The organism is Paracoccus sp. 228 (assembly GCF_000967825.1).
Taxonomy (GTDB): Bacteria; Pseudomonadota; Alphaproteobacteria; order Rhodobacterales; family Rhodobacteraceae; genus Paracoccus; species Paracoccus marcusii.
In genome coordinates this window covers 2,501-57,683 of the sequence record NZ_JYGY01000003.1, presented here as the reverse complement: position 1 = coordinate 57,683, position 55,183 = coordinate 2,501, and the positions used below count along the sequence as shown (strand labels likewise).

54 protein-coding genes (2 of these 54 cut by a window edge) are annotated in these 55,183 nt (G+C 69.4%); 25 read left to right on the top strand and 29 right to left on the bottom strand.

The window, feature by feature from the left end:
• Both SY26_RS09960 and SY26_RS09955 read right to left on the bottom strand, forming a co-directional pair.
• On the bottom strand, positions 1–602 hold the 5' portion of the coding sequence (locus tag SY26_RS09960) for a response regulator transcription factor (protein ID WP_046000410.1). 25 nt of this gene lie to the left of the window's left edge; the window shows 602 of its 627 coding nt (coding positions 1–602); it begins with the start codon at positions 600–602; the stop codon falls past the left edge of the window.
• A 31-nt stretch (positions 603–633) separates the two neighbouring features.
• Positions 634–1,950 carry a histidine kinase gene (locus SY26_RS09955; RefSeq protein WP_046000409.1) on the bottom strand — a complete coding sequence of 439 codons (1,317 nt, stop codon included), beginning with the start codon at positions 1,948–1,950 and terminating at the stop codon, positions 634–636.
• A gap of 117 nt (positions 1,951–2,067) precedes the next feature.
• On the opposite strand from SY26_RS09955, the gene SY26_RS09950 reads away from it, so the two are divergent.
• The 3 genes from SY26_RS09950 to SY26_RS09940 are packed head-to-tail and all read left to right on the top strand — an operon-like array spanning position 2,068 to position 3,816.
• Complete coding sequence (locus tag SY26_RS09950) at positions 2,068–2,520, top strand: GAF domain-containing protein (RefSeq protein WP_045982463.1); 453 nt, start codon at positions 2,068–2,070, stop codon at positions 2,518–2,520.
• Positions 2,521–2,542: 22 nt separating this feature from the next.
• Positions 2,543–3,169, top strand: coding sequence for a LysE family translocator (locus SY26_RS09945; protein ID WP_046000408.1), 627 nt, complete (start codon positions 2,543–2,545; stop codon positions 3,167–3,169).
• Positions 3,166–3,816: a pseudouridine synthase gene (locus SY26_RS09940; protein ID WP_046000407.1), complete on the top strand. Its 651-nt coding sequence runs from the start codon at positions 3,166–3,168 to the stop codon at positions 3,814–3,816. The genes SY26_RS09945 and SY26_RS09940 overlap by 4 nt, the downstream gene beginning before the upstream one ends.
• On the opposite strand, the gene SY26_RS09935 is transcribed toward SY26_RS09940, so the two are convergent.
• The gene (locus SY26_RS09935) at positions 3,813–4,595 is read right to left on the bottom strand and encodes an MBL fold metallo-hydrolase (protein ID WP_046000406.1); all 783 of its coding nucleotides are present in this window, start codon (positions 4,593–4,595) and stop codon (positions 3,813–3,815) included. The genes SY26_RS09940 and SY26_RS09935 overlap by 4 nt on opposite strands.
• Before the next feature lie 127 nt (positions 4,596–4,722).
• Between SY26_RS09935 and SY26_RS09930 the strand changes: the two genes are divergently transcribed.
• Both SY26_RS09930 and SY26_RS09925 read left to right on the top strand, forming a co-directional pair.
• Complete coding sequence (locus SY26_RS09930) at positions 4,723–5,778, top strand: saccharopine dehydrogenase (RefSeq protein ID WP_046000405.1); 1,056 nt, start codon at positions 4,723–4,725, stop codon at positions 5,776–5,778.
• 103 nt (positions 5,779–5,881) lie between these two features.
• Positions 5,882–7,075, top strand: coding sequence for a PQQ-dependent sugar dehydrogenase (locus tag SY26_RS09925; protein WP_046000404.1), 1,194 nt, complete (start codon positions 5,882–5,884; stop codon positions 7,073–7,075).
• Between the two features lie 46 nt (positions 7,076–7,121).
• Here SY26_RS09925 and SY26_RS09920 read toward each other — a convergent pair whose 3' ends face one another.
• The 10 genes from SY26_RS09920 to SY26_RS09880 all read right to left on the bottom strand — a co-directional run bounded on the left by SY26_RS09920 (position 7,122) and on the right by SY26_RS09880 (position 18,013).
• Entirely contained in the window at positions 7,122–7,493 is a 372-nt protein-coding gene (locus SY26_RS09920) for a DUF3775 domain-containing protein (protein ID WP_046000403.1), read from the bottom strand.
• Between the two features lie 48 nt (positions 7,494–7,541).
• Positions 7,542–9,383 carry a DNA mismatch repair endonuclease MutL gene (gene mutL / locus SY26_RS09915; RefSeq protein WP_046000402.1) on the bottom strand — a complete coding sequence of 614 codons (1,842 nt, stop codon included), beginning with the start codon at positions 9,381–9,383 and terminating at the stop codon, positions 7,542–7,544.
• Positions 9,384–9,495: 112 nt separating this feature from the next.
• The gene (locus SY26_RS09910; RefSeq protein WP_046000401.1) at positions 9,496–10,812 is read right to left on the bottom strand and encodes a pitrilysin family protein; all 1,317 of its coding nucleotides are present in this window, start codon (positions 10,810–10,812) and stop codon (positions 9,496–9,498) included.
• A complete protein-coding gene (locus SY26_RS09905; protein ID WP_046000400.1) occupies positions 10,809–12,242 on the bottom strand; it encodes a pitrilysin family protein in 1,434 nt (477 codons plus the stop codon). Before SY26_RS09905 ends, SY26_RS09910 begins: the two co-directional genes overlap by 4 nt.
• Before the next feature lie 174 nt (positions 12,243–12,416).
• Positions 12,417–13,637 (bottom strand): cytochrome P450, encoded by a 1,221-nt coding sequence (locus SY26_RS09900; RefSeq protein WP_046000399.1) that lies wholly within the window; start codon positions 13,635–13,637, stop codon positions 12,417–12,419.
• Positions 13,634–14,152, bottom strand: a complete 519-nt coding sequence (locus tag SY26_RS09895) for a DUF3035 domain-containing protein (protein WP_046000398.1) — start codon at positions 14,150–14,152, stop codon at positions 13,634–13,636. The genes SY26_RS09900 and SY26_RS09895 overlap by 4 nt, the downstream gene beginning before the upstream one ends.
• A 30-nt stretch (positions 14,153–14,182) precedes the next feature.
• On the bottom strand, positions 14,183–14,878 hold the full coding sequence (gene lspA / locus SY26_RS09890) for a signal peptidase II (RefSeq protein ID WP_064503553.1): 696 nt from the start codon (positions 14,876–14,878) through the stop codon (positions 14,183–14,185).
• On the bottom strand, positions 14,878–16,464 hold the full coding sequence (gene purH / locus SY26_RS09885) for a bifunctional phosphoribosylaminoimidazolecarboxamide formyltransferase/IMP cyclohydrolase (RefSeq protein WP_046000397.1): 1,587 nt from the start codon (positions 16,462–16,464) through the stop codon (positions 14,878–14,880). Before purH ends, lspA begins: the two co-directional genes overlap by 1 nt.
• A gap of 61 nt (positions 16,465–16,525) precedes the next feature.
• Positions 16,526–16,702 (bottom strand): hypothetical protein, encoded by a 177-nt coding sequence (locus tag SY26_RS21100; protein ID WP_157001474.1) that lies wholly within the window; start codon positions 16,700–16,702, stop codon positions 16,526–16,528.
• Positions 16,703–16,762: 60 nt separating this feature from the next.
• Complete coding sequence (locus tag SY26_RS09880; protein WP_046000396.1) at positions 16,763–18,013, bottom strand: RsmB/NOP family class I SAM-dependent RNA methyltransferase; 1,251 nt, start codon at positions 18,011–18,013, stop codon at positions 16,763–16,765.
• Positions 18,014–18,106: 93 nt separating this feature from the next.
• Between SY26_RS09880 and SY26_RS09875 the strand changes: the two genes are divergently transcribed.
• The 5 genes from SY26_RS09875 to SY26_RS09855 all read left to right on the top strand — a co-directional run bounded on the left by SY26_RS09875 (position 18,107) and on the right by SY26_RS09855 (position 24,379).
• A complete protein-coding gene (locus SY26_RS09875) occupies positions 18,107–18,283 on the top strand; it encodes a DUF1674 domain-containing protein (protein WP_042251299.1) in 177 nt (58 codons plus the stop codon).
• Positions 18,284–19,612, top strand: coding sequence for an amidase (locus tag SY26_RS09870; RefSeq protein ID WP_046000395.1), 1,329 nt, complete (start codon positions 18,284–18,286; stop codon positions 19,610–19,612).
• A gap of 85 nt (positions 19,613–19,697) precedes the next feature.
• Entirely contained in the window at positions 19,698–20,897 is a 1,200-nt protein-coding gene (locus SY26_RS09865) for an aminotransferase class I/II-fold pyridoxal phosphate-dependent enzyme (RefSeq protein ID WP_046000394.1), read from the top strand.
• Between the two features lie 4 nt (positions 20,898–20,901).
• Positions 20,902–23,481, top strand: coding sequence for a DNA translocase FtsK (locus SY26_RS09860; RefSeq protein ID WP_046000393.1), 2,580 nt, complete (start codon positions 20,902–20,904; stop codon positions 23,479–23,481).
• A 37-nt stretch (positions 23,482–23,518) separates the two neighbouring features.
• Positions 23,519–24,379 carry a DUF2268 domain-containing putative Zn-dependent protease gene (locus tag SY26_RS09855; protein WP_052715223.1) on the top strand — a complete coding sequence of 287 codons (861 nt, stop codon included), beginning with the start codon at positions 23,519–23,521 and terminating at the stop codon, positions 24,377–24,379.
• 25 nt (positions 24,380–24,404) lie between these two features.
• On the opposite strand, the gene SY26_RS09850 is transcribed toward SY26_RS09855, so the two are convergent.
• Genes SY26_RS09850 through trxA form a run of 4 tightly spaced genes read right to left on the bottom strand, consistent with a single transcriptional unit; the run spans position 24,405 to position 26,812 of the window.
• Positions 24,405–25,064 carry a rhomboid family intramembrane serine protease gene (locus SY26_RS09850; protein WP_052715222.1) on the bottom strand — a complete coding sequence of 220 codons (660 nt, stop codon included), beginning with the start codon at positions 25,062–25,064 and terminating at the stop codon, positions 24,405–24,407.
• A 24-nt stretch (positions 25,065–25,088) separates the two neighbouring features.
• Positions 25,089–25,280, bottom strand: a complete 192-nt coding sequence (locus SY26_RS09845) for a Trm112 family protein (RefSeq protein ID WP_045983714.1) — start codon at positions 25,278–25,280, stop codon at positions 25,089–25,091.
• A complete protein-coding gene (locus tag SY26_RS09840; RefSeq protein ID WP_045983713.1) occupies positions 25,277–25,903 on the bottom strand; it encodes an LON peptidase substrate-binding domain-containing protein in 627 nt (208 codons plus the stop codon). Before SY26_RS09840 ends, SY26_RS09845 begins: the two co-directional genes overlap by 4 nt.
• A 3-nt stretch (positions 25,904–25,906) precedes the next feature.
• On the bottom strand, positions 25,907–26,812 hold the full coding sequence (gene trxA, locus SY26_RS09835; RefSeq protein WP_045983712.1) for a thioredoxin: 906 nt from the start codon (positions 26,810–26,812) through the stop codon (positions 25,907–25,909).
• A 136-nt stretch (positions 26,813–26,948) separates the two neighbouring features.
• On the opposite strand from trxA, the gene nhaC reads away from it, so the two are divergent.
• Positions 26,949–28,445 carry a Na+/H+ antiporter NhaC gene (gene nhaC, locus SY26_RS09830; RefSeq protein WP_046000816.1) on the top strand — a complete coding sequence of 499 codons (1,497 nt, stop codon included), beginning with the start codon at positions 26,949–26,951 and terminating at the stop codon, positions 28,443–28,445.
• Here the strand turns inward: nhaC and SY26_RS09825 are convergent.
• Positions 28,442–29,227 carry an exodeoxyribonuclease III gene (locus SY26_RS09825; protein WP_046000392.1) on the bottom strand — a complete coding sequence of 262 codons (786 nt, stop codon included), beginning with the start codon at positions 29,225–29,227 and terminating at the stop codon, positions 28,442–28,444. The two genes, nhaC and SY26_RS09825, sit on opposite strands and share 4 nt — an antisense overlap.
• Positions 29,228–29,345: 118 nt before the next feature.
• Here SY26_RS09825 and SY26_RS09820 point away from each other — a divergent pair, with 118 nt between their 5' ends.
• Together SY26_RS09820 and SY26_RS09815 are read left to right on the top strand one after the other, a co-directional pair.
• Complete coding sequence (locus SY26_RS09820; RefSeq protein ID WP_046000391.1) at positions 29,346–30,662, top strand: MFS transporter; 1,317 nt, start codon at positions 29,346–29,348, stop codon at positions 30,660–30,662.
• Positions 30,663–30,719: 57 nt separating this feature from the next.
• Positions 30,720–31,691, top strand: coding sequence for a glutathione S-transferase family protein (locus tag SY26_RS09815; RefSeq protein WP_046000390.1), 972 nt, complete (start codon positions 30,720–30,722; stop codon positions 31,689–31,691).
• A gap of 164 nt (positions 31,692–31,855) precedes the next feature.
• Here the strand turns inward: SY26_RS09815 and SY26_RS09810 are convergent, their stop codons facing one another.
• A complete protein-coding gene (locus SY26_RS09810) occupies positions 31,856–32,542 on the bottom strand; it encodes a response regulator transcription factor (protein ID WP_042249906.1) in 687 nt (228 codons plus the stop codon).
• A gap of 135 nt (positions 32,543–32,677) precedes the next feature.
• On the opposite strand from SY26_RS09810, the gene ribA reads away from it, so the two are divergent.
• Positions 32,678–33,736: a GTP cyclohydrolase II gene (ribA, locus tag SY26_RS09805; protein ID WP_046000389.1), complete on the top strand. Its 1,059-nt coding sequence runs from the start codon at positions 32,678–32,680 to the stop codon at positions 33,734–33,736.
• 5 nt (positions 33,737–33,741) lie between these two features.
• Positions 33,742–34,218: a L,D-transpeptidase gene (locus tag SY26_RS09800; RefSeq protein WP_046000815.1), complete on the top strand. Its 477-nt coding sequence runs from the start codon at positions 33,742–33,744 to the stop codon at positions 34,216–34,218.
• Here SY26_RS09800 and SY26_RS09795 read toward each other — a convergent pair.
• Entirely contained in the window at positions 34,206–34,865 is a 660-nt protein-coding gene (locus SY26_RS09795) for a YggS family pyridoxal phosphate-dependent enzyme (protein ID WP_046000388.1), read from the bottom strand. The two genes, SY26_RS09800 and SY26_RS09795, sit on opposite strands and share 13 nt — an antisense overlap.
• Before the next feature lie 72 nt (positions 34,866–34,937).
• Complete coding sequence (locus tag SY26_RS09790; protein ID WP_046000387.1) at positions 34,938–35,960, bottom strand: porin; 1,023 nt, start codon at positions 35,958–35,960, stop codon at positions 34,938–34,940.
• A 292-nt stretch (positions 35,961–36,252) separates the two neighbouring features.
• Here SY26_RS09790 and SY26_RS09785 point away from each other — a divergent pair, with 292 nt between their 5' ends.
• The 5 genes from SY26_RS09785 (at position 36,253) to SY26_RS09765 (ending at position 42,110) form a co-directional block, all read left to right on the top strand.
• A complete protein-coding gene (locus tag SY26_RS09785) occupies positions 36,253–36,729 on the top strand; it encodes a DUF3576 domain-containing protein (protein ID WP_045983147.1) in 477 nt (158 codons plus the stop codon).
• Positions 36,730–36,890: 161 nt separating this feature from the next.
• Positions 36,891–39,428: a leucine--tRNA ligase gene (gene leuS, locus SY26_RS09780; RefSeq protein WP_046000386.1), complete on the top strand. Its 2,538-nt coding sequence runs from the start codon at positions 36,891–36,893 to the stop codon at positions 39,426–39,428.
• On the top strand, positions 39,415–39,909 hold the full coding sequence (gene lptE / locus SY26_RS09775) for an LPS assembly lipoprotein LptE (protein WP_046000385.1): 495 nt from the start codon (positions 39,415–39,417) through the stop codon (positions 39,907–39,909). The genes leuS and lptE overlap by 14 nt, the downstream gene beginning before the upstream one ends.
• 3 nt (positions 39,910–39,912) lie before the next feature.
• Positions 39,913–40,941: a DNA polymerase III subunit delta gene (holA, locus tag SY26_RS21890; protein WP_046000384.1), complete on the top strand. Its 1,029-nt coding sequence runs from the start codon at positions 39,913–39,915 to the stop codon at positions 40,939–40,941.
• Entirely contained in the window at positions 40,938–42,110 is a 1,173-nt protein-coding gene (locus SY26_RS09765) for a TIGR03862 family flavoprotein (RefSeq protein WP_255352870.1), read from the top strand. Before holA ends, SY26_RS09765 begins: the two co-directional genes overlap by 4 nt.
• Here SY26_RS09765 and SY26_RS09760 read toward each other — a convergent pair.
• The 3 genes from SY26_RS09760 to SY26_RS09750 all read right to left on the bottom strand — a co-directional run bounded on the left by SY26_RS09760 (position 42,107) and on the right by SY26_RS09750 (position 43,795).
• On the bottom strand, positions 42,107–42,694 hold the full coding sequence (locus SY26_RS09760) for a glutathione S-transferase family protein (protein WP_046000383.1): 588 nt from the start codon (positions 42,692–42,694) through the stop codon (positions 42,107–42,109). The two genes, SY26_RS09765 and SY26_RS09760, sit on opposite strands and share 4 nt — an antisense overlap.
• 52 nt (positions 42,695–42,746) lie before the next feature.
• Entirely contained in the window at positions 42,747–43,331 is a 585-nt protein-coding gene (locus SY26_RS09755; protein ID WP_045983142.1) for a lytic transglycosylase, read from the bottom strand.
• A gap of 95 nt (positions 43,332–43,426) precedes the next feature.
• The gene (locus SY26_RS09750) at positions 43,427–43,795 is read right to left on the bottom strand and encodes a winged helix-turn-helix domain-containing protein (RefSeq protein WP_045983141.1); all 369 of its coding nucleotides are present in this window, start codon (positions 43,793–43,795) and stop codon (positions 43,427–43,429) included.
• A 129-nt stretch (positions 43,796–43,924) separates the two neighbouring features.
• On the opposite strand from SY26_RS09750, the gene SY26_RS09745 reads away from it, so the two are divergent.
• The gene (locus SY26_RS09745) at positions 43,925–45,106 is read left to right on the top strand and encodes an acetyl-CoA C-acyltransferase family protein (RefSeq protein ID WP_046000382.1); all 1,182 of its coding nucleotides are present in this window, start codon (positions 43,925–43,927) and stop codon (positions 45,104–45,106) included.
• A gap of 112 nt (positions 45,107–45,218) precedes the next feature.
• Complete coding sequence (locus tag SY26_RS09740) at positions 45,219–46,985, top strand: L-lactate permease (protein WP_064503552.1); 1,767 nt, start codon at positions 45,219–45,221, stop codon at positions 46,983–46,985.
• A 341-nt stretch (positions 46,986–47,326) separates the two neighbouring features.
• Here SY26_RS09740 and SY26_RS09735 read toward each other — a convergent pair whose 3' ends face one another.
• From SY26_RS09735 to SY26_RS09715, 5 genes are all read right to left on the bottom strand, one after another.
• Positions 47,327–47,929 carry a queuosine precursor transporter gene (locus SY26_RS09735; RefSeq protein WP_046000380.1) on the bottom strand — a complete coding sequence of 201 codons (603 nt, stop codon included), beginning with the start codon at positions 47,927–47,929 and terminating at the stop codon, positions 47,327–47,329.
• Between the two features lie 93 nt (positions 47,930–48,022).
• On the bottom strand, positions 48,023–48,940 hold the full coding sequence (locus SY26_RS09730; RefSeq protein WP_046000379.1) for an esterase-like activity of phytase family protein: 918 nt from the start codon (positions 48,938–48,940) through the stop codon (positions 48,023–48,025).
• The gene (mepA, locus tag SY26_RS09725) at positions 48,913–49,776 is read right to left on the bottom strand and encodes a penicillin-insensitive murein endopeptidase (protein ID WP_046000378.1); all 864 of its coding nucleotides are present in this window, start codon (positions 49,774–49,776) and stop codon (positions 48,913–48,915) included. Before mepA ends, SY26_RS09730 begins: the two co-directional genes overlap by 28 nt.
• Positions 49,773–51,143, bottom strand: a complete 1,371-nt coding sequence (locus SY26_RS09720) for an MFS transporter (RefSeq protein WP_046000377.1) — start codon at positions 51,141–51,143, stop codon at positions 49,773–49,775. Before SY26_RS09720 ends, mepA begins: the two co-directional genes overlap by 4 nt.
• Positions 51,144–51,185: 42 nt before the next feature.
• Positions 51,186–51,746, bottom strand: coding sequence for an acyl-CoA thioesterase (locus tag SY26_RS09715; protein WP_045983134.1), 561 nt, complete (start codon positions 51,744–51,746; stop codon positions 51,186–51,188).
• A gap of 178 nt (positions 51,747–51,924) precedes the next feature.
• Here SY26_RS09715 and SY26_RS21885 point away from each other — a divergent pair, with 178 nt between their 5' ends.
• From SY26_RS21885 to msrP, 3 genes are all read left to right on the top strand, one after another.
• Positions 51,925–52,218, top strand: a complete 294-nt coding sequence (locus SY26_RS21885) for a YggT family protein (protein ID WP_045983133.1) — start codon at positions 51,925–51,927, stop codon at positions 52,216–52,218.
• The gene (gene recQ, locus SY26_RS09705) at positions 52,218–54,254 is read left to right on the top strand and encodes a DNA helicase RecQ (protein WP_046000376.1); all 2,037 of its coding nucleotides are present in this window, start codon (positions 52,218–52,220) and stop codon (positions 54,252–54,254) included. Before SY26_RS21885 ends, recQ begins: the two co-directional genes overlap by 1 nt.
• A 138-nt stretch (positions 54,255–54,392) precedes the next feature.
• A protein-coding gene (gene msrP, locus SY26_RS09700) for a protein-methionine-sulfoxide reductase catalytic subunit MsrP (protein ID WP_045983131.1) crosses the window boundary here: on the top strand, positions 54,393–55,183 show its 5' portion. Its footprint extends 121 nt past the window's final position; only the first 791 of its 912 coding nucleotides appear in the window; the start codon lies at positions 54,393–54,395; its stop codon lies beyond the right edge, outside the window.

Below are 55,183 nucleotides of genomic sequence, written 5' to 3'. Positions count from 1 at the left end.
TTCATCAAGCCGTTGATTCCGTCCACGCCCAGCTTCTTCTTGAGCGCCGACGAGGTGTTGGCCGCGGTCTTGTAGCTGACGCCCAGCTGATCCGCGATGGCCTGCAGCGCATGTCCCTGCCCGATCAGGGCCAGGACCTGGCGTTCGCGGTCCGACAGCGCGCCCAGGGGGTCGCCCGCCGCGCCCGCGCGCAGCGTGGCCAGCGCCATCGCCTGCTTGGGGGCCAGATAGAACTCTCCGGCCTCCAGCGTGCGCACGGCGTCGCGGAAATCGGACGGCGGGGCGTTCTTGGACAGGAACCCCTGCGCGCCCGCCTGCAGGGCACGGGCGGCAAAGCCTGTCTGGTCGTTCATCGAAAAGACCAGGATGCGCGCGTCGGGTGCGGCGGCCAGCAGCGGGGCGACCAGGTCCAGGCCACCCGCGCCGGGCAGGCTGATGTCCAGGACGATCAGGTCGGGGGCGGGGTCGCGGGTCAGCTGGTCCAGCGCCTCCTCTCCCGACATGGCCTGGCCCACCGGGTCATAGCCCAGATCGCGCAGCAGGCGGCTGGCGCCCAGATGGGTGATCGGGTGGTCGTCGATGACCAAGGCGCGTTTCGTCACGGGGTCGTCCTGTCCTCAGTGCTGGCGGTCGTCAGGGCTGTCCGGCCTGCCGGGGCAGGTCCGCGATCAGGCGCGTGCCGGGCGACCCGGCCTCGAGGCGCAGGGTGCCGCCCAGCAGGGTGATGCGTTCGCGCATGCCCGTCAGGCCGGTCCCCTCGCGCCGGTCGGGGGCCATGCCCACGCCGTCATCGGCCAGCACCATGCGCCAATGCGCCGGATCGGTCCAGAGCCGGATGTCCACCCGGTCCGCCCGGGCATGGCGCAGGGCGTTCGTTGTGCCCTCCTGCAGGATGCGGAACAGGGTCAGGGCGGTGGCCTCGTCGGGCTCTGGCAGGCCCGCGGCCATGTCCAGGGCAAAGCGGGTGCCCGGAAAGCGGCGGTTCAGATCGGCCACGTAATCCGCCAGCACCGCGGCCAAAGGCAGCTGTCCCACCGCCATCGGGCGCAGATCGTCCAGCAGGGTGCGGTTCACGCGGGCGATCTGTTCCGCGATCGCCGCGATCTGGTCGGCCGACGCGGCGGTCGCGGGGTCGGGCGCCGCCTCGCGCAGCGCATCGGCCTCGACCCGCAGGCCGAACAGGCACGGGCCCATCTCGTCGTGCAGGTCGCGGGCGATGGCCTTTCGTTCGGCGTCCGCGCGGGCGATCACCTGGTGCTGCAGGCGGGTGCGGTCGGTGCGGGCCTGTTCCAGCGCCTGCGCCAGCCGGTCGGCATGGGTGGCCAGCGCCGCCAGGTCGGGATGGGGCAGCGGGCCGATGCGGCTGTCCAGGTCGCCCCGCGTCATGTCGGACAGGCGCGCGGCGATGGTCGCGACCGGGCGCAACCCCTGCGCCAAAGCCCCGGCGATCAGCGCCGCCTGCAGGACGGCCGCCGCCGCCGCCAGCGCCATCAGGTCGCGGATGTCGCGCCAGGCGCGGGCGATCTCTTCGGCCGGGTCGCCGGTGATCAGCACATAACCGCGCGGGCGGCCGTCGATCACCACCGGCAGGCGGGTTTCCTGCGGGTCGGGGGCGACCAGGGCCGCGAACCAGCCGGGTGCGCGCAGCGCCGGGTCGGGCGGACCCGCGGGCTGGCGCAGCGTCCCGTCCAGCGCGTTCAGGATGCCGATGCGGGCATGGCGGGGTTCGGTCAGCCGTTCGGGCAGCCGCGCCATGATGCGGTCGGGCGGCACGGCCCCCTGCATCGTGCCGATCGTGGCCAGCACCAGGTTGCGCGCCGTCTCGGCGCCCATGCGCGTTTCGGTGGCGATGTCGCGGCGCAGCCGGTCCAGGCTGCCCAGGGCCAGCAGCGCGATCAGGCCCAGTTGGACGATCAGGATCAGCGTCAGGATGCGGGTGCGCAGCGTCATGGCGCGACAGTGCCGCCAAGCGGTTGCCGGGGCAATGGTCCGCGTCCCCGCCGCAATCGTCGCGGCGGTGAACGGGCGGGCTTTCCTGTCCCGACGGCCCCGCGTAAGGATATGCGGATGAGCGATTATGACGATCTGTCGGCCCGCATCCGGGCCCTGTGTGCGGGCGAGACCGACGAGGTCGCGCTGATGGCGACCGTCGCCTGCGAACTGCATCATTCCGACGACCGGTTCGACTGGACCGGCTTCTATCGCGTGGTGGGCCCCGAGCTGCTGAAGATCGGGCCCTATCAGGGCGGGCACGGCTGCCTGGTCATCCCGTTTTCGCGCGGGGTCTGCGGGGCGGCGGCGCGCACGCGCACGGTCCAGATCGTGCCCGATGTCGAGGCCTTCCCGGGCCACATCGCCTGTTCCAGCAGCACCCGGTCCGAGATCGTGCTGCCTGTCCTGGGCGCGGGCGGGCGGCTGATCGGGGTGCTGGACATCGACAGCGACCGCCCGGATGCCTTTGGTCAGGCCGACGCGGATGCGTTGACGGCGATTCTGGCGGACGCCTTCGGGCATCTGTGATCACGATGGGGACGGCAGCAGGATGATCTGGGACACCTTGGCGAACATTCCCGCGGGACAGCTGACCGCTTTCATCGCGGGCGGGCTGGTCCTGAACTTTGCGCCCGGTCAGGACGTGTTCTTCGCCAGCGCCTGCGGCATCCAGGGCGGGCCACGCGCGGGGGCCTGGGCCGGGTTCGGCGTAGGCCTGGGCGTGCTGATGCACGTGGCGCTGGCGACCGTGGGCCTGGGCGCGATCGTCGCCGCCCATCCCGAAGCGTTGCGCGCCATCAAATACGCGGGCGCGGCCTATCTGCTGTGGCTGGCGTGGAAAAGCTGGCGGTCGGGCGACATCGACCCGTCGGCCCGGGGCAGCGTCAGGGTCTGGAACATCATCCGCCGCGGGTTCCTGTCCAACGCGCTGAACCCCAAGCCGGTCCTGTTTCTGCTGGCCTTCCTGCCGCAGTTCACCAACCCCGCCTGGGGCCCGGTCTGGCAGCAGATCCTGGGCCTGGGGCTGATCTTCGCATTCACGGGGACGCTGGTGACCATGGGATATGGCATCGTCGGCGGGATCGCAGGCGGGGTGATCGGCAAGCGGCTGGGGATGGTCAACAAGATCGCCGCCGTCATGTTCGCGGGGCTGGCGCTGCGCCTCGTCTGGAAATGACCGAATTCGTCTATGCCCCGCCGCCGGACATCCCGGTGGTCCTGCATGCCGACGACCACGTGCTGGTGGTGGACAAGCAGGCGGGGTTGCTGTCGGTGCCGGGGCGCGGAGAGGATCGGGCCGACTGCCTGATCGCCCGCCTGCGCGAGGCGTTCCCGACCGTGCTGCTGGTGCATCGGCTGGACCTGGACACGTCGGGTGTGATGGTCTTTGCCTTGACCCCGCAGGCGCAGCGCGACCTGTCCAAGCAGTTCGAGGATCGGCTGACCAAGAAGGTCTATGTCGCGCGGCTTTCGGGCCGCCTGCAGCCGGAAACCGGTCGGGTCGACCTGCCGCTGATCGTGGATTGGCCGAACCGGCCCCGCCAGAAGGTCGACCATGTCGAGGGTCGGCCTGCTCAGACCGACTGGCGCGTCGTCCGCGCGACCGATGCGGAAACACGGGTGCGCCTGATGCCCGTCACAGGGCGCAGCCACCAGCTGCGGGTACACATGGCGTCCCTGGGCCACCCGATTCTGGGCGATCCGCTTTATGCGACGGGGACGGCCGCCGACCATCCCCGCCTGATGCTGCATGCCGAAAGCCTGCGGTTCCGCCACCCCGACACCGGGGTGCAGACCGGGTTTTCGGCCAAGGTGCCGTTCTAGGCGTCCGCTTCGGCGTACCACGGCGCCACGACGACCTGCGTGCCCGACCCGCCCTCGGCCACCAAGGCTGCGAACGCGTCCAGGTCGCTGCCCCTGTGGTGATACGGATAGACCACGTCGGGGGCAAAGGCCGTGACCGCCGCCGCCGCCTGATCGACGGACATCGTATAGGGCAGGTTCATCGGCAGGAACGCCACATGGATGTCGGTCAGGGCACGCAGTTCGGGCGTATCTTCGGTATCGCCGGCGATCAGGAAGCGCTGGCCCCCGATGGTCAGGATATAGCCGTTGTCGCGGCCCTGCGGATGGTTCTGCAGCCGGTCCTCGGTGATGTTGTAGGCGGGGATGGCCTCGATCGGCAGGCCCAGGGCCTCTCCGCTGTCGCCATTGGCCATCGTCGTCGTGCGTTCGGCCATGGCGGCAGGCAGCATCCCGGCCACGGCGGGGTTGGCGATCATCGGCACCTCGGGCAGGGCGTCCAGCGTCGGCTGGTCGTAATGGTCGCCGTGTTCATGGGTGATCAGGATCAGGTCGGGCGCAGGCAGGTCGGCATAGGCCTCGGCCCCGCCGACCGGATCGACATAGATCACCCCCGCGGGCGTCTCCAGGACCATGCTGGCGTGATCGACGGGGTGGATCACGACCTCTCCACCCTCGACCGCATGGCGAAAGCCGGCGTCCTGCGCGCGGGCGGCGCGGGGCAGGACCAATGCGGGCAGGACGGCAGTGCCCATCAGGGCTGCGGCCAGTTTCAGTCCGGTGCGACGGGTCAGGTGCATGCTGTCTCCTGCGGAACGGGGGAAAGAAAGGTCAACCCCGGCAGCGTGCCGGGGGTTCCGGCCCGTGCTTGCGGCACATTGCCGCGTGACCTACAGCTTGGGGCGCAAGCCATGGCAGGGGATCGGGATGACACATCTGTGGGTCAGGGCGGAAAGCCGCCCGAACGAGGATCGCGTGGGCATCACCCCGGACGGGGTCGCCGCGCTGATCGGGCAGGGCATGCGCGTCACGGTCGAGGACAGCCCCCGCCGCATCATCCCGACCGACGCCTATGCCAAGGCTGGCGCGACCATCGCCCCCGAGGGCAGCTGGCCCACCGCGCCCGACGATGCCATCGTCTTCGGCCTCAAGGAGCTGCCCGAGGACGGCACCCCCCTGCGCCATCGCCACGTGATGTTCGGCCACGCCTTCAAGGGCCAGCCCGCGGGTCGGGTGCTGCTGGACCGGTTCCGGGCCGGGGGCGGGGCGTTGTATGACCTGGAATATCTGACCGACGACACGGGGCGCAGGCTGGCGGCCTTCGGGTACTGGGCGGGCTATGCGGGGGCGGCGGTGTCGCTGATGGCCTGGGCCGCGCAGCAGTCGGGCGGCATCTGCGGCCCGGTGGCCGCCTATCCCGACCGGCACCGCCTGCTGGACGACCTGCGGGCGCGGCTGGACGCCACCGGCCGCCCGCGTCCGCGGGCCATCGTCATCGGCGCCAAGGGCCGCGTGGGCAGCGGCGCGGCCGACCTGCTGACCGCGATGGGCGTCACCGTGACCGGGTGGGACATGGCCGAGACCGCCCATGGCGGCCCCTTCCCCGAGGTGCTGATGCACGATGTCTTCGTCAACGCGATCCTAGCCCATCCCGGCGCCCCGGTCTTCGTGTCCGCCGATGCCGTGGCGCCGGGTCGTGCGCTGAGCGTCATCGGCGACGTGGCCTGCGACCCGACCAGCGATTTTTCCCCGATCAAGGTCTATGACCGCACCACCACTTGGGACGCGCCGGTCCTGCGGGTGGAGGATGCGCCGGTGCTGGACGTGATGGCGATCGACAACCTGCCCTCGATGCTGCCGCGCGAAAGCAGCGAGGATTACGCGGCCCAGCTGCTGCCCGTGCTGCAGGGGCTGGATGACCTTGACGCGGGCGCCTGGGACCGGGCGGGTGCGCTGTTTCGCGACCATCGCGACGCGCGCTGACATGGGCGCCGTCACGGCCGCCTGACAGGGACGTGTTGCCGCAGGGAGGAACGCCGGGCCGTGTCACGAATTGGGCAGGGTATTCACCGGATCGGAGGACCCCATGACGCGCCGTACGACGACAAGCCTGACCACCCTTGCCGCCACAGGATTCCTGGCCTCGATGGCCGCGGCGCAGGGTTTCAACGATGCCGCCCCCAACGGGGCCGCCTACGACCAAACGCCCGCCTTCGAAGGCCAGACCCGCGCGCCCATGCTGGACAGCACCGGACTGCAGCAGCAGGTCCTGGTCGAGGGGCTGGAGCATCCCTGGGGCCTGCAGGAGCTGCCCGACGGGAACTGGCTGATCACCGAACGCCCCGGCCGGATGCGCATCTATACCACCGACGGTACCCTGTCCGAACCCATTCAGGGCCTGCCCGAGGTCGATGCCCGCGACCAGGGCGGCCTGCACGACGTGTCCGTCGCGGACGATTTCGCGGACACCCGCCGCGTCTGGTGGACCTATGCCGAACCCCGCGGCGACGGCACAAACGCCACCGCCGTCGCGACCGGCATCCTGTCCGAGGACGGCACCACGATGGACGACGTCCAGCGCATCTGGCAGCAGCAGCCGGCATGGGCCTCAACCAAGCATTTCGGCGCACGGATCGTGCATGACGGCGAGGGCCACATCTTTGTCGGCCTGGGCGAACGCAGCGACCCCGAACCCCGCCAATACGCCCAGGACCCGCAGGCGACATTGGGCAAGATCATCCGCATCAACGCCACCGACGGCACCCCGGCCGGGGCGGGAATCGAGGGCGCGCTGCCCGAGATCTGGTCCATCGGCCATCGCAACATCCAGGGCGCCGCGATGGGCCCCGACGGCCAGCTGTGGATGAACGAGCACGGCCCCAAGGGCGGTGACGAGCTGAACGCCGTCGAGGGCGGCTTGAACTATGGCTGGCCCCTGGCCACCTACGGCACCGACTATAGCGGGGCCCAGATGGGCGCGACCCAGGTCGAGGGTACCGAACAGCCGGTTTATTACTGGGATCCGTCGCCCGCGATCAGCGGCATGGCCTTCTATGACGGCGACATGTTCCCCGACTGGCAGGGCGACGCGCTGATCGGCGGGTTGCGGTCGGGCGACATCATTCGGCTGGAACTGGACGGCACTACCGTGACCGGAGAGGCGCGTCTGGCCCAGGGCATCGGCCGCGTCCGCGAGGTCGAGGTTGCCCAGGATGGCGCCCTGGTCGTCATCACCGATGAGGAGAACGGCCGTCTGGTTCGGCTGAGCCCGGAAGGGTGATCCGGCCACGATCGGTCTTGGGGCGGTCCTGCGGGGCCGCCCTTCGTCATACCGGACGCTGCAGGTCGTCCTCGATGTCGCCGGGAGAGATACCCAGCCCCTCCAGCCCGGCCTCCAGCAGGTCGGCCAGTCGGGGTTCGCCCATCAGGTAATCCTCGGTCGGGATGGTCCGCTCGATCCGGGCGGTGCGGGTCGCCTCCTCCAGTTCGGACGGCTCAAAGCTGTCGCGCCCGATCCACATTACGGCGACCAGGCTGGCCTGCTCATCCTCGTTCAGGCCCGCGATGAAATCATGCAGCTCGGACCGGGTGCCATGCTGGCGTCCACCGCCCTGATGGGCCCAGGGATTCACGCCGCTTTCGTAATCGCGGGCGCGGATGATCACATGGGCGATCTTGTCGACGGCAATCTGCAGCATCGCGGCACCTCCTGTCTGGGCACAGGATCGATCCGCGCGCGCCCTGCGTCAATCCCTGCGACCGAACAGGCGTTCGATGTCCGACAGCTGCAGCTTGACCCAGGTCGGGCGGCCGTGATTGCACTGGCCCGATTTCGGTGTCCGCTCCATCTCGCGCAGCAGGGCGTTCATCTCGTCCGCGCCCATCCGGCGGCCGGACCGGACCGACCCGTGGCAGGCCATCGACGACAGCACCGCATCGATGCGCGCCTGCAGCCGGTCCGACGCGCCCTGATCGGCCAGATCGTCCAGGATGTCGCGGATCAGCGCGCGCCCGTCCAGCCGCGCCAGCATCGCGGGCACCTCGCGCAGCGCGACCGCGCCCGGGCCGAACGGCTCGACGACCAAACCAAGCGCGGCCAGATCGGCTGCGATGGACAGGATGCGGTCGGCATCGGCCGGGGACAGCTCGACGATCTCGGGGATCAGCAGGGCCTGGGCCGGGATGCCCGCGGCCTGCGCCTGCGCCTTCAGCCGCTCATAGACCAGCCGTTCATGGGCGGCATGCTGATCGACGATCACCAGCCCGTCGGGCGTCTGCGCGATGATATAGTTCTCGTGGATCTGCGCGCGCGCGGCCCCCAGGGGCGCGTCCTCCATCGGCGCGTCGGCCACGACCGGGTCGAACCGCGCCGACGGCGTCTCGGCAAAGCCCGGCATCTGCAGGTCCAGCGCCGCCCGCACGGCCGCCGCCGACGGCCTGTCGGCCTGCCATGCGGGCCGCGGGTCTGACCGGTTTTCGGCCAGAGGTTCGGGTCGCGGTTCGACCTGCACCGCCTGCAGCGTCGCGTGGCCCACCGTGCTGGAGGCGCGGTGCCCGGCCCCCGCCATCGCGTGGCGGAGGCTGCCCACGACAAGCCCGCGGGCCGATTGCGGGTCGCGAAACCGCACCTCGGCCTTGGCCGGGTGGACGTTCACGTCGACCATCTGCGGATCGCATTCCAGAAACAGCACCGCCGCCGGATGCCGGCCCGCCGCCAGCACGTCCATGTAGCCCGCCCTGAGCGCCCCGGTCAGCAGCTTGTCGCGCACCGGCCGCCCGTTCACGTACAGATGCTGCGCCACCGCCGCCCCACGCGAATAAGTCGGCAGGGCGGCATAGCCCGTCAGGGTGATCCCGTCGCGTTCGGCATCCATGGGCAGGGCGTTGTCGATGAAATCAGCCCCCATCAGCCGGGTCAGCCGCGTGGTCAGCGCCCCGAACAGCTCTCCCTGCTCCGCATCGGCGCGAAAGATCTCGCGCCCGTCAGCGGTCAGCGAAAAGCCCACATAGGGTTCGGCCATCGCCAGCCGGCGCACCGTGTCGGCCACCGCCTGCGTCTCGGCCCGGTCGGTGCGCAGGAACTTCAGCCGCGCGGGCGTGGCAAAGAACAGGTCGCGCAGCTCGACCACGGTGCCGCAATTGGCGGCCGCCGGGCGCAGCGGGTCCAGCCGCCCCCCGGTGACCGCGATGGACGCCCCCTCGCCCCCCCGGGTGCGCGAGGTGATGGTCAGCCGCCCGACCGCGCCAAGCGAGGGCAGCGCCTCGCCGCGAAAGCCGAAGCTGGTGATGGCCAGCAGGTCGGTCCCGTCGATCTTGCTGGTGGCATGGCGCGACAGGGCCAGCGGCAGGTCGTCCGGCACCATGCCGCAGCCGTCGTCGGTGACGCGGATCAGTCGCTTGCCGCCGTCCTGGATGGCGATCTCGATCCGGGTGGCGCCGGCGTCCAGCGCGTTCTCGACCAGTTCCTTGACCGCCGAGGCCGGGCGCTCGACCACCTCGCCCGCCGCGATGCGGTTGGCGGTGGCCTCGTCCAGCTGGCGGATCACGGGGCGGCCATCGAGGCGTATCTTGGGGGCATGGCTGTTCATCGCCCCAAATCTAGCAGGACTGCCCCGCGGCTGCCAGAGATTCGCGGGAGGTCAGTCCCCCGGAACGACCGCGCCGCGCCCCTTGGGGCGCGGCGCCACCGCTGTTGTCGGTTCAGTTGGTGACAGGGTCCGATTCGATCCCCTCGGGGCGGCCGACCAGTACGAAGCGCAGCCGTTCGGGGTCCAGCAGGCGCTGCGCCACGCGGGACACGTCCTCGGACGTCACCGCTTCGACCTTGGCATTGCGGGTATCGATATAGTCGATCGGGAATCCGATCAGCTGCATGCCTGCCAGGATCGATGCGATGCGTCCGTTCCCGTCGAACCGCAGGGGATATTCTCCGGTCAGGTAGGTCTTGGCATCGGTCAGTTCCTGGTCCGTCACGCCCTCGGCCATGCGGGCCCATTCGGCGCGGATCAGCTCCACCGCCTCGGCCGTGGTGGCGTTCGATCCCGACATGCCGCCCTGCCAGGTCTGGCCGTACAGCCCCGTGGCCAGCGCCGTTCCCACGCCATAGGTCAGCCCGCGCTTCTCGCGGATCTCCTCCATCAGGCGCGAGCTGAAGCCCCCGCCGCCCAGGATGTGGTTGGCGACGAAAGCCGCGAAATAATCGGGGTCGTCGATCGGAATGCCCGGCCCGGCAAAGGCCACCACGGTCTGCGGGCTGTCCCAGTCGATGACCGTCGTGCCGCCGGTCACCTGCAGCTCGGCCTGCTCGGGCAGGGGGGCGGTCGCCTGTTCCGGCAACCCGCCCAGGATGCGGTCCAGCAGCAGCCCCAGCTCCTCGGCCGAGATGTCGCCCGCCGCGCCCACGACCACCCGGTCGCGCGCCAGCACGCGGTTCTTGGCCGCCACCAGGTCCTGCCTGGTCAGGGCCGCGACGCTTTCCGCCGTCCCGTTGATCGAGGTCGCATAGGGATGCGCGCCCCAGGCCTGCGCCGCCATCTCCTTGGCGGCGATGCTGTTCGGATCGGTCGCCTCGGACCGGATCACCGCCTGCACCTGTCCGCGCACGCGGGTCAGCGCATCGTCGTCGAACCGCGGCTGCGCCAGCGCCTGGGCCAGCAGGTCGGCGGCGGCGTCGCGGTTCTCGGTCAGGGACTGGAAGCCCACGGACACCGTGTCGTCGCTGGCCGAAAAGGACAGCCGCGCGCCCAGGTCCTCGATCGCCTGGGCGAACTGCGTGGCGCTGTTCGACCCGGCGCCCTCCTCCAGCAGCGCGGTCATCATGTTGACCGCGCCGCGCTTGCCCTCGGCGTCCATGCTGGCGCCGCCCCGGAACTGGATGTCCAGCGCCACAAAGGGGATGCTGTCGTCCTGGACCAACCAGGCCTTGATCCCGCCCGGAGAGGTGACGTCCTGGATCTCGATCGCCTGCGCCGGCACGGCCAGCAGGGCAAGAACGGTGGCGATTGCGGCACGGATCATCCTTGCACCTCGGTCTGTTCGTCGGGGGTGGCCGGGGCCGGTTCCTGGGTCGCGGCGGCCTCCGCCTTTGCGGGAGCGGGCAGCAGCCAGCCGGTCACGGCGGGCGCCTGCAGCACGTCGCGGGCGGCGGCCATCACGTCCTCGGCGGTGACCGCGTCCAGGATGTCGGGCCAGTCGTTCACGTCCTGCACGGTCAGGCTGGTCGACAGCCCCTGGCCATAGTCATAGGCCCGGCCATGCGCCGAATCGCGCGAATAGATCTCCTCGGCCCGGATGCGGGTCTTGACGCGCTCCAGGTCGGCCTCGTCCGGACCTTCGGCCAGAAACTGCGCCAGCGCCTCGTCCAATGCCGCTTCGGCCTCCTCGGGCGGGGTGCCCTCGGCCGGAACCAGCGACAGCATGAATTCGGTCCGGTCCAGCGACAGCCCATCATAGCTGGCCCCCGCCCACAGCGCCGTCCCCGGCAGCGTCAGCTGCTGCGCCAGATACGAGGTCTGCGACGACCCACCCAGCAGCGCCGCCAGCACGGTCAGCGCCGCCGCATCCTCCTGCGCGCCCGGATCGCGTTCCGCGGCCAGCACGGTGCGGATCATCCGGGGCTGCGCGACGCGCGGGTCCGACATCTCCAGCCGCCGCGCGGTCCGCTTGGGCGGCTCCTGCGGGCGGATGCGCGGTTCGGCCTCGCCCTTGGCGGGGATGGCACCGTAATGCTCCTCGGCCAGGGCACGCGCCTCCTCGGGGGTGACGTCGCCGGCGATGACCAGAACGGCCTCGTTCGGCGAATAATGCGTGTCGTACCAGGCGACCGCGTCGTCGCGGGTCAGCGCCTCGATCTCGTCGCGCCAGCCGATGATCGGCCGGCCATAGGGGTGGTTGTCATAGACGACCGCGTTCAGCTCTTCGGCGAACTGGGCGGCGGGGTCGCTGTCGACGCGCTGCGCACGCTCCTCCAGCACGACCTGGCGTTCGGCCTGCCAGTCCTCGTCGCGGATGTTCAGGTTGGCCATGCGGTCGGCCTCCATCCCCATTACCAAGGGCAGGCGGTCGCTGGCGATGCGCTGGAAATAGGCCGTGAAATCCCACGATGTGAAGGCGTTGTCGCTGCCGCCGTTCGCGGTCACGGTCTTGGACAGCTCTCCGGGCTCTAGCGTGTCGGTGCCCTTGAACATCAGGTGTTCCAGATAGTGCGCGATGCCGGACTTGCCCGGCACCTCGTCCGCCGCGCCGATCTTGTACCAGACCATCTGCACCACGACGGGCGCGCGCTCGTCCTGGATGACCACCGTCTCCAGGCCGTTGGGAAGGGTGAAATGGGTGACGCCGTCGGGCATCGGGGCGGCGGCGTCCTGCGCCAGGGCGGGCAGGCCGGTCAGCGACGTGCCAAGCGCCAGGGCCACGGCCAGGGCGGAACGGGATGCGGAAAGACGCATGGGTGGAGCAACCTCCTCTTGCTGAGGGGCAACTTGGACTTCAGGGGCAAGCCGCGCAAGCCACGCTCGCGGGAATGTGCAGCGCCGGCGGCAGGGGTCGCGGCGCCAGCCGCACGCCCGGACGGCCCCCTCGATGGGGGCGGGCCGGGCGACCCGTTCCGACCCGCGCGCCGGTCAGGCGGTCAGACGCACCGGTAGGGACAGCGGCCCATGCGCCTGCAGCCCCTGCTTCCACCGCACTGGCCCATCCACCGCCATCCCCGGCGCGCGGGCCAGCAGGGCCGTGAACAGCGTCTCCATGTTCAGTCGCGCCAGATTGTTGCCCAGACAGACATGCACGCCTGCGCCAAAGGCCAGATGCACGTTCGGACGGCGGGTGACGTCAAAGCGGTCGGCATCGGCAAAGGCCTCGGGGTCGCGGTTGGCCGACGCGTAAAGCAGCCCGAACAGCGTGCCCTTGGGCCAGTCCCGCCCGCAGATCGTCAGGTCCTCCGACGCATAGCGGTGAAAGAACGGCAGCGGCGCGGCAAAGCGGAACATCTCCTGCACGGCCTGCGGCATCAGGTCCGGCTGCGCGCGCAGCAGCGCCGCCTGGTCCGGGTGATCCAGCAGCGCCACCATCCCCGACCCCAGCACGTCGATGGTCGATCCATGCCCCGCATGCAGGATCTGCATGATCGTGGCGATCAGCTCGTCATGGGTCATCAGGCCCGCCCGCTCGGCCTCGATCATCGCGGACATCAGGTCGTCGCGCGGGTGGGCGGCGCGTTCGGCGTGCAGGTCCTCCAGCAGCGCCGCGAACAGACGCGTGGCCTCCTCGGCGCGGGCCTTCTTGGCGGGCGTCCGGTCGATGTCGAAATAGCTGACCACATGATCGGACCATTCGGTCATCTGCGGGGCCAGCGCCGGGTCCGTGCCGATCAGGTGGCCGATCACCTGTCCAGGCAGGTGCGCCGCCAGATCGGCGATGAAGTCGATCCGCCCCTGCGGGACCAGGCAGTCCAGCGCAGCATCGACCCAGGCCGTGACGAAACCGCGCATCCCCTCCAGCCGGGTCCGGGTAAAGAACGGAAACACCGCGCGGCGCAGCCGGTCGTGATCCGGCCCGTCCGTGTCCAGCATCGAGGTCTGCACGAAGCGTTCGTGGAACGGCATGTCGTGGAAGTTGCCCGCGACCTGCATCGCGCGCACCTGTTCGGGCGGGGCAAAGGCCGCGGGCGCGCGCACCATGCGCCGGTCCAGCGCGATGGCGCGCACATCCGCCATGCGCGATGCCAGATGGCCACCGAAGCCCGGCCAGAGGGGCAGGCCCGGCTGCGCCCTGAGCGCGGCATAGGCGGGCCAGGGATCGGCCCCGAAACCGGGGTCCGTCGGGTCGAAGACGGCGGTGCTCACTCTGCCGCGGGCGCCGGCGCGGTCGAGGTGATGGCCCCGGCGCGCTGCCAGCGCCGCTGTTCGCTGACGGGGTCCAGCGCCATCGGCGCATAGGCGCGCTGATAGACCGGCGTGCCCATGATGCGCTCCAGCGGGCGGCGGCCGTTGCGGGCCCGCCATTCGGCGTCCGATTGCGCCAGGCGTTCGCGGATCTGCGGGTCGGTGCCCGCGCGGGCGGCCTGCGCGATCAGCGCCTGGTCCGCGGCCCCGATGCCCTGGTTCGCCAGACGTTCCGGGTTGCCGCCCAAGGCGGCGACCGCGTCACCGCGGGGGTTCGGGTCGGTGATGTTCGCGCCGCCCGGCGTGGGTGCGGGCAGCACCGCCAGATCGGGCGGCATCGACAGCGACCGCGTGGGCAGGATCGCGAATTCATCCGGCCCCACCTGGCCCGCGCCGATATTGTTCAGCGTCCCGCCGCCACAGGCGGAAAGCCCCATCGCGGCCGCAAATCCGATCACCAGCGCGCTTGTCCGCATGTCCTGCCCCCTTTGGTCCGTTGCGCCGTTCTAGCCCGGTTTTCCGTCGCCGTCACGACCCTGTTGGTCGGCGGGCGCGAACAGGTCGGGCTGGCGCGGACCGGCGGGTGGCGGCGAAGGCACCTTGGGTGCCGGACGCGCAGGCGGCTTGGGCGCCGTGCGCTGTGTGCGGGGCTTTGCCGGGGCGGGGGTTTCGGTCGTCTTGGGCTGCGGCATCAGCACCAGCCCCAACGCGCCCGCAAAGATCGAGATGTCGGCCACGTTGAAGCTGTAGGGGTTCTGCCAGCCCGGCAGCGACATGTTCAGGAAATCGGCCACCGCACCATAAAGAACGCGGTCCACCACGTTGCCCAGCGCGCCGCCGATCAGCAGCCCGGCCGAGATGCGGGCGAACCGCCCCAGGCCCGCGCGCCAGACCCAGATCCACACCCAGGTGCAGATGACCAGCGCCACCCCGATCAGCACCCAGCGCATGATGTCCGTATCCGACGCCATCAGGCCAAAGTTCACGCCCTGGTTCCAGGCCATGCGCAGGTTCAGCCAGGGGGGGAACACGTCGATCGACCGCACGCGGTCCAGGTCCAGCATGTGGACGACGACGTATTTCAGCGCCTGGTCGGCCAGAAAGATCGCCAGCGCGACCCAGATCACCGGCCGCATGTCGCTGCGCGCGGGCTGGGGTGCCGGGCGCGCCTTGCGGGCGGCGGGTTTCGCAGGCGCGGCCATCAGTGGCGGAAGTGACGCTGGCCGGTCAGGACCATCGCCAGCCCAAGGCGGTTGGCCGCCGCGATCACCTCGTCGTCGCGCATCGAGCCGCCGGGCTGGATGACCGCGCGGGCGCCGGCCTCGGCCAGGGCCTCGATGCCGTCGGCAAAGGGGAAGAACGCATCGGATGCCACCGCCGCACCGTTGGTCAGCGGTTCCGACAGGCCCAGGACCTGGGCCATGTCCTCGGACTTGCGCCGCCCGATGCGGGTGCTGTCCACGCGGCTCATCTGGCCCGCGCCGATGCCGACGGTGGCCAGGTCCTTGGCATAGACGATGGCGTTGGATTTCACGTGCTTGGCGACGGTCCAGGCGAACATCAGATCGGCCAGCTCCTGTTCCGACGGCTGGCGGTCGGACACGATGCGCAGGTCGGCGCGGGCCACATGGCCGTTGTCCCGACCCTGGATCAGCATGCCGCCCGACACCTGCCGGAAGGTCAGCCCGCCCGCGCGCGGATCGGGCAGACCGCCCGTGGTCAGCAGGCGCAGGTTCTTCTTGGCGGCAAAGATGCGGCGCGCGTCGGCGTCGGCATCGGGGGCGATGACGACCTCGGTGAAGATCTTGACGATCTCTTCAGCCGTGGCCCCGTCCAGCGGCTGGTTCAGCGCGATGATGCCGCCGAAGGCGGAGGTGCGGTCGCAATCAAACGCCCGCTTGTAGGCCTCCAGCGCGGTCGCGCCCTGGGCCACGCCGCAGGGATTGGCGTGCTTGATGATCGCGCAGGCGGGGCCGTCCGCCGGGTCGAACTCGGACACCAGCTCGAAGGCGGCATCGGTGTCGTTGATGTTGTTGTAGGACAGCTCCTTGCCCTGATGCTGTTTGGCGGTGGCAACGCCGGGGCGCGCATCGCCCGTGACATAGAAGGCCGCCTGCTGATGCGGGTTCTCGCCATAGCGCAGGCCCTGCGCCAGCGTGCCGGCGAAGGCGCGGCGGCGGGGCGTCGCCTCTCCGATCGCATCCGCCATCCAGGTGCTGACGGCTGCGTCATAGGCGGCGGTGCGGGCATAAGCCGCCTGCGCCATCCGCTGCCGGAAGGGCAGGGTGGTCCCGCCGTTGGCGTCCAGTTCGGTCAGAACGGCGTCGTAATCCTGAACGTCCACGACAACGGTGACAAAGCCGTGGTTCTTGGCGGCGGCGCGGATCATCGCCGGGCCGCCGATGTCGATGTTCTCGATGCAGTCGTCATAGGCCGCGCCCTTGGCCACGGTCTCCTCGAACGGATAGAGGTTCACGACCAGCAGATCGATCGCGCCGATGCCATGCTCCTCCATCGCCGCCACGTGGTCCGCGTTGTCGCGCAGCGCCAACAGGCCACCATGCACCGCCGGGTGCAGCGTCTTGACGCGGCCGTCCATCATCTCCGGGAAACCCGTCACGTCTGCCACGTCGGTCACGGACAGGCCCGCGTCGCGCAGGGTCTTGGCGCTGCCGCCGGTGGACAGGATCTGGACGCCGCGCGCATCCAGGGCGCGGGCGAAATCGATCAGGCCGGTCTTGTCGGAAACGGAGAGAAGCGCGCGTCGGATGGCGACGGGGTCGGACATGGGGGCCTCGTGTCTCTGGGTGACGCCCAGTTACCGAAACCCCCGCCGAAGGTCCAGCGCCTCAGCGCTTGCGGGACGAGAACAGCTGCTGCGCCAGCTGCACCGCCGCCACGACCATCACGGCCGTGCCGATCCCCGAGGCAAGGCCGCCCGCACCCTTGGCCGCCGTGCTGGCGCCGCGCGTGCGCAGGACGGCCTGCGCCAGTTTCAGTCCCATCGCGACAGTGGTCAGCCTCATCTGCTCATCCTTTCATCCGCATTCGCGGAAGGAAGGCGCAAGGCGGCCCGACGGTTCCGTTCAGCCGGGCTTGCGCAGGCAGACCATGTAGAACCCGTCCATCCCGCCCCGGTCGGCCCAGTAATCCGGGCGCAGGCGCAGGCCGCCCTCCTCGGTGATCCAGGCTGGGTCGATGCCGGGCAGGTCGATCCGCGACAGGTCCGGGCGTTCCACGATCAGGCCGGGATGGCGGACCAGCACCTCGTCGATCTGGACCTCGCCCTCGTCGGGGATCAGCGAGCAGGTGGCATAGACCAGCCGCCCACCGGGCCGTAGCACCGACAGCGCGTGATCCAGAAGGGTCGTCTGCAGCTCGATCAGCTCGGCGATGCCGTGGCCGTCGCGGATGAAGGGCAGGTCGGGATGGCGGCGGATGGTGCCCGTGGCGCTGCAGGGCGCGTCCAGCAGGATCGCGTCGGGTGCCACGTCCGGGCGCCAGTCCAGCACGTCGGCCGCGACCAGATCGGCGGTCAGCCCGCAGCGGGCCAGGTTCTCGGTCACGCGGCGCAGGCGCTGTTCGCTGATGTCCACGGCGGTGACATGGGCACCGGCCGCCGCCAGCTGCAGCGTCTTGCCGCCGGGCGCCGCGCACAGGTCTGCGATGCGTTCGCCGGGCTGCGGGGCCAGCAGGCGCGCGGGCAGGGCCGCGGCGGCATCCTGGACCCACCACTGGCCCTCATCGAACCCCGGCAGGGCGGTCACCTGCGCCGGACCCTGCAGGCGCCACGACCCGGTGGGCAGCGCATCGGCGCCCGGCACCGGGTCCGCGCCGGGCTTCATCGTCAGGTCCAGGGGCGCGCCGCGCTGATGGGCGGCCTCGATGGCGGTCATCACCGCGTCGCCGTAAGCCTCGACCAGCGGGCCGCGCAGCCATTCGGGCAAAGGTTGCGGTGCCAGGTCGGCCCAGCCCTGATACGCCCCCGCCTTGCGCAGGACCGCGTTGACCATGCCCGCCGCCGCCTGGCCGCGCGCGCCCAGCGTGCGGGTCAGGTCGACCGCCGCACCCACGACGCCGTGGGCAGGGGCGCCCAGCTCCAGCATCTCGACCACGGCCAGGCGCAGCACGTCGGCGATCTGGGGGGCGGGCCTGCGGTTCACGAAGGCGTCGATCACCACGTCCGCGCGACCCTGATGGCGCAGCGTCTCGGCCGCCAGCCGGGCCGCCCGGGCCTGTTCGGCCACCGGCAGCGCGCGCAGGCTGCCGGACTGGTCCGACAGGGACCGCCCGTCGCGAACGCCCTGGATCAATCGCAATGCGCCCTTGCGCGCCATATCGCCGCCCGGCTTTGCCAAAACGCTTTCCTTTGCCTAAGTGATGTTCAACACTGTTCCGCGACCCCTTACGCCCATTCGGAGGATCTTTCCATGAGCGATGACACCCCCGCCCTGCCCGCCGCAGCACAGCGCGCCCTGGCCGAGGCCGAGGCCCGCAGGAAACAGCAGGCCGGGCAGATCCTGCCGGTCGAATACGGCGGGCGCGACGGGCCGGAGCCGGTCCGCTATGGCGACTGGGAAAAGGGCGGAATCGCGGTGGATTTCTGAATGGACTGGTTGCGGGCATCGGCCACCCAGCAGGGCCGCGCCATCATGGCGGGGGTCCTGGACCCCATCGACCAGACCGAGGCCTATCTGGCCGCCGCGAAGGATCACCCCGACTGCGCGCGCATCTATGCCCGCCTGACCGCCGCCCGTGCCCGGTCCGAGGCCGTGGCCGCCCATGACCGTGCCAAACAGGAACGCCGCCACAGCCTGCTGGACGGCGTGGCCATCAGCTGGAAGGACAACATCGACAGCGGCGGCACCGTGACCGAGGCCGGATCGCGCCTGCTGGAGGGGCGCGTGCCGCGCAAGGACGCCAACATCCTGGCGCGCGCGGCCCGTCGCGGCATGGTCTGCCTGGGCAAGACCCACATGACCGAACTGGCGTTTTCCGGGCTGGGGCTGAACCCGCGCACGGCGACGCCGCCCAATGCGCTGGACCCGGACCTGGCGCCGGGGGGCTCTTCCTCCGGGGCGGCGGTGTCGGTGGCGCTGGGGCTGGCGGCGGCGGCGGTTGGCACCGACACGGGCGGGTCTGTCCGCGTGCCCGCGGCCTGGAACGGGCTGGTGGGGTTCAAGCCCACGCATGGCGCGCTGCCCGAAAAGGGCGTCGTGCCCTTGGCGCGCAGGTTCGACATCGCGGGCCCCATCGCCCGCAGCGTCGAGGATTGCGCCCAGATCTTCGCCATCATGGCCGATCAGCGCGCCCCCGATCTGGAGGGGGCGGGCGTGCAGGGCCTGCGCCTGATGGTGCTGGAGGGGCTGCCCTTCGACGACGCCGAATCCGGACCGGTGACGGCGTTCCAGGACGCGATGGACCGGCTGGGCCGGGCGGGGGCGCAGATCGCCCATGTCTCGACCGACTGGTTGGACAAGGCCATGGCCCTGTCGCCGCAGCTGTTCGCCCCCGAGGCCTATGGCATCTGGCGCGCCCAGATCGAGGATGCGCCGGAACTGATGTGGCAGCCCATCCTGGAGCGGTTCCGCGGCGGGGCAGGGGTCAGCGCGCCCGACTATGTCGCGGCATGGGAAAGCCTGGCCCGCGTGCGCCGCAAGTGGATCAAGGAGGTCGTCGGCGGATACGACGCCGTGCTGCTGCCGACGGTGCCGATCCTGCCGCCCGCGACCCAACGGCTGATGACCGACGGGTCGGAATTCGTGCGCGCCAACCTGCTGACCCTGCGCAACACCCGGATCGCGAACCTGCTGGGCCTGCCCGCGATCACCCTGCCCACCGGGCACCCGGCCTGCGGGATCAGCCTGCTGGGCCATGCCGGTCAGGACCGGCATCTGCTGCGTGTGGCGGCGGGGGCCGAGGCCGCGCTCGCGTGACCGGGTCTTTGCTGGACGCAAGGCCCGGATCACGCTAATGTTTCCGCCAAGGAACGGGGCGCAGACCCCGAAAAGCGAGGCAGAGATGGCATTCCCCGAGCGGTTCTCGAACCTGCCGGACTACGCGTTCCCGCGTTTGCGGGCGCTGTTGTCGGATATCGAGCCGGGGTTGGCCCCCGGCGAATCCCCCATGATCCTGACCATCGGAGAGCCCCGCCACCCGATGCCCGGTTTCGTGGCGCAGGTGATGGCCGACAGCCTGCCCGAACTGGCGAAATACCCCCCGAACGAGGGCGCGCCCGAACTGCTGTCGGCGATCGGCGGCTGGCTGGACCGCCGCTATGGCCTGGAGGTCGCGCCCGACCGGCTGATGGTCCTGAACGGCACGCGCGAGGGACTGTTCAACGCGGCCCTGGCCCTGTGCCCCGAGACCAAGGCCGGCCAGCAGCCGATCGTGCTGGTGCCGAACCCGTTCTATCAGGTCTATGCGGTCGCCGCCGCCGCGGTGCAGGCGCAGGCGCTGTTCGTGCCGGCCACGCCCGCCACGGGCAACCTGCCCGATTACGCGGGGCTGGACCGGGCGCTGCTGGACCGGGTGGCGCTGGCCTATCTGTGTTCGCCCGCCAACCCGCAGGGGGCGGTTGCCGACCGCGAATACCTGGAAACGCTGGTGACCTTGGCCGAGAGGCACGATTTCCTGATCCTGGCCGACGAATGCTATTCCGAGATCTGGCGCGATGCGCCCCCGCCGGGTGCCCTGCAGGTCGCGACTGCGATGGGCCTGCCCGACCGGGTGGTGATGTTCAACTCGCTGTCCAAGCGGTCGAACCTGCCCGGCCTGCGGTCGGGCTTCGCCGCGGGCGGCCGCGCCCAGATCGCCCAGATGCGGCGGTTGCGCAACTATGCGGGCGCGCCCCTGCCGCTGCCGGTGCAGCGCGTCAGCGCCGCCGCCTGGTCGGACGAGGATCACGTGGCCGCCAGCCTGGCCCTGTACCAGCGGAAATACCGCATCGCGGATGAGATCCTGGGCGACATTCCTAGTTATCTGCCGCCGGAGGGCGGGTTCTTTCTGTGGCTGCCGGTGGCCGACGGTGAACAGGCCGCGCGGACGCTGTGGGCGCAGGCGGGCATCCAGGTGCTGCCCGGCGCCTATCTGTCGCGCGACGTGGACGGGATCAATCCCGGCGCGGGCTTCATCCGGGTGGCGCTGGTGGCCGATGCCGACCAGACGCGCGCCGCGCTGACCCGCCTGCGGGCGGTCCTATATGACGAAACGGGGGGCTGAGATCATGGCAAGCTGGCAGGCGAAACACCGCGACCCGCTGTTCGACCAGTCGACCCAAGCCGCCCTGGAACGACGCGGCAAGGAGGCCATCGGCGCGGGGCTGATCGTGCTGGGCATCCTGATCACGATGATGCTGGGCAGCTGGTCGCCCGACGATCCCAGCTTCGGGTCGGCCACCGACGCGCCGGCGCAGAACATGCTAGGCGGGATCGGGGCGATGATCGCCTCGGCGCTGATCATGATCGCGGGCATGGGGGCCTGGATGCTGGTCGTCGCGGCCTGGGTCTGGGGCCTGCGCATGATGCTGCACAAGGGCGAGGAGCGCCTGATGCGCGGCATCTTCACCCCGATCGCCGTGGCCCTGGTGTCGATCTATGCCAGCACGCTGATCCCCGGCCCCGAATGGCAGCAGAATTACGGCCTGGGCGGCCATTTCGGCGACATGGTGATGGGCGCGATGCTGAACCTGCTGCCGATGAAGGCGCAGCTGGGCATCCGCCTGGCGGCGTTGCTGGTCGCGGTGGCCGTGGTCGCGGCGGCGGCTTTCGTCCTGGGCTTCGACCGGACCGAGGTCGCGGCCCTGTGGCTGCGGTTCCGGCAGGGGCTGGCGACGGCGCTGCAGGGGACGGTTCTGGCGGGATCGGCCGCCGCCGGCGCGGCGCAGCGCCTGCGCCAACCGCGCGCCGAGGGCGCCGCCCCCCGCAAGGCCGCACCCGCTGCCCGCCGCCGTTCCGCCCCGCCGGCATTCGAGCTGGAATCCGAGATGCCCGAGCCCGAGCTGATCGAGCGCGATTCGGATTACGAGGGCGCCGCCCCGTCCGAGGCCGAGGTCCGCGGCCGCATCAGCGACGCCATCCGCACCAGCACCGCCAAGTCGTCGGTGCTGAAGGCGGTCGCGTCCCGGCTGGCCCGCGAGGGTGCGCCAGCGACCCCCGCCCCCGAGGAGCCGGTCGACCCGCGCCCCTTCGGCGCCGAGACGCCGCGCCAGATCATCGCCCCCGCCAAGCGCGCCGAACCCTCGCGCAGCGCGCGGGCCGAGGCCGAGCCCGCCCTGCGGTTCGACGACAGCGGCAGCCCCGCCTATGAGCGGCCCCCGCTGGCGCTGCTGTCGGCGCCATCGGACAGCGACGTGGTGCCCGTGTCCCACGAGGCGCTGATGGAGAACGCCCGCATGCTGGAGGCGGTGCTGGACGATTACGGCGTCAAGGGCCAGATCACCGAGGTCCGCCCCGGCCCGGTCGTGACGCTGTACGAGCTGGAACCCGCGCCGGGCCTGAAGGCTAGCCGCGTGATCGGCCTGTCCGACGACATCGCCCGGTCGATGTCGGCCCTGTCCGCGCGCGTCAGCACCGTTCCCGGCCGCACCGTGATCGGGATCGAACTGCCCAACGCCAAGCGCGAAAAGGTGCTGCTGCGCGAGATCTTCGCCTCGCGCGCCTTCGGCGACGGCACGCAGCCGCTGCCACTGGCGCTTGGCAAGGACATCGGCGGCGATCCCGTCGTGGCGAACCTGGCCAAGATGCCCCACCTGCTGATCGCGGGCACCACCGGGTCGGGCAAGTCGGTCGCGATCAACACCATGATCCTGTCGCTGCTCTACAAGCTGACTCCTGACGAATGCCGGCTGATCATGATCGACCCCAAGATGCTGGAACTGTCCGTCTATGACGGCATCCCGCACCTGCTGTCCCCGGTCGTCACCGACCCCAAGAAGGCCGTCGTGGCGCTGAAATGGGTCGTGGGCGAGATGGAGGACCGCTATCGCAAGATGTCCAAGATGGGCGTGCGCAACATCGAGGGCTATAACGGCCGCGTCACCGAGGCCCTGAAGAAGGGCGAGATGTTCAAGCGGACCGTCCAGACGGGCTTTGACGATGATACCGGCGACGCGATCTGGGAGACCGAGGAGTTCCAGCCCGAGACCTTTCCCTATATCGTCGTGGTCGTCGACGAGATGGCCGACCTGATGATGGTCGCCGGCAAGGAGATCGAGGCCTGCATCCAGCGCCTGGCGCAGATGGCCCGCGCCTCGGGGATCCACCTGATCATGGCGACGCAGCGTCCCTCGGTCGATGTCATCACCGGCACGATCAAGGCGAACTTCCCCACGCGGGTCAGCTTTCAGGTCACCTCGAAGATCGACAGCCGCACCATCCTGGGCGAGCAGGGGGCAGAGCAGCTGCTGGGCCAGGGCGACATGCTGTACATGGGCAACGGCGCGCGCGTCACCCGTATCCACGGTCCCTTCGTCAGCGACGAGGAGGTCGAGGAGATCGTGACCCACCTGAAATCCTTTGGGCCGCCCAGCTACAAGTCGGGCGTGGTCGAGGGCCCCGAGGACGACAAGGCCGACGACATCGACGCGGTGCTGGGCCTGGGCGGCGACGGATCGGACGATGCACTGTATGATCAGGCTGTGATGATCGTCGCCAAGGACCGCAAATGTTCCACCAGCTATATCCAGCGCAAGCTGGCCATCGGCTACAACAAGGCCGCGCGCCTGGTCGAGCAGATGGAGGAGCAGGGCGTTGTCAGCAGCGCCAACCATGTCGGCAAGCGCGAGGTGCTGGTCCCCGAGGTCTGATGACCGCGGTAGGGACCGGCCAGAACGGGATGTGGCCATGACGATCTGGCAGTTGCACATGCTGAACGCCCGCAGCGCCCTGACACCCGTCATGGCCGAGATCCGCGCCCATGCGCGCGAAATGGTGGCGATGGCCGAGGCGCATCTGGACCTGCCCCGGTTCGACCTTGTGGTGCGGGCGGGCGACGGGGTGATCCCCGAATGGGGTATCGCGGGCCACGCCCCGGCCCCCGGCATCATCGAGATCACGCTGGACCCCGACCGGGTCGAGCCTGAGCATTTCCGCCGCACCCTGATCCACGCACTGCATCGCCTGACGCGGTGGGATGGGCCGGGATACGGTCGGTCCCTAGGCGAGGCGCTGGTCAGCGAGGGGCTGGCGGGACATTTCGTCCAGCAGGTTCTGGGCGGGCCGCCCGACCCTTGGGATCAGACGCGGCCGGGGCTGGGCACGCTGAAGCAGGCCGCGGGACTGTGGGCACGCCGTGACTATGATCAAGGCGAGTGGTTCCTGGGGCGTGGGCGGATGCGCAAATGGACCGGCTATGGCATCGGGCACCGCCTGGTGGCCGAGCACCTGGCGCAGGTCGAGGGGCAGGATGCGGCATCGCTGGTCTGGCAGCCCGCGGACGAGTTCCGCGCGGCGCTGCGGCGCCTGATGGCCGCCGAGGGGATCGAGGACGCCTTCGATCCCGAAGATGTCATCCGCGACGATGCCGCCGCCGAGCCGGAAGCGGCCATCGAAGATGCGCCGGTCAGCGACGATCCGGGTGACGCTGACCCGGTGGAACAGCCTGCGACGGACAGCACCACCGCAGCGGTGGCGGATGACGAAAGCGCGCAGATTGCGTCCCGCGACGCCGGGGGGCAGGCCCCCCGGACCCCCCAGGACGGCTGAGGGCCGCACCGGCGTCGGCAGGGGGTCAGCGCCGCGGGATCAGGGCAAAGATCAGCCCCAGCACCAAGCCCGCCACGCCCCCGCCCAGATGCGCCTGCCAGGCGATCGACGGCATCAGCAGCGTCAGCGCCACGTTGAGCCCCAGGATCAGCGCCACGGCGCGCACCAGCGGGCTCATCGGGCGGTGACGGCGGCGCAGGGTGATCGCCGCATAGCCGACCAGCGCCCCCGCCAACCCGAAGACCGCGCCCGAGGCGCCGACCATCGGCCCGGCATCGGGCTCCATCCAGGCGAAGACCATGCCGGCGGCGATCTGGCTGAGCAGATAGGTCAGGGCCATGCGGGCCGATCCGATCATGCGCACCAGCTCTCGGCCGACGGCGGCCAGGGAGATCATGTTCATCGCCAGATGCAGCGGTCCGGAATGCAGCAGGCCGTAGGTCAGGAACATCGCGACCCCCTGACCGGGATAGAGCCCGACCCCGTCGCCCACCAGCGGCGCCCAGAAGCCGCCCAGCATCACCGAGGCCGTCCGCGCGCTGCCCAAGCCCAGCATGGGCGCGGCAAAGCAGAACGCCTCGATAACGCAGCAGGCGATGATGACGGTCCGCAGCCACAGGGGCAGGGCGGCAGGTTCGGGCCGGCGCGCGGCCGCCACCCGCGGGATCGCCACGGGGCGGTCCATGTCGGTCACGCCCCTGCGCGCGGGTCAGTCATCTGCGCGGATCTGGCGGGCCTCGTCGATCAGCATGATCGGGATGCCCGAACGGATCGGAAAGGCCAGCCCCGCCGTGCGGGACACCAGCTCCTGCGCCTGGGCGTCATAGCTGAGCGTGGCATGGGTCACCGGGCAGACCAGCGCCTCTAGCATGTGGCGGTCGAAAAGGGGGGCATCGGTCATTGCAGGCGTTCCTCGTTCTCTCCGCCGTGCAGGGCGAATTCGATAAGGCCGACCAGCAGCTCGCGGCGGTCGGCCAGGGTGGGCGATTCCAGCAGCGCCTGCTTGTCGCCGGGCGTGAAGGGCAGCATCATCGACAGCGAATTGATCAACAGCTCGTCCTCCGCCTCGGCGGCGGCGTCCCAGTCCGTCGACAGCTCCTGCGTCTGCATGTAGCGGTCCAGCAGCGAAAACAGCGCCTTGCGGTCCAGCGTCGGATCCTGCTCCGGGCCGGACAGGTCGCGCCCGAACGAGGACCAGTCGACGCGGCCCTGCAGGTAGGGGGCAAAGCCCTCCTCGACCTCCTGCAGGCGGAACCGCGAGATCGCGCCAAGCGAGATCATCATCCGCCCGTCGCCGGTTTCCGAGAACGCCACGACCCGGCCCGCGCAGCCGATGGCGGACAGGCCGTCGCCCTCGGGCTGGATCATCCCGATCAGGCGGTGATCGGTCTTCAGCGTGTCTTCCAGCAGCTGCAGATAACGCGGTTCGAACAGGTGCAGCGGCATGCGGGCCCGCGGCATCAGCACGGCCCCGGGCAGCGGGAACAGCGGGATGCGGTCGGGCAGGTCGAAACGCAGCGCCATCGGTCAGGCGAAGATCAGCGAGGACAGGCGGCGGCGGCCCTTCTGCCCGATGGGGTCGGTGGGCTTGAGGCTGTCGAAGATCGTGATCAGCTGCGCCTTGGCAGCGCCGTCGTTCCACTCGCGGTCGCGGCGGAAGCTGTCCAGAAGGATGTCGATGGCGGCCTCCAGCTGGCCGTCGGCATGCAGTGCCTGCGCGTATTCCAGCCGTGCCTGCTGATCGGCCGGATCGGCCTCGACGCGGGCGGCCAGATCGTCCAGCGGACCCGCGCTGGCGGCCTGCTGAGCCAAGGCCAGCTTGGCGCGCGCGGCCTCGACCGGGCCGGCATGGGCCAGGGGGCTTGGCACCTGCGTCAGGGTCGAGGCGGCGGCGGCATGGTCGCCCGCGGCCAGATGGGCGCGGATCAGCCCGCCCCAGGCCTCGGGGCTGTCGGGCAGCTCTCCGATGATGGCGGTGAAGGTCTCGATGGCATCGGCGGCCTCGTTGTCCTCGATCATCTGCTCGGCCGCGGCAAGGGCGTCGGCCAAGCCGCCGTCATCGCCCGACATCGCGGCCAGCTTGTCGACGAATTGCTTGACCTGACTGGCTGGCACCGCGCCCTGGAAGGCATCGACCGGCTGGCCCTGGAAGAAGGCATAGACGGTCGGGATCGACTGCACGCGCAGCTGGCCCGCGATGGTCTGGTTTTCGTCCACGTTGATCTTGGCCATGCGCACGCGGCCCTTGTGGCGGGCGACCTCGGCCTCCAGCGCGGGGCCAAGCGTCTTGCAGGGGCCGCACCAGGGCGCCCAGAAATCGACGATGACGGGCACTTGCATCGACGCCTCGACCACCTCGGCCATGAAGGTGGCCTCGGTCACGTCCTTGATGAAGTCGTCGGTCTTGGGCGCTTGGGCCCCCTCGAAAAGCATGGTCATCCTGGCCCCGCATGGTTCGGTTGGCGTGTTCCCCGCAATATGGGGCGCTTGGCGGCTGAACAAAAGGGCCGGTTTGCGCGTTGCGATCACGCAGGCCTCACGGCCGTGTGAAGACATGAGGGACATGACCATGACAGAGACCCCCCCGACCCGGCCGGGCCTGCCGCCTTTGTGGCTGGCCCTGCTGCCAATCGTGCTGACGCTGGGCCTGCTGGCGCTGCAGCTGTTCTATTACGGCGATTTCACCCCGCACATCCCGCTGATCCTGGGGCTGGCCATCACCGGCCTTCTGGGCGTCCTGCGCGGGCAGGGGTGGATGGACATCCGCGAGGGGGTGTTTCACGTCATCCACGTGTCCATGCCGTCGCTGTCGGTGCTGATCGTGGTGGGCATGATCATCGGGGTCTGGATCGCGTCGGGGACGGTGCCGACCCTGATCTATTACGGGCTGACGCTGCTGAACCCGCAGATCTTCCTGGTCGCGGCGATGGTGCTGTGCGCGGTCGTGTCGCTGTCCCTGGGCACCAGCTGGGGAACCGTGGGCACGGTGGGCGTGGCCCTGATGGGCATCGGCGCAGGCTTTGGCATTCCGGCCTACTGGACGGCGGGGGCGGTCGTGTCGGGGGCGTTCTTCGGCGACAAGATCTCTCCGCTGTCGGACACGACGAACCTGGCGCCGGCGGTGACGGGGGTGAACATCTTCGATCACATCCGCAACATGCTGCCCACGACCGTGCCCGCGATGCTGATCGCGCTGGTCATCTATTTCATCGCGGGGACCTGGCTGATCTCTCCGGCCGAGACCAGCATGCCGCGCATCGACGCGATCACCGACACGCTGGCCGCGCAGTTCACGCTGGGCTGGGTGCCGATGATCCCGGCGCTGGTTGTGATCGTTCTGGCCGTCACGCGCCGCCCGCCGCTGCCGTCGCTGTTCGCGGGGGTGCTGCTGGGCGGGATCATCGCGATCTTTCTGCAGGGCGCGGGGTTGCACGACGTCTTCACCTATGCACAGTCCGGTTACGCGATCGAGACGGGCGTGGCCGACATCGACAGCCTGCTGAACGCGGGCGGCATCCAGTCGATGATGTGGACCATCTCGCTGATGCTGATCGCGCTGGGATTCGGCGGCGCACTGGAGCGGACCGGCTGCCTGGAGGCGATCATCAACGCCATCATCAGCCGCGTCAAAAGCTTTACCGCCGTGCAAAGCAGCGCCATCGCGACCGCCTTCGCCACCAACGTTGTGGCGGGCGATCCCTATATCTCGATCGCGCTGCCGGGGCGGATGTATGCGCCGCTGTACCGCGGCATGGGCTACTCTACGCTGAACCTGTCCCGCGCGGTCGAGGAGGGGGGCACCCTGATGTCCCCGCTGATCCCGTGGAACGCGGGCGGGGCCTTCGTCATCACCGCCCTGTCGCTGGGCGTGATGGACGGCAATCTGACGAACCTGCTCTACATCCCGCTGGCCTTCGCCTGCTGGACGGCGCCGCTGATCGGCATCCTCTACGTGGTCACCGGCTGGTTCTCGCCCCAGGCGACCGATGCCGAACGCCGCGAGTGGGACCGCCAGAACGAGGACGTCCTAGACCTGGGCGATCACGCTCTGGCCGAGAACGCCTAGAGGTCGAAGCTGGCCATGACGGGGACGTGGTCGCTGGGCCCCTCCCAGCCGCGCAGGGGGCGCAGGATGCGGCTGCCATGGGCTGCGCCTGCAATGTCGGCGGTGGCCCAGATATGGTCCAGCCGCCGTCCCTTGTCGGCCGCGTCCCAATCCTTGGCCCGATAGCTCCACCAGCTGTAGAGCAGCCCCTGTGGGATGTCCTGCCGGGTGACGTCCACCCAGCCGCCCGCGTCCTGGGCGGCCAGCAGATGCTCGACCTCCACCGGGGTGTGGCTGACGATCTTCAGAAGCTGCTTGTGCGACCAGACGTCATCCTCGCGCGGCGCGATGTTCAGGTCGCCCACCAGGATCGACCGGGTGGGGCGGTCGGCGTGGAACACGTCGCGCATCTCCGACAGGAAATCCAGCTTCTGCCCGAACTTCAGGTTCTGGTCACGGTCGGGGATGTCGCCGCCCGCGGGGACGTACATGTTGTGGATCACCACCCCGTTCTCCAGCCGGGCGGCGACGTGGCGGGCATGGCCCAGCTGCGCATAGTCGCGGTCGCCCGCATCCACCAGCGGCAGGCGCGACAGGATCGCCACGCCGTTGTAACCCTTCTGCCCGCGCGCCACGATATGCGTGTATCCCAGGTCTGCGAACCGGGTCAGCGGGATCTTGTCCACCGGCGACTTGCATTCCTGCAGGCACAGCACGTCAGGCGCCTCCTCCTGCAGCAGGCGGGCGACCAGACCCTCGCGCAGGCGGACCGAGTTGATGTTCCAGGTGGCGATGGTGAACATGGGGCAGGCTCCTTTGGGCGCGGACCCTAGCGGCGCGACCCCGGCCTGTCGAGGCGCAGGCTTGCCATATGATCCCCGCGCGCTATGCAAGGGGCTGTTGGGACAAGGGGGGACGGCCATGAAACTGACCATCGACGAGGCGCTGACGCGCGGCGGCACGGGCCGGTTCCAGTGGCGCCTGCTGGGCATCTTCGGCCTGGTCTGGGCGGCGGACGCGATGCAGGTGATCGCGGTGGGTTTCGCCGCACCCTCGGTCGCCGCGACCTTTGGCCTGGAGCGGGTGACCGCGCTGCAGATCGGGACGGTGTTCTTCCTGGGCATGTTCGTCGGCGCCTTTGCCTTCGGCCGACTGGCCGACCGGATCGGGCGCAAATGGGTGCTGATCGGCACCGTCGCGATGGACGCGGTGTTCGGGCTGGCATCGGTGATGGCCGGCGATTTCACCTGGCTGCTGATCCTGCGGTTTCTGACCGGGGTCGCGGTGGGCGGCACGCTGCCCGTCGACTATGCGATGATGGCCGAATTCCTGCCGCCCAGGAACCGCGGCCGCTGGCTGGTCTGGCTGGAGGGGTTCTGGGCGGTGGGCACCATCGTCGTGGCCCTGACGGCCTGGGCCGCCGCCAGCATGGGGGCCGTCGCGCCGTGGCGCTGGATCTTCCTGGTCGCGGCGATGCCGGCGCTGATCGGGTTCTTCCTGCGGTTCTGGATTCCGGAATCGCCGATGTACCTGGTCCGCAAGGGCCGACAGGCCGAGGCGCGCGCCGTCATCGACCGCGTGCTGGCCGTGAACGGTGCCATGCCGCTGCCCGCCAACGCGCATCTGCGTCCCGCACCGGTGCCGTCGGGAGGTGCCGCGTCGATCATGGCGGCCCCGCTGCGGCGCGCGACCATCGGCGTGCTGGCGGTGTGGTTCCTGGTGTCGCTGTCCTATTACGGGGTCTTTGTCTGGGTGCCGGGACAGCTGGCGACCGAAGGCTTCGGCTTCGTGCGCGGATACGGCTTCCTGGTGATCCTGGCACTGGCGCAGGTGCCCGGATACGCGCTGGCGGCCTGGGGGGTCGAGGCGGTGGGCCGTCGCCCCACGCTGGCGGCCTTCCTGGTCCTGTCGGCCCTGGGCTGCGGCCTGTTCGCCCTGGCCAGCAGCCCCGCCCTGGTCGCAACGGCCCTGATCGTGATGAGCTTTGCGCTGCTGGGCACCTGGGGCGCGCTCTATGCGTTCACGCCGGAGCTTTATCCCACGCATCTGCGCGGCACGGGCATGGGCACGGCCAGCGCGGTCGCCCGCCTGGGCGGCATCCTGGCGCCCAGCCTTCTGGCCGTCGTCTTTGCGCGCGGCTTTGGCCTGGCCATCGGCAGTTTCGCCGTGCTGCTGCTGATGGCGGCGGCGGCCCTGCTGCTGATCCGCATCGAGACCCGCGACCGCGCCATCGGGTGACGGGGAACAAGGCGGCCCCCCGCCCGTTGCCCCGTCACATCACCGAAAGGAGTTCACATGGGCCAGCTGGTCGACGGCGTCTGGAAGGACGAATGGTATGACACCGACAGCACCGGGGGAGAGTTCAAGCGCGACACGGCCAAGTTCCGCAACTGGGTGACCTCGGACGGTCAGGCGGGGCCGACGGGCGACGGCGGGTTCGCGGCCGAATCGGGACGCTATCACCTCTATGTCAGCCATGCCTGTCCCTGGGCGCATCGCACGATGATCTTCCGCGCGCTGAAGGGGCTGGAGGATCACATCGACATCTCGGTCGTCCACCCCGAGATGCTGAGCGAGGGCTGGGAATTCCGCACCGATTTCGACGGTGCCACGGGCGACCGTCAGTTCGGCCTGGACTATCTGCGCCAGGTCTATCTGAAGGACACGCCCGACATGTCGGGACGCGTCACCGTCCCCGTCCTGTGGGACCGCCAGAACGGCCGGATCGTGTCGAACGAAAGCGCCGACATCATCCGCATGTTCAACAGCGCCTTTGACGGCGTGACCGGCAACACGGACGATTACTGGCCCCAACCCCTGCGCGCGCGCATCAAGGCGATCAACGACCGCGTTTATGACACCGTCAACAACGGCGTCTACAAGGCGGGCTTCGCCACCACCCAGGAGGCCTATGACAAGGCGGTCCATCCGCTGTTCGACAGCCTGGACGGGATCGAGGGGCTGCTGGCCGAACACCGCTATCTGACCGGCGACCGCATCACCGAGGCCGACTGGCGGCTGTTCACCACCATCGTCCGGTTCGATGCCGTCTATCACACGCATTTCAAGTGCAACCGCCGCCGCATCGTCGACTATCCGAACCTGTGGGGCTGGGCACGCGAGCTGTACCAGTGGCCGGGCGTCGCCCGGACGATCCATCCGGATCATTTCATGCGGCACTATTACTACAGCCACGACATGATCAATCCACACCGCATCGTGCCCATCGGTCCGGACGCGGACTGGACCGCGCCGCACGGACGCTGACCGGACGGCCGCCCAAAAAAGAAGCCCCGGCGCAGGGAACGCCGGGGCAGAACAGAGAGGGAGGGGTGTGGCCGCATCCGCCGACCACTGGGCTTCGGGGACAGAACGTCACATCAGGGCTTGGGTTCCCGGCAAAGTTGTCTGCGCAGAAACCCGCCGATGCCTCAGGCGACCAGGCGATAGCCGCCCGATTCCGTGACCAGAAGGCGCGCGTTCGACGGATCCGGCTCGATCTTCTGGCGCAGGCGATAGATGTGCGTCTCCAGCGTGTGCGTGGTCACGCCCGCGTTGTATCCCCAGACCTCGTGCAGCAGCACGTCGCGGGCCACCACCCCGTCCTGTGCGCGGTACAGGAACTTGAGGATATTGGTCTCCTTCTCGGTCAGGCGGATCTTGCGGTCCTTGGTGTCGATCAGCATCTTCATCGACGGCTTGAACGTGTACGGCCCAAGCTGGAAGATCGCGTCTTCGGACTGTTCGTGCGTGCGCAGCTGGGCGCGCAGGCGGGCCAGCAGGACCGGGAACTTGAACGGCTTGGTGACATAGTCGTTGGCGCCCGCATCCAAGCCCAGGATCGTGTCGGCATCGGTGTCATGCCCGGTCAGCATCACGATGGGGCATTTGACGTTCAGCTTGCGCAGCTTCTTGCACAGCTCGCGCCCGTCGGTGTCGGGCAGGCCGACATCCAGGACCACCAGGTCAAAGATCGCGTTCTTGGTGGCTTCGACCGCCTCGGCGCCGCTGCCGGCCTCGGTCACGTCGAAATCGTCGGTCGCGACCAGCTGTTCGGCCAGGGCCTCGCGCAGGTCTTCCTCGTCATCGACAAGCAGGATCTTCTTCAGTCCGGCCATGGTTGCCTCCTTTGCGTCATTGCGCAATGAGTTGGGCGTCGCGGCCCGGACCGTCCAGCACCATGTGCGAATCCTCACATGGAGTTGTCGGATCGGTGCGTTATGTTTCAGACTGTTTCAAGAATGCGTGGCCCCATGAGCCTGATCCCGACCCTGCCCGAGACCATCGCCCGCGCCCGTGCCGACCTGCGCATGGGCCTGCCGGTGGCCTTGGGCGACCATCTGGCGGCCGCGGTCGAGACACTGTCGCCCGCGCGTCTGGCCGATCTGCGCGCGCTTGGCCCCGCCGTCCTGGCCCTGACCGGACGGCGGGCCGAAACGCTCAAGGCGCGCGCCTATGACGGCGATCTGGCGCGGGTTGCGCTGCCCATGGGGGCCGATCTGGCGGGGCTGCGGGCGTTGGCCGATCCCGCAGGTGACCTGATGACCCCGATGAAGGGGCCGCTGACCACCCTGCGCGACGGCGATGCGGGACCCCATCGCGCGGCGCTGGCGCTGGCGAAATCGGCGCAGCTGCTGCCCGCGATGTTGCTTGTCGCGGCCCCCGCGCCGCCGGGCCTGACGCGCCTGCCCGCGGGTCCGGTTCTGGCGCAGCTTGCGGCCGAGGCCGCGATGGCCCCGGTCGCGGCGGCGCGCCTGCCGCTGTTGTCGGCGGAGCGGTCGCGGCTGCACATCTTCCGTCCCGATGACGGTGGAGAGGAGCATTACGCGATCGAGATCGGCGACCCGCCCCGCGACGCGCCCGTCCTGGCGCGGCTTCATTCGGCCTGCTTCACGGGCGACGTGCTGGGCAGCCTGAAATGCGATTGCGGGCCGCAGCTGAACGCCGCGCTGGCCGCGATGGGGCAGGCGGGGGCGGGGGTGCTGCTGTACCTGAACCAGGAGGGGCGGGGCATCGGGCTGGCCAACAAGATGCGCGCCTATGACCTTCAGAACCAGGGCTTTGACACCGTCGAGGCGAACCACCGCCTGGGATTCGAGGATGACGAGCGCGACTTCCGCATCGGCGCGGCGCTGCTGCGACGGCTGGGTTTCGGCGCCGTGCGCCTGATGACCAACAACCCGCGCAAGGTGGCGATGATGCAGGCCCATGGCATCGCGGTCCCCGAACGGGTGGCGCTGATCGTGCCGCGCAACCGTCACAACACCGGCTATCTGGATGTGAAGGCCGAAAAATCGGGGCATCTGCTGTGACCGGCATGGTGCTGACCCCGCAGGGGCTGCGTTTTCTGGGCCGCGTCATTCCCTGCAGCATCGGCCGCGCCGGGATCACCCCCGCCAAGCGCGAGGGCGATCACGCCACCCCGTCGGGCCGCCATCGCATCACCGGGTTGTGGTACCGCCCGGACCGCCTGGCCCGCCCGGCGCCTTGGGCGCGGGTGATCGGGCCGGGCGATCTGTGGTGCGACGATCCGGGCCATGCGGCCTATAACCGGCACGCCCGCGCGCCGCTTGCGGCCAGCCACGAACGGCTGCGCCGCGCCGACCCGCTGTACGATGTGATCCTGACGACGGACTGGAACGCGGATGTGGTTCCGGGGCGGGGATCGGCGATCTTCTTGCACCAGTGGCGCCGCCCCGGTTTCGGGACCGAAGGCTGCATCGCCTTTGCCCGCCGCGACCTGATGTGGATCGCGCGTCACGCGCCCCCGGGCACGTCGCTTTACGTGCCCTGAGCGTTCCGCGCCCCGAAGATCGCCGAACCCACGCGGACATGGGTCGCGCCATGGGCGATGGCGGTCTCGAAATCGGCGCTCATGCCCATCGACAGGCCGGGCAGGCCGTGGTCGCGCGCCAAGTCGCGCAGCAGGGTGAAATGCGGTGCCGGATCCTCGCCGTCGGGCGGGATGCACATCAGGCCCTCAGGCGACAGCGACAGCTCGGCGCACAACGCCAGGAAGCCGGGCAGCTCATCCGCCAGGATGCCGGCCTTCTGCGGCTCGTCCCCGGTATTGACCTGTACGAACAGCTGCGGATGGCGGCCCTGTTCGGCCATCTGCGCGGCCAGCTTGCGGGCCAGCGTCACGCGGTCCAGCGTGTGGATCGCGTCGAACAGCTGCACGGCGGCCCGCGCCTTGTTCGATTGCAGCGGCCCGATCATGTGGACCGACACGCCCGGATGCGCCGCGGTCCAGGCCGGCCACTTGGCCTGCGCCTCCTGAACGTAGTTCTCTCCGAAGACGGTGTGGCCCGCGGCCAGAACGCCCGCGACCCGTTCGGAAGGTTGCAGTTTGCTGACCGCGATCAGCGTGACGCTGCCCGGGGCGCGCCCTGCGGCGGATTCGGCCGCGCGGATGCGGCGGGTGATGTCGTCCAGTCCCATGATCCCACCTGACAAAAAGAAAAGAGCGGGCGCAAGGCCCGCTCTTTCCATGTGACGTCTGACCGCGAAGGATCAGAAGTTGAACTGCACGCCCATGTCGGCGGTGATGTTCTCGTCGTAGCCGCGCTGAACCGAACCGGCCAGCATCGCGCCGCCCAGGTCGTACGCACCGCCGATACCGAACGCGTTGTCGCTTTCGTTGGAATCTGCGCTGTTGTTGGCGACGTAGCCGTTGATGGTGGTCAGCGGAGCAACCTCGTAGCTGCCGTACAGCGTGATGGTCTTGCCCAGGTCCGAGTCGTCGCCCAGCACTTCACCGTTGTCGATGTACAGCAGGCCGATGTCGGTCTTGTCGTTGAACGCGTATTCTGCGCCCACGAAGTACTGGTCGTTGTCGTCGATGCCTGCGCCGTTCTTCACGTAGGCTGCCGACAGCGTCACCGAGTCATTCCAGACGTAGTCGGCCGAGACGCTGTATTCCTTCTCGGACGTGTCGGTCGGCAGGTCGTACACCTGGTCGGGGTCGATGACCGACGCGCGCAGGTTCACACCGGCAACGGCGTACTTGACCATGACGCCCATGTAGTCGCTGCGGCGATCGATCGCACCGTCGACCACGTTGGCGAGCGTGGGGTAGCCGTCGGTGTTGTAGGCGAAGAAGTCGCCGCGCGAGTTGCCGAACGAGCGCGAGTAGACGCCGATTTCCGAGTTGTACAGCAGGGCGGCCGAGTCGTAGGCGGTGTTCGAGTTACCGATTTCGACGGTCAGGCCGCTGGCGGTCACGTAGACATAGCCGGGTGCGACGGTGGTTTCGTCATCGCCCTGATCCCACTGGATGCGGATCCGGCCACCGAAGTCGACGCCCTGGTCGGTCGAGGTCGTCGCGTCGATGTTCATGCGCAGGCGCGACTGGACGATCGCGTCGCTGGCATCGACCAGGCCACCCGGAGCATCGCCATTGGTGTCGATCGGACCGCGCACGCCGCCTTCTTGGTACAGCACGCCGGTACGGCCATAACCCGAGATCGTGACGTCTGCAGCGGCGATACCCGCGGTCAGGACCAGCGCGGTCGAGGCGATAAGTGCCTTCTTCATGGTGTGTTCCCTCTTGTCTCTCTGTTGCCCAAGCCAGCTGTCCCGCCCTGGGTATGCAATTTGTTTCACTCTTTCGCGATTGTGATGCAACGGAATCACGCGTCTGCTGTTTTCTTTGCCCATTTCCGTGATGCACTTGGGCCACACCTGCCCCGACCGCCCTGTCCGGACAGGCCCCGCGTCGGCCGTGCAGACGGGGTCCGCGCCTCAAGTCGCTTGTTTCGCGGCGCCGATCCGGGCTAATGCTGACCCCAAGAGATTGTACCATTGAACTGACCTCCGGGGGACTGGGATGACCTATGCACGCGCCACGCGCCTGATGATCGTCACGACGCTGTGCGCGGGCCTGGCGGCCTGCGGCAACGGCACGACGGAAAACGCGGGCCCCACTCCCGACCGCGACATGCGCCCGTCCGAGCGGGGCACCCTGATCCAGGACCTGTTCATCCGGTCGGGCAACCCGGACCAGATGGTCGGGGTGAACAAGTACCTGTGGAACGCCAGCCTGGACGTGCTGAACTTTCTGCCGGTGCAGACGGTCGATCCGTTCACCGGCGTGATCCAGACCGGCTACGGCACGCCTCCGGGCGGGGGGCGGTCCTATCGTGCGACGATCCAGATCAGCGACCCGGCCCTGGATGCGCGCAGCCTGCGTCTGGCGCTGCAGGGGCCGGGCGGCGCCGCGGTCGAGGCGGGCACCGTCCGCGCGGTCGAGGATGCCATCCTGACCCGCGCCCGCCAGCTGCGCATCCAGGACGGCCGCCTGTAAGGGCGCGTCCGCGCATCGGGGACCCCGATCGCGGGGCATCCGGCGGTGTTTCGCGATGTCCGCGGACGGTCGCATTCGACGGGGTCCGGTCGGCCGCATCTGGACCCGCACAGGCGGGGCGTATAGACCCTGCGGGCAACGAATGATGCCCGAGGTTCCCCATGCCCTATGATCCCGCGACAAGCGAAGCCCGTTGGCAGACGGCCTGGGCCGATGCCGACGCCTTTGCCGCCATCCGCGACGAGCGCCCGAAATACTATGTGCTGGAGATGTTCCCCTATCCGTCGGGGCGCATCCACATGGGCCATGTGCGCAACTATGCGATGGGCGACGTGGTCGCGCGGTTCAAGCGGGCGCAGGGGTTCAGCGTGCTGCACCCGATGGGCTGGGACGCCTTCGGCATGCCTGCGGAGAACGCCGCGATGGAGCAGGGCGGTCATCCCCGCGACTGGACCTATGCCAACATCGCGACCATGCGCGAGCAGCTGAAGCCCCTGGGCCTGTCCATCGATTGGAGCCGGGAATTCGCGACCTGCGACGACGCCTATGTGGCGCAGCAGCAGGCGCTGTTCCTGGACATGCTGGACGCCGGCCTGATCACGCGCAAGTCGGCGCAGGTGAACTGGGACCCGGTCGACATGACCGTGCTGGCCAATGAACAGGTGATCGACGGCAAGGGCTGGCGGTCGGGCGCCACGGTGGAACGGCGCGAGCTGACGCAGTGGTTCTTCAGGATCAGCGATTACAGCGACGAGTTGCTGGAGGCGCTGGACGGGCTGACGGGCTGGCCCGAGAAGGTGCGCCTGATGCAGGCCAACTGGATCGGCCGGTCGCGCGGGCTGCAGTTCACGTTCCGCACGGTCGATGCGCCGGCGGGCCATGAGGCGATCGAGGTCTATACGACCCGTCCCGACACGCTGATGGGCGCCAGCTTCGTCGCGCTGTCGCCGGATCATCCGCTGGTCAAGGAGCTGGCGGCCAGCCGCCCCGAGATCGAGGCCTTCCGCGAGGAATGCAAGCGCATCGGCACGACCGAGGAAGCCATCGAGACCGCGCCCAAGCTGGGCTTCGACACCGGTCTGACCGTCGCGCATCCGCTTGACCCCGACTGGCGCCTGCCGATCTGGATCGCGAATTTCGTGTTGATGGATTACGGCACCGGCGCGATCTTCGGCAGCCCGGCGCATGACGAGCGTGACCATGAATTCGCGCGCAAGTACGGCCTGCCCATCCGCGCGACCTTTGGTCAGCCCGGCATGACGCAGGACCAGGCAGACGCACTGGTGGCGGATGCGCCCTTCGTGCCTGCCAAGACCGAACCCGTGACCTATGTCCGCGGCTTCAGCGGCGCGGCCGATCAGACCGGAGAGGCCGCCGTCGACGCCGCCATCGCCCATGCGGAAAGCGCGGGATACGGCGAGGGCGTGACCAAGTTCCGCCTGCGCGACTGGGGCATCTCGCGCCAGCGCTATTGGGGCTGCCCGATCCCGGTCCTGCATTGCGACAGCTGCGGGACCGTGCCCGAGGCGAAAACGAACCTGCCCGTGCTGCTGCCGCAGGACGTAAGTTTCGACGTGCCGGGCAACCCGCTGGACCGCCACCCGACCTGGCGTCAGGCGACCTGCCCCAAATGCGGAGGCGCGGCGCGGCGCGAGACCGACACGATGGACACGTTCGTCGATTCGTCGTGGTATTACGCGCGCTTCACCTCGCCGGGGGCGGCGACGCCGACCGACCGGGCGGATGCGGAATACTGGATGAACGTCGACCAGTATATCGGCGGCGTCGAACACGCGATCCTGCACCTGCTCTATTCGCGCTTCTTCGCCCGCGCGATGGTCAGGACGGGCCACCTGCCCGAGACGGCACGAGAGCCGTTCGACGCGCTGTTCACGCAAGGCATGGTCACGCACGAGATCTATCGCACCACCGACGACCGGGGGCGCCCGGTCTATCACCTGCCCGAGGACGTGACCGACGGGCGCCTGGCCGACGGCACCGCGGTCGAGGTGATCCCGTCCGCGAAGATGTCGAAATCCAAGAAGAACGTCGTCGATCCGGTCAGCATCGTCGAAAGTTTCGGCGCCGATACCGCACGCTGGTTCATGCTGTCGGACAGCCCGCCCGAGCGCGACGTCGAATGGACCGCCGCCGGAGCGGAGGCCGCGTTCAAGTTCCTGTCCCGCGTCTGGCGCCTGGCCGACGAGGTTCCCGAAGGGGGCGACGACGCCGACCTGACGCGCACGGCGCACCGCGCCATCGCCGATGTCACCAAGGCGATCGAGGGCTTTGCCTTCAACAAGGCAGTCGCGAAACTCTATGAACTGGCCAACGCGGTCGCGAAATCGCAGGCCGGGGGCGAGGCGCGCCGTGCGGCCCTGCGGATCATGGCCCAGCTGATGGCGCCGATGGTGCCGCACCTGGCCGAAGAGGTCTGGTCGAAATCGGGCGGGCAGGGCATGGTCGTCGATGCGGGCTGGCCAAAGGCGGACCCGGCCCTGCTGGAGGACGACAGCGTGACCCTTCCGATCCAGATCAACGGCAAGCGCCGGGCCGAGATCACCGTTCCCAAGACCATGCCCAAGTCCGAAATCGAGGCGCTGGTGCTGGCCGACGACACCGTGCTGCGGTTCCTGGACGGTGCGGCGGTCAAGAAGCTGATCGTGGTGCCGGGGCGGATCGTCAATGTGGTCGCCTGATCGCCGCGCGGTCCTGCTGGGGCTGCTGGCCGTCTCGGGGCTGGCGGCCTGCGGGCTGTCGCCGGTCTATGGGCCGGGCGGCGGGGGCGGCAAGCTGTTTGGCAAGGTCCGCCCGCGCGACCCGGATACGCCCCTGGACTTCGTCTTCAACCGGCGCCTGGCCGAACGGTTGGGCCCCGAGGACGTGGCCATCTATGACCTGGATTACCGCATCAGCGCGGGCGTCGTCGCGCAGGCCATCACGCCCGATGAGGTCACGACCCGCTATTCGCTGAACGGCACCGCCGATTTCGCGCTGACCGGGCCGGGGGGCGCGATGATCACCCAGGGACGCGTCAGCAGCTTCACGTCCTATTCTACCACCGGGACCACGATCTCGACCCTGGCGGCCGAGGGCGACGCGCGCGAGCGGCTGGCGCTGATGCTGGCCGATCAGGTGGTCACGCGCCTGCTGGCGGCCGCATCCGGCCTGCCGGACTGATCCATGCTGCTGAAGGGGGCCGAGATCGCGCGCTATCTGGCCCGCCCCGACCCCTCGCGGCCGGGGGTGCTGATCTATGGGCAGGATGCGATGCGCGTGGCGCTGAAACGCGCCGAGGTCGTGCGCGCCCTGACCGGCGAAAAGGCCGACGAGGAGATGCGCCTGACCCGAATGCCCGGCGGGGGTCTGAAGAAGGACCCGGCCCAGCTGATCGACGCGGTGCGCGAGGTGGGGTTCTTTCCCGGCCCCCGCGTGGTCGTGGTCGAGGACACGCCCGATCTGGCCACCGACGCGATCCGCGATGCGCTGACCGGCTGGCGGCAGGGGGATGCGGTGATCGTGGTCACGGCGGCAAGCCTGTCCAAGTCGTCATCCCTGCGGCGCCTGTTCGAGACGCATGGCCAGGCTGTGACCGCCCCCATCTATGACGATCCGCCCTCCGAGGACGAGATCGGCCGCTGGCTGGCGGATGCCGGCCTGCGCGAGGTGCCGCGGGACGCGATGCGCGAACTGGGTCTTCTGGCGCGCGCGCTGGACCCCGGTGATCTGCGCCAGACGGTCGAGAAGATCGGCCTGTACAAGTACCAGGACCCCGCCCCCCTGACGGTCGAGGAGATCGCCATGCTGGCGCCCGCCACGATCGAGGCCGACCTGGACGAGCTGATCCACACCGTCGCCGAACGCCGCGAGGCCGATTTCGGCCCGCTGATGCGGCGGATTGAACAGCAGGGGATCGCGCCCGTCACCCTATGCATCGGCGCACTGCGCCATTTCCGCACGCTGCACCTGGCCGCTGCCGACCCGGCGGGGCCGGGGGTGGCGCTGGCCCGCGCGCGCCCACCCGTTTTCGGCCCCCGCCGCGACCGCATGACCCGCCAGGCGCAAAGCTGGGGCATGGGCCCGCTGGAGGAGGCGGTGTCGCTGCTGCTGTCGACCGACATGACGCTGCGGTCCGCCAGCCGCGCACCGCAGATGCCGCTGGTGGAACGCGCGCTGCTGCGCCTTGCGATGAAGCCGCGGGGGCGGCGGTGACCCTTGCCCTGGTGATCGGGGCCGGACCTGCCGGGCTGATGGCGGCCGAGGCGCTGATGGCGCCCGGCCGTCAGGTGGTGGTGGTCGACGCGATGCCCACGCCCGCGCGCAAGTTCCTGATGGCCGGGAAATCCGGCCTGAACCTGACCCGCGACGAACCGCTGGCGGCCTTTGGCGCCCAGATCGCCGCGTCGGACGGGCGCGATTATCTGGCGACCGATGCGGGGGCGTTCGGCCCGCAGGCGGTGCGGGACTGGGCCCAGGGCCTGGGCATCGCCCTGTTTGCGGGATCGACGGGCCGGGTGTTTCCGGTGGGCATGAAGGCTTCCCCCCTGCTGCGGGCCTGGCTGGCGCGGCTGCGCGCGGGCGGGGTCGAGCTGCGGTCGCGCTGGCGATGGGTCGGGCTGGGCGGTGGCTTTGCCTTCAACACGCCCGACGGTCGCCGGGTGCTGCAGCCCGATGTGACGGTGCTGGCCCTGGGCGGGGCCAGCTGGCCGCGGCTGGGGTCGGATGCGACCTGGGTGCCGATCCTGGCAGAGGCCGGTGTCGCCATCGCGCCGTTTCGTCCGGCCAATATGGGGTTCCGGGTCGACTGGTCGCCCGCGATGGCGCGGCTGACCGGCGCGCCGGTCAAGGGCGTCGCGATCCGCGCAGGCGACAGCGTCAGCCGCGGCGAATGGGTCATCACTCCCGACGGGATCGAGGGCGGGGGCGTCTATGCCGTCGCGGCCCCGATCCGCGACGGGCAGGCGGCCCATGTCGATCTGGCCCCCGATCTGGACCACGCGTCCCTGGCGCGGCGCTTTGCACAGCCGCGTGGCAAGCTGAGTCTGGGCAACTGGTTGCGCCGCATCCTGGGCGATCCGGCGCGGGTCGGCCTGCTGCTGGAATGGGGGCGCCCCCTGCCGGACAGCGCCGAGGGCTGGGCCGCGCGGGCCAAGGCGCTGCCGCTTTGCCATGCGGGGCCGATGGGGCTGGACCGGGCGATCTCGTCGGCCGGGGGGATCCGGTCGGAGGCGCTGACGTCTGAGCTTGAACTGCGCGCCCTGCCCGGCGTCTTTGCCGCCGGAGAGATGCTGGACTGGGAGGCGCCGACAGGCGGCTATCTGCTGACCACCTGCCTTGCCACGGGGCTGCGCGCGGGGCAGGCCGCAGCCCGCAGGCTCTAGCGTGCCATGGCCCGCTGATAGGCGGGGCGCTGGCGGATGCGGTCCAGGTATTCGGTCAGGCGGTGTTCGACGATCGGGAACCGCGCCGACAGCGCCCAGTCCAGGCAATGCGCCAGGATCAGGTCGGGCACGGTCATCCGCTCTCCCATCAGATAGGGGCCGTCGGACATGCGGTGGACCAGGGTCTTCTGGCTGGCCTCGAATTCCCACCGCAGGGTGTTCTTGATCGCGCCAAGGCGCATCTCCTCGGGCAGGATAAAGCTGTGGCGCGCGGCCAGCCAAAGCGCCGCGTCGAATTCGTCCAGCAGGAACTGTGTCAGGCTGTCCTGGCGTGCCCGGTCCAGGGTGCCCGCCGGGTGGGTCAGATCGCCGTGGCGATCGGCCAGATAGGTCAGGATCGCGGTCGAATCGGTGATCGGCGTACCGTCGTCGATCAGGACCGGAACCTTGCCGGCCGGGTTGAACTGGGCCACGCCGTCGCTGCGCGGATTGGCGGGAATGTGGTCGTAAGGCTGTCCCAGCTCCTCCAGCATCCACAGGACGCGCAGGGCGCGGGACTTGGCGGTGCCGATGACGCGGTACATGGGGATCCTCCTGGCCGTTGGACGGACAGAAGGCCCCAGCCCCCGCGCCGCGTCAAGCGCGGCGGCAGCCGACCAGCTGCTGGCGGTACATCTCGGACCGCTGGCCCACGGATCCGGCCACGCGCATCAGCCAGCTTTTCTGGCGATAGCTGCCGCGGGCAAAGCCGCTGCGGCCTTCGTGATAGGCCAGGTACTGCGACGCGGCGTCGTTCTTGGACAGGCCAAGCCGCTGCTGGCTGCCATGCATGTACCAGCCCATGAAGTCGGTCGCGTCGCGGATGCTGTCGCGCCGGGCGCGACGGTTGCCGGTCTCGCGCTGGTACTCCTCCCAGGTGCCGTCCAGTGCCTGGGAATAGCCGAAGGCGCTGCTTTGGCGGCCGATGGGAATGACGCCAAGCGCGTATTGATGCGGGGTGCGCGCATCGCCGATGAATTTCGATTCCTGGTACAGGGTCGCCATCTGCACATGGACCGGCACGCCCCATTTGCGTTCGGTCTGGCGCATGGCGCGCAGATAGGCGGGTCGTTCCGACGTGATCGCGCACGCGTTGTCCAGCTGCCGCGGCGCGCTGAAGTTCCCGCCGCCCCCGCATGAGGCGACCAGCCCGACAATGGCCAGCTTCAGTAGCCTGTTCATCCTGCCCTCGTTCTCTTGTTTTGCGGACAGTCTACGCAAATTCACCCGCCTGTGAAATCACAAAGCCGGAAGCGGGGCAGGGACCGGCCGATGGATCAGCCCGATCCCTCGGGCCGCAGCAGGGCGTTCAGCGCCATCAGATCCGCGGCCCCCGCATCCAGCAACAGCGATTCCAGCGCCCGGTAATGGGCCAGGACCTGCTGTCCGGTGGGGGTGACGGTCGCGCCGCCGCCCCCCGCCCCGCCGCGCGCGCTGTCGATGACGGGGTCGGCAAAGGCGGTGTTCATCTCCTCGACCAGGGTCCAGGCGCGCTTGTAGCTCATCCCCATCTCGCGCGCGGCGGCCGAGATCGAGCCGAGCCGCCCGATCCGCGCCAGCAGCTCGGCCTTGCCCGGCCCCAGGATCAGGGGCGAGTCGTATTCCAGGCGCAGCTTGATGCGCAGCCGGGGGCCGGTCTGGGTCATGGGATCTCTCTCGTTATTCCTGCGCAACATAGCGCCTTGCGCGGAGGCATGCAATTTGCCGCGACGGCACGGTTGCGGGACGCGGGCAGCGCGCCCAGACTGTCGCCAAAGGCAAGAGGAGGCCCACCCATGTCCGCATCCGATATCGTCATCCTGTCCGGCGCGCGCACCGCCATCGGCACCTTCGGGGGCAGCCTGGCCGCGGTTCCGCCGATTCAGCTGGCCGCCACCGTCACCCGCGCCGCGCTGGATCGCGCGGGCGTCGCCCCCGACCGGATCGGGCAGGTGGTCTTCGGCCATGTCATCAACACCGAACCCCGCGACATGTACCTGTCGCGCGTCGCCATGCTGGAGGCGGGCATCCCGCACACCACGCCCGCGATGAACGTGAACCGTCTGTGCGGGTCGGGCGCGCAGGCCATCGTGTCGGCCGCGCAGGCGCTGATGCTGGGCGACGCCGATTTCGCGGTCGCGGGCGGCGCCGAGAGCATGAGCCGGTCGCCCTATGTCGTGCCCTCGGCGCGGTTCGGGGCCAAGATGGGCGACCAGGTCATGCTGGACATGATGACCGGCGCGCTGACCTGCCCGATGGGCACGGGCCACATGGGCGTCACGGCAGAGAACGTGGCCGCCGAACATGACATCACCCGCGAACAGCAGGACGCATTCGCGATGGAATCGCAGCGTCGCGCGGCGGCGGCGATCGCGGCAGGCCATTTCAAGGACCAGATCGTCCCGGTCGAGGTCAAGTCGCGCAAGTGCATGGTGGCCTTTGACACGGACGAGCACCCCAAGGACACCAGCCTGGAGAAGCTGGCGGGCCTGAAGGCTGTGTTCCAGAAGGGCGGCAGCGTGACCGCGGGCAATGCCAGCGGCATCAACGACGGCGCCGCGGCCTTGGTCCTGGCACGGGCGGATGCCGCCGAACGCGCTGGCCTGACCCCGCGGGCGCGCATCCTGGGCTATGCCGTGGCCGGCGTGCGCCCCGAGGTGATGGGCATCGGACCGGTCCCCGCGGTCGAGGCGCTGATGGCCCGCACCGGGCTGAAGGCCGGCGATTTCGACGTGATCGAATCGAACGAGGCCTTTGCCGCCCAGGCCCTGGCGGTGAACAAGGGCCTGGGGCTGGACCCTGCCCGCGTGAACCCCAACGGAGGCGCCATCGCCTTGGGCCATCCGGTCGGCGCCACCGGCGCGATCCTGATGGTCAAGGCCATCCACGAGCTGGAGCGCACGGGCGGGCGCACCGCGCTGATCACCATGTGCATCGGCGGCGGCCAGGGCATCGCCATCGCGATCCGCCGCGACTGACGCACCGTTCCGACACCGTTTGCGCAACCGGTCTGGTTTCCAGACCGGTTTTTTCTTGCTTTCCGCCGTGAACCTGTCCCGAATGATGCGGACAATTCGAGGAGGAGTTGGGGTGTCACAGGGAATAATGTTCATTGCCGCGGCCTTGCCCGTCGCGGTGGTGTTTGTGTTGCTGGTCGTCATGCGACGGTCGGCCAAGCTGTCGATGATGACCGCCTATGTGGTCACGGTGCTTCTGGCACTGTTCCTGTGGGGGGCGCCGCTGGCGCGGGTCGCGGGGGCCACGGTCAACGGGCTGGTGACGGCGGTGACGCTGCTCTACATCGTGTTCGGGGCGATCCTGCTATTGTACACGGTGCAGGAATCGGGGGCGATCCGCACGATTCGGCGCGGGTTCATGGACATCTCGCCCGACCGGCGCATCCAGGCGATCATCATCGCATGGATGTTCGGGTCGATGATCGAGGGCGCGTCCGGGTTCGGCACGCCGGCCGCCGTGGCGGCGCCGCTGCTGCTGGCGATCGGCTTTCCGGCCATGGCTGCGGTCATGGTCACGCTGATCATCCAGTCGACGCCGGTGTCCTTCGGCGCGGTCGGCACGCCGATGCTGGTCGGCATCAACACCGGCCTGTCCAACAGCCCCGAGGTCGCCAGCGCCATCGCGCCCCTGACCCTGGCCGAATACGTGCCGGTGGTGGCCGCGCAGGTCGCGCTGGTCCATGCGCTGGTGGGCGTGCTGATCCCGCTGCTGATGGTCGGCATGCTGACGCGATTCTTCGGCACCGAGCGCAGCTTTGCCAAGGGCTTTCGCGCGTGGAAGTTCGCGATCTTTGCCGGGCTGGCCTTCACGATGCCCTATCTGCTGGTCGCGCGCATCCTGGGACCGGAATTCCCGTCCCTGCTGGGCGGGCTGATCGGCCTGATGATCGTCGTGCCCGCCGCGCGGGCCGGTTGGTTCATGCCGTCCGACAGATTCGACTTTCCGGCACGCGCCCAGTGGGACGAAGGCTGGCAGGGCAACATCGAACCGGACCAGGCCGAACTGGGCCCCGATGACCGCCGCATCGGCCTGCTGACGGCATGGATGCCCTATGTCATCGTCGCGGCGCTGCTGGTGCTGACGCGGACCATCGCGCCGCTGAAGGCGTGGCTGACCGGGCCGGACACCACGCTGGCGCTGCGCGACCTGTTCGGGTCGGGCATCAACGCGACCGCGCAGTTCGCCTATTCGCCGGGGACGGTGATGATCATCGCATCCCTGATCTCGGTCGCGCTGTTCCGCATGCGGGGCAGCGATTACGGCCGGGCCTGGGCGATCTCGGGCCGCACGATGCTGGCCGCGGCGCCCGCGCTGCTGCTGGCGGTGCCGATGGTGCAGGTGTTCATCAACTCGGGCTCGGAGGGCGTGGCGTCCATGCCGATCACCCTGGCCGAGGGGATGGCCGCGGCGACCGGTGCCAGCTGGCCCCTGTTCGCGCCGATCGTGGGCGCATTGGGCGCGTTCATCGCGGGATCGAACACCGTGTCGAACATGATGTTCGCGCTGTTCCAGTTCTCGGCCGCGCAGGGCATCGGACTGGATCTTGCGGGGATCACCATCGTGGTGGTGCTGCAGGCCGTGGGCGGCGCTGCGGGCAACATGGTCTGCGTGCACAACGTGGTGGCCGCGTCCGCCGTCGTGGGCCTGACCGACCGCGAGGGCGACATCATCCGCAAGACGCTGATCACCATGGCGTATTACGTGGTGCAGGCGGGCCTGATCGGGATGGCGCTGATCGGCGGCGGGCTGTGGTGGCTGGCGGCGCTGATCTGGGCCGCGGTGGTGGTCGGCGCGATGCGCGCCAATCGCGACCGGGCCGCGGTGCCTGTCCGCGCCTGACGCAAGGCTGACGACATCGGTGCGGGCGGTCCCTCGGGGCCGCCCGTTCTCGTTGCGCCATGCCGCACGGCCGGACACGATGGCGCAAACCGGACACGGGGGCGCAAAAAGGAACGGGCCGCCCAGCAAGAGGCGGCCCGCGAGATCCAAGGAGATGGTCCGGTTAGGGGCGGACGCAGGTCCGGTCCCAACCAGGGGTGGTGGCCTTTGGGGCTGCCCTCAGGCCGGGGTCCCCCCGACTGTTCCGAAACGTCTCTCCACTATCACTCTAGACACTGGACCACCTCCTTTCAAAAGATTGCTGTATAGGGACAGGCTGACACAGATCGAAATTCTGTCAATCAGCTTTCTGCCCTGTGCCCCAACAAATTGCGGACGATGATGCGGAACGGCACAAGGGCCAGTATCGCCAGACCAAGTTTGACCATCCAGTCGGCAAGTGCCAGCGAAACCCACAGCGGGCTGAACGGTCCCGCGCCAAGCAGCGGAACCGCCTCGTTGGCCCAGCCCGTGTTGGTGTCCGCGGGCAGCACGGCCGCAAAGGCGATTCCGAAGAACAGCACCGTGTCCAGCGCAGACCCCAGCAGGGTCGAGACCAGCGGCGCCCGCCACCAGCGCCCGCCACGCAGTGTGTCGAAGACCTGCACGTCGACCATCTGCGCCACCAGGAAGGCCGCCCCCGACGCGATGGCGATTCGCAGCGTGGTGGCATCCATCCCCGCGGCGATCAGCGACCAGACGACCCCGGTCACGAATCCCGCCAGCACCACGCGGCGCGCGGCGGCGGCGCCGTGGACGCGGTTCATGACGTCCGTGACCAGGAAGGCCAGCGGATAGGTGAAGGCCCCCCAGGTCAGCCAGGTGGCGACCGTGAACTGGACCAGGACGTTCGAGGCCACGACAATGGCGGCCATGGCAAGGATGCCGGGCAGAAAGCGGATCATCGGTGGGTTTCCGTTTTTGCGAAGGTTGCGGAAGAACTCGGCCCCCCGGACGGGTGGGGCAGCGCGCGCCTTACGCCCGCGCGGGCGGTCTTGTCAATTCCGCAGCGCCTGCAGGCCGGTATCGCGCAGGCGGTATTCGACGATCTCGGTCCGCTGGACGAACAGGAAGTTGTCGTCCGAGATCATGGTGATCCGCATGCCCACGCCGTCGTCCCAGACCGAGATGCCTTCCAGGTTGTCGTATTGCAGGGGCCGCGTCTCCAGCAGGATCTGATCGTCCTGGATCACCCCCGGCTCCAGCCGCATCCGCCGCACGCGCGAGACAAAGCCCAGGATGCCGCGGAAATCGCGCTCTAGCAGGTAGAACCAGCCGTCGGGCCCGAAATCCGCCCCCACCGCACGCCAGCGCGGATCGCGGCGGATCTGGCCGTATTCCGTCCAGGCGCCGTCGAACGACAGGATGGTAAAGGGCTGGGTTTCCGAACCCGACCGCTCGGGGACGGCGAACAGGGTGCCGTCGTCGTCGATGGCCAGCGCCTCCAGCCCCACGTTCACGCCCATGCCGGGCAGGCGGTCCGGGCGGGGATGGGTGGTGGCGGGTGCGTCGGGGTGATCATAGGTCGCGACCCGGTCCAGCCCTTCGAAGCTGACATGGATGCGGCCGTCGGCCCCCACCGCGATGCCTTCGCTGTCGCCGGTATAGCCGGGGGGCAGGGGCTGGCCCTTGCTGTCCTTCAGGTTCGTGCGCCCGGCGACGGACATGCCGCGCACCAGGCCCTGGGCATCGCGTTCGATCCGGCCCCAGTACAGATGCGCCCGGTCGGTCAGGGCGTGGAACCCGGTGCCGTCCGGGCTGATGTCGATCGCCGAGAAGCCGCCGAAGGTCGATTGGTCCATCGTCCAGATATAGGTGCCGACATAATCAAGAACCGCGCCTGCACGGGCAGGCGCGGTGGCAAGGATCGACCCGGCTAGGGCCAGCGTCAGGGCGCCGATGCGACGGTCGAACATTGGGCTGGCAGGTCGCTCATCCGATAGGTGCGGGGGTGGCGATAGTTGGGGTCCGGGGTCGAGGGCTTGGCGCGGCTGGGGTCGATGCGGATGTTGATCCATTCCTGCGCCTCGGCGCAGCCGTCGCCGGCCGGGATCGGGTTCGGCGTCTGGCAGATCGACCCGGCAGGGCAGTTCATGCGGACGTGGAAATGGAAGTCGTGGTTGTTGATGGGGCGGATCTTGCGCAGCCAGTCGCGGTTGCCCGTTTCCATCTGGCACATGGCGACCTTGGCAATGGGATCGACGAAGATGCGTTCGACGCGGGGATCGCGCGCGGCGGCGCGCATGATCGACATGTGCCCGCCCGTCCAGTTGCCCGACAGCGCCGTGCCGCCATTCGCGACGACCGACACGGATGACAGGTTCTCGCGCTGCTGCGGGGACAGGCCCAGGGTCGGGGGCGGCAGCATCCAGATGTCGGCATCCAGCCCCAGCTGGTGGCTGGCATGGCCCGAGGTCATCGGCCCGCCGCGCGGCTGGCTGATGTCCCCGATATAGAGGCCCCGCCACCCGGCCTGCTGCGCCGCCCGCGACAGGCCCTGCAGAAAGCCGATCATCTCGGGGTGGCCCCAGTTGCGGTTGCGCGACAGGCGCATGGATTGCCAACTGGGTCCGCTTTCGGGCATCTGCACCAGACCCTGCGCGCAACCTTGGGAATAGTTGCCGATCGACACGGCCGGCCCGCCCGATGCCGTGCGGAACGCGCCGAAGACGTCCTTGGCCAGGGATTGGGCCGATGCGGGCAAAGCCAGGCCCATCAGGACGGCGGCGGCGGTCAGGGTCTTGCGGATCACGGGGACGTCTCTCCTTCGGGGTCCACCCACACTAGCAGAACCAGCGCGACAAGAAAGATCACGATCAGGGGAAGAAACCCGATGCGCTGATTCCCGGTCAGGTCGGTCGTCAGCGCGATCAGGAAGGGTGCCAGGAACGCCGTGGCCTTGCCCGACAGCGCGTAAAGCCCGAAACCCTCGGTTGCGCGGTCGGGGGTGGTGTGGCGCACCATCATCGTGCGGCTGGCCGCCTGCAGCGCGCCGCCCGCGCCCCCGATCACCGCCCCGCAGGCAAAGAAGATCAGATCGGGCAGGCGCAGGGTGCCCAGGACCGCATCCGGCGTGGCAATGCCCAGGACGGATGTCCGGTCCATGCCCACAAGCAGCATGCAGACCGCCATCAGCGCCAGGATGCTGGCGACGATCACCGCGCGGGGGCCGAAGGCGCGGTCCGCACGCCCGCCCAGCCAGCTGATCACCGCCGCCGAGATCGCGCTGACCACCCCGAAGACGCCGGCCAGGAACACCGGCCAGCCCAGCACCGTCCCCGCATAGACGCCCCCGAACCCGTACAGCGCGTTCAGCGCGTCGCGCGAGAACATCGATGATGCCAGCCAGGCCGCCAGGCTGCGCCGATGCCGCAGGCTGCGGATCAGCGTCCACAGATCGCGCAAGGCGCGGCCCACCTGCACCGGGCGGCCCGGCCCCGGTTCGCGGACCCACAGGAAGAAGGGGATCATGAAGACCGCGTACCAGATCGCCGTCAGGGGGCCGACGAACCGCGTACCTTCGCGCATCGCGGGGTCCAGGCTGAACAGGGGCGGGATGCCCAGCAGCGTGCGCCCCGAGGGCGTTTCGGCGAACAGCAGCAGCATCACGGCCAGCGCCGTCACCCCGCCCAGATAGCCGAAGGCATAGCCCGACCCGGACAGGCGGCCGATCTCGTCGCGCGGGGCCAGGGCAGGCAGCATGGCATTGGTGAAGATGGTGGCGAATTCGACCCCGATCAGGCCGATGCCGAACAAGACGATCGCCTGGATCAGCGGCGGCTGGCCGGGGGTCAGGGTCCACAGCCCCGCCGCGCCCACCACGTAGAATGCCGAGAACACCCAGACCCAGGGCATCCGCCGCCCCGAACTGTCCGCGATGGCGCCCAGGACCGGGGCGGCCAGCGCGATGACCGCGCCCGCGATGGCCAGCCCGTATCCCCAAAGCGCCTGCGCCTGCGCCCCGGCCTGCGCGGCATCAAAGCCCTGGGCGATGAAATGCGTGCGCGCGACCTCGGCGAAGTAGATCGAGAAGACGAAGGTCAGCAGCAGCGTGTGATAGGGCTGGCTGGCCCAGTCAAAGAACCACCAGCCCCAGACCCGCCTGCGATCGATCGTCATGTCCGTCCCTCATGGCTTTTCCGCCATAAGGAACAGAGCCCGTCAGAGTGGCAAGTGAAGTTTCGCGTCATCCGGGATGACGGGGGGCCAGGGCCGCGTCGCATCCGCCGCGATCCAGGCCGCGATCCAGTCGGGCAGGGGCGGGCTGTCGGGGGCGTGGCCCAGGGCCTCCATGACGCGGGCGGGGGCGACGATGCCCTGGGCCGAGGTCACGGCCGAGCGGATCATCACCTGGTTGCAGCATTCCGTGCCCTTCCACATGGACTGCTCCATATAGACGAAGCGTGCGTCCCAGCCCACCATGCGCGAGATCATGGTGAAGCGTTCGAACGCCCGGACACGGCGGCGATAGCGGGTCGAGTTCCCCGCCACCGTGATTCCCCAGCCATTCGCCCGCAGCACCGGCACCAGCCCGGTCCGCCGCGCCAGCGGGATGCGGCCCAGATCGAACAGGGTCAGGGTGCGGCCGTTGTTCAGCTCCCACCAGGGGTCCAGGTCCCAGGGCCAGCACATGTGCGTTGACACATGCGTGCCCAGGGGGTCCAGGGCGGGGGCGTTGCGGAACTTGACCAGTTCCTTGGCAAAGCGGATCAGCGGATACATGGAGGGGCCTTTCGTCAGCAGGCCTTTCGGGGGCGGGCCTTTCGTTCTGCCCCGTGGGTGGCCCGCGATCACGCGGGCGTCAAGCCGGACGCGGCGGCATCCGGTCGCGCCCCGCTTGCGTCCCGCCTTACGCGCGGCCATACAGGGCCCGAACGCGCGCGCAGCCAAGGAGACGACCATGGGAACCCTGTACGAAGCCCTGCAACTGATCCTGCAGGTCCTGTGGTTCATCATGATCGTGCACATCATCATGTCCTGGCTGATCAACTTTCAGGTGCTGAACCTGCGCCAGCCGCTGGTCGCGCAGATCTGGGACGGCCTGAACCGGCTGCTGGAGCCGATCTATCGCCCGATCCGGAACATCCTGCCCAATACCGGCGGGCTGGATCTGGCGCCGCTGGTCGTTTTCATCATCATCATCATCGCGCAGCGCGCCCTGGCGAACAACGCGGGCTTCTTCTACGGCATGTGATGTCAACGGACCTGCTGCGCCAGGTCTGGGGATTCGACGGTTTCCGCCCCGGACAGCAAGAGATCGTCGAGGCGGTGGCCGCAGGCCGCGACGTGCTGGCGATCATGCCGACGGGCGGCGGCAAGTCGCTGTGCTTCCAGCTGCCCGCGCTGATGCGCGAGGGCGTGACGGTGGTCATCTCTCCGCTGATCGCGCTGATGCGCGATCAGGTGCGCGCGCTGCGCGAAGCGGGGGTCGAGGCGGGCGCACTGACCAGCGGCAATACCGAGGCCGAAACCGACGCGGTGTTTTCTGCCATCGCCGACGGGCGGCTGAAGGTGCTGTACATGGCGCCCGAACGGCTGGCATCCGGGGGCACGGTGAACCTGTTGCGCCGGGCGGGCGTCACCGCCATCGCGGTCGATGAGGCGCATTGCGTCAGCCAATGGGGCCATGACTTCCGCCCCGACTATCTGCGCATCGGCGATCTGAAGCGCGCGCTGGACGTGCCGCTGGCGGCCTTCACCGCCACTGCCGATGTCGAGACGCGGGCCGAGATCGTCACCCGCCTGTTCGACGGACAGGCCCCGGTGACCTTCCTGCGCGGGTTCGACCGGCCGAACATCCGGCTGGCCTTTCAGCCCAAGAACAGCCCCCGCACCCAGGTCCTGGCCTATGCCGCCGCGCGTCGGGGGCAGTCGGGTATCATCTATTGCGGCGCCCGCGCGCGGACCGAGAGCCTGGCGCAGGCGCTGCGCGAGGCGGGGCATCCGGCCATCGCCTATCACGCGGGGCTGGAGGCAGAGGCCCGGCGCGAGGCCGAGGCGCGGTTTCAGACCGAGGACGGGCTGATCGTCGTGGCGACCGTGGCCTTCGGCATGGGCATCGACAAGCCCGACATCCGGTGGGTGCTGCATGCCGACCTGCCGAAATCCATCGAGGGGTATTACCAGGAGATCGGGCGTGCGGGCCGCGACGGCGATCCGGCCGATACGCTGACCCTCTACGGTCCCGACGACATCCGCCTGCGCCGCACCCAGATCGACGAGGGCCTGGGCGACAGTGCCCGCAAGGCCGGGGATCATGCACGTCTGAACGCGCTTTTGGGTCTGGCCGAGGCGACGGGATGTCGCCGCCGCCGCCTGCTGGCCTATTTCGGCGAGGAGATGGACCGCGACTGCGGCAATTGCGACCTGTGCCAGACCCCGCCCAAGCTGTTCGACGGCACGCTGGCGGTCCGAAAGGCGCTGTCGGCGATGGTGCGCACCGGCGAGTGGTTCGGCAGCGGCCACCTGATCGACATCCTGACCGGGACTACCACCGACAAGGTCCGCGAGCGCGGCCATGACCAGTTGCCGACCTTCGGCGTGGGGCGCGAACACGGGCGCGGGCAGTGGCAGGCGATCTTTCGGCAGATGATGGGGCTGGACTTGTGCCGCCCCGACCCGGAGCGCCACGGCGCACTGCACCTGACCGAGACCGCCCATCCGATCCTGCGCGGCGAGGAGAGCGTGACGCTGCGCGAGGACACGACCAAGGGCGCCAAGCCGGCCAACGTCCTGCGCACCCAGGTATCGGAGGAGGACGAGCCGCTTCTGTCCGCGCTGAAGGCCAAGCGGCGCGCCCTGGCCGAGGCGGCGCGCGTGCCGGCCTATGTCATTTTCCCCGACCGCACCCTGATCGAGATGGCCGAGAAGCGGCCTCAGGACCTGGACCAGATGGCGCGGGTCGGCGGCGTGGGGGCAAAGAAGCTGGACAGTTTTGGCCGCGCCTTCCTGGAGGTCATCGCGGGCGCGCAGCCCGAGATGCACCCGGCACGGCGCGCTCTGGCCGGGCGTCCCGAAGGCGCGCTGTTCGACCGGCTGATGGCCGTGCAGCTGGACCTGCAGCGCGGCCCCGACGGCACCGACAAGCCGCTGTCCTGTTCGACCGCCCAGATCAAGCGCATCGCGGAAAGCCGCCCCGCCGGCGTCGATGGACTGGCGCGCCACCTGGACGCGCCGCGCATGGAGCGGTTCGCCGACGCCTTCCTGGCCGAGATCGAGCGCGTCGAATAAATCGCGCCGCGCCTGTAACGAACAGGTGCCCTGCAGCGAACAGTCAACCGAACGTGATGCATCATTTGCGCAACCCCCTGCGTGGATCATGCGATAACGCAAGGGTACCGCCCCGTTGGGGCAGCCCGATCGGAGGACATGATGAAGCTGAACTGGTCTGACGTCACGCCGCACAGGATCTTTCTGGACCGTCGAAAATTCATGGCCGCAGGCGCTGCCGCCGTGGCCCTGCCCGGACTGGTCCGCGCGCAGACGATCAATGCACGCCCGTCCCCGCTGTCGACCGACCAGACGCCGAACACCTTCGAGGAGATCACCAACTACAACAACTTCTACGAATTCGGGACGGGCAAGGAGGATCCGGCGCGCAATGCGGGCGCGTTGACCACCGATCCCTGGTCCGTGGAGGTGGCGGGCCTGGTCGACCGCCCCGGCAGCTATGGCGTCGAGGATCTGGCCCCCGACAACGCGCTGGAGGAACGCATCTATCGCCTGCGCTGCGTCGAGGCGTGGTCGATGGTCGTTCCGTGGATCGGCGTGCCGCTGGCATCCGTGCTGGCCAAGGTCGGCGTCCAGCCCAGTGCCAAGTTCGTCGAGTTCGAGACGCTGGTGCGCCCCGAGGAGATGATCGGTCAGCAGCGCGCCATTCTGGACTGGCCCTATCGCGAGGGTCTGCGTCTGGACGAGGCGATGCACCCGCTGACGATCCTGGCCACGGGTCTGTACGATCAGCCCATGCCCAACCAGAACGGCGCGCCGATCCGCCTGGTGGTGCCGTGGAAATACGGGTTCAAGTCGATCAAGTCGATCGTGCGCATCAACCTGCTGGAGCAGGAGCCCGTGAACACCTGGAAGCAGCTGCAGGCCAGCGAATACGGATTTTATGCCAACGTGAACCCGCAGGTCGATCACCCGCGCTGGAGCCAGGC

Excerpts from the sequence above, each read along its gene's own strand:
- SY26_RS09945 (WP_046000408.1), top strand. The coding sequence starts at position 2,543 with ATGATCTGGGACACCTTGGCGAACATTCCCGCGGGACAGCTGACCGCT.
- SY26_RS09910 (WP_046000401.1), bottom strand. The coding sequence starts at position 10,812 with ATGATCCGTGCCGCAATCGCCACCGTTCTTGCCCTGCTGGCCGTGCCG.
- SY26_RS09795 (WP_046000388.1), bottom strand. The coding sequence starts at position 34,865 with ATGGGACTGGACGACATCACCCGCCGCATCCGCGCGGCCGAATCCGCC.
- SY26_RS09865 (WP_046000394.1), top strand. The coding sequence starts at position 19,698 with ATGGCATTCCCCGAGCGGTTCTCGAACCTGCCGGACTACGCGTTCCCG.
- SY26_RS09720 (WP_046000377.1), bottom strand. The coding sequence starts at position 51,143 with ATGACGATCGATCGCAGGCGGGTCTGGGGCTGGTGGTTCTTTGACTGG.
- SY26_RS09820 (WP_046000391.1), top strand. The coding sequence starts at position 29,346 with ATGAAACTGACCATCGACGAGGCGCTGACGCGCGGCGGCACGGGCCGG.
- SY26_RS09810 (WP_042249906.1), bottom strand. The coding sequence starts at position 32,542 with ATGGCCGGACTGAAGAAGATCCTGCTTGTCGATGACGAGGAAGACCTG.
- SY26_RS09940 (WP_046000407.1), top strand. The coding sequence starts at position 3,166 with ATGACCGAATTCGTCTATGCCCCGCCGCCGGACATCCCGGTGGTCCTG.
- SY26_RS09850 (WP_052715222.1), bottom strand. The coding sequence starts at position 25,064 with ATGGACCGCCCCGTGGCGATCCCGCGGGTGGCGGCCGCGCGCCGGCCC.
- SY26_RS09875 (WP_042251299.1), top strand. The coding sequence starts at position 18,107 with ATGAGCGATGACACCCCCGCCCTGCCCGCCGCAGCACAGCGCGCCCTG.
- SY26_RS09950 (WP_045982463.1), top strand. The coding sequence starts at position 2,068 with ATGAGCGATTATGACGATCTGTCGGCCCGCATCCGGGCCCTGTGTGCG.
- SY26_RS09935 (WP_046000406.1), bottom strand. The coding sequence starts at position 4,595 with ATGCACCTGACCCGTCGCACCGGACTGAAACTGGCCGCAGCCCTGATG.
- SY26_RS09930 (WP_046000405.1), top strand. The coding sequence starts at position 4,723 with ATGACACATCTGTGGGTCAGGGCGGAAAGCCGCCCGAACGAGGATCGC.
- lspA (WP_064503553.1), bottom strand. The coding sequence starts at position 14,878 with ATGGCCGCGCCTGCGAAACCCGCCGCCCGCAAGGCGCGCCCGGCACCC.
- holA (WP_046000384.1), top strand. The coding sequence starts at position 39,913 with ATGCTGCTGAAGGGGGCCGAGATCGCGCGCTATCTGGCCCGCCCCGAC.
- SY26_RS21100 (WP_157001474.1), bottom strand. The coding sequence starts at position 16,702 with ATGAGGCTGACCACTGTCGCGATGGGACTGAAACTGGCGCAGGCCGTC.
- SY26_RS09735 (WP_046000380.1), bottom strand. The coding sequence starts at position 47,929 with ATGATCCGCTTTCTGCCCGGCATCCTTGCCATGGCCGCCATTGTCGTG.
- mutL (WP_046000402.1), bottom strand. The coding sequence starts at position 9,383 with ATGAACAGCCATGCCCCCAAGATACGCCTCGATGGCCGCCCCGTGATC.
- SY26_RS09760 (WP_046000383.1), bottom strand. The coding sequence starts at position 42,694 with ATGTACCGCGTCATCGGCACCGCCAAGTCCCGCGCCCTGCGCGTCCTG.
- SY26_RS09755 (WP_045983142.1), bottom strand. The coding sequence starts at position 43,331 with ATGAACAGGCTACTGAAGCTGGCCATTGTCGGGCTGGTCGCCTCATGC.
- SY26_RS09855 (WP_052715223.1), top strand. The coding sequence starts at position 23,519 with ATGACGATCTGGCAGTTGCACATGCTGAACGCCCGCAGCGCCCTGACA.
- SY26_RS09895 (WP_046000398.1), bottom strand. The coding sequence starts at position 14,152 with ATGCGGACAAGCGCGCTGGTGATCGGATTTGCGGCCGCGATGGGGCTT.
- SY26_RS09815 (WP_046000390.1), top strand. The coding sequence starts at position 30,720 with ATGGGCCAGCTGGTCGACGGCGTCTGGAAGGACGAATGGTATGACACC.
- SY26_RS09730 (WP_046000379.1), bottom strand. The coding sequence starts at position 48,940 with ATGTTCGACCGTCGCATCGGCGCCCTGACGCTGGCCCTAGCCGGGTCG.
- SY26_RS21885 (WP_045983133.1), top strand. The coding sequence starts at position 51,925 with ATGGGAACCCTGTACGAAGCCCTGCAACTGATCCTGCAGGTCCTGTGG.
- SY26_RS09920 (WP_046000403.1), bottom strand. The coding sequence starts at position 7,493 with ATGCTGCAGATTGCCGTCGACAAGATCGCCCATGTGATCATCCGCGCC.
- recQ (WP_046000376.1), top strand. The coding sequence starts at position 52,218 with ATGTCAACGGACCTGCTGCGCCAGGTCTGGGGATTCGACGGTTTCCGC.
- SY26_RS09840 (WP_045983713.1), bottom strand. The coding sequence starts at position 25,903 with ATGGCGCTGCGTTTCGACCTGCCCGACCGCATCCCGCTGTTCCCGCTG.
- SY26_RS09880 (WP_046000396.1), bottom strand. The coding sequence starts at position 18,013 with ATGGCGCGCAAGGGCGCATTGCGATTGATCCAGGGCGTTCGCGACGGG.
- nhaC (WP_046000816.1), top strand. The coding sequence starts at position 26,949 with ATGACAGAGACCCCCCCGACCCGGCCGGGCCTGCCGCCTTTGTGGCTG.
- SY26_RS09800 (WP_046000815.1), top strand. The coding sequence starts at position 33,742 with ATGGTGCTGACCCCGCAGGGGCTGCGTTTTCTGGGCCGCGTCATTCCC.
- SY26_RS09825 (WP_046000392.1), bottom strand. The coding sequence starts at position 29,227 with ATGTTCACCATCGCCACCTGGAACATCAACTCGGTCCGCCTGCGCGAG.
- SY26_RS09745 (WP_046000382.1), top strand. The coding sequence starts at position 43,925 with ATGTCCGCATCCGATATCGTCATCCTGTCCGGCGCGCGCACCGCCATC.
- lptE (WP_046000385.1), top strand. The coding sequence starts at position 39,415 with ATGTGGTCGCCTGATCGCCGCGCGGTCCTGCTGGGGCTGCTGGCCGTC.
- SY26_RS09870 (WP_046000395.1), top strand. The coding sequence starts at position 18,284 with ATGGACTGGTTGCGGGCATCGGCCACCCAGCAGGGCCGCGCCATCATG.
- SY26_RS09860 (WP_046000393.1), top strand. The coding sequence starts at position 20,902 with ATGGCAAGCTGGCAGGCGAAACACCGCGACCCGCTGTTCGACCAGTCG.
- SY26_RS09905 (WP_046000400.1), bottom strand. The coding sequence starts at position 12,242 with ATGCGTCTTTCCGCATCCCGTTCCGCCCTGGCCGTGGCCCTGGCGCTT.
- SY26_RS09790 (WP_046000387.1), bottom strand. The coding sequence starts at position 35,960 with ATGAAGAAGGCACTTATCGCCTCGACCGCGCTGGTCCTGACCGCGGGT.
- ribA (WP_046000389.1), top strand. The coding sequence starts at position 32,678 with ATGAGCCTGATCCCGACCCTGCCCGAGACCATCGCCCGCGCCCGTGCC.
- SY26_RS09925 (WP_046000404.1), top strand. The coding sequence starts at position 5,882 with ATGACGCGCCGTACGACGACAAGCCTGACCACCCTTGCCGCCACAGGA.
- SY26_RS09955 (WP_046000409.1), bottom strand. The coding sequence starts at position 1,950 with ATGACGCTGCGCACCCGCATCCTGACGCTGATCCTGATCGTCCAACTG.
- purH (WP_046000397.1), bottom strand. The coding sequence starts at position 16,464 with ATGTCCGACCCCGTCGCCATCCGACGCGCGCTTCTCTCCGTTTCCGAC.
- trxA (WP_045983712.1), bottom strand. The coding sequence starts at position 26,812 with ATGCTTTTCGAGGGGGCCCAAGCGCCCAAGACCGACGACTTCATCAAG.
- SY26_RS09845 (WP_045983714.1), bottom strand. The coding sequence starts at position 25,280 with ATGACCGATGCCCCCCTTTTCGACCGCCACATGCTAGAGGCGCTGGTC.
- leuS (WP_046000386.1), top strand. The coding sequence starts at position 36,891 with ATGCCCTATGATCCCGCGACAAGCGAAGCCCGTTGGCAGACGGCCTGG.
- SY26_RS09715 (WP_045983134.1), bottom strand. The coding sequence starts at position 51,746 with ATGTATCCGCTGATCCGCTTTGCCAAGGAACTGGTCAAGTTCCGCAAC.
- SY26_RS09750 (WP_045983141.1), bottom strand. The coding sequence starts at position 43,795 with ATGACCCAGACCGGCCCCCGGCTGCGCATCAAGCTGCGCCTGGAATAC.
- SY26_RS09785 (WP_045983147.1), top strand. The coding sequence starts at position 36,253 with ATGACCTATGCACGCGCCACGCGCCTGATGATCGTCACGACGCTGTGC.